Annotated in this window: 38 protein-coding genes; 27 read left to right on the top strand and 11 right to left on the bottom strand. The window is 44.7% G+C overall.

Annotated features, from left to right (window positions below):
* The first annotated feature begins 498 nt into the window (after positions 1 to 498).
* From GX089_06210 to GX089_06180, 7 genes are all read left to right on the top strand, one after another.
* Entirely contained in the window at positions 499 to 1950 is a 1452-nt protein-coding gene (locus GX089_06210) for a DUF438 domain-containing protein (GenBank protein NLP02068.1), read from the top strand.
* A 258-nt stretch (positions 1951 to 2208) separates the two neighbouring features.
* The gene (locus GX089_06205) at positions 2209 to 2841 is read left to right on the top strand and encodes a MotA/TolQ/ExbB proton channel family protein (GenBank protein NLP02067.1); all 633 of its coding nucleotides are present in this window, start codon (positions 2209 to 2211) and stop codon (positions 2839 to 2841) included.
* Positions 2841 to 3323, top strand: a complete 483-nt coding sequence (locus GX089_06200; GenBank protein ID NLP02066.1) for a biopolymer transporter ExbD — start codon at positions 2841 to 2843, stop codon at positions 3321 to 3323. Before GX089_06205 ends, GX089_06200 begins: the two co-directional genes overlap by 1 nt.
* A complete protein-coding gene (locus tag GX089_06195) occupies positions 3320 to 3781 on the top strand; it encodes a hypothetical protein (GenBank protein NLP02065.1) in 462 nt (153 codons plus the stop codon). Before GX089_06200 ends, GX089_06195 begins: the two co-directional genes overlap by 4 nt.
* A gap of 3 nt (positions 3782 to 3784) precedes the next feature.
* Complete coding sequence (locus tag GX089_06190; GenBank protein NLP02064.1) at positions 3785 to 4591, top strand: energy transducer TonB; 807 nt, start codon at positions 3785 to 3787, stop codon at positions 4589 to 4591.
* 271 nt (positions 4592 to 4862) lie between these two features.
* Complete coding sequence (locus GX089_06185) at positions 4863 to 7607, top strand: TonB-dependent receptor (protein NLP02063.1); 2745 nt, start codon at positions 4863 to 4865, stop codon at positions 7605 to 7607.
* 12 nt (positions 7608 to 7619) lie between these two features.
* Positions 7620 to 8795: a hypothetical protein gene (locus GX089_06180; protein ID NLP02062.1), complete on the top strand. Its 1176-nt coding sequence runs from the start codon at positions 7620 to 7622 to the stop codon at positions 8793 to 8795.
* A 183-nt stretch (positions 8796 to 8978) separates the two neighbouring features.
* Here GX089_06180 and GX089_06175 read toward each other — a convergent pair whose 3' ends face one another.
* Together GX089_06175 and GX089_06170 are read right to left on the bottom strand one after the other, a co-directional pair.
* Positions 8979 to 10028 (bottom strand): right-handed parallel beta-helix repeat-containing protein, encoded by a 1050-nt coding sequence (locus GX089_06175; GenBank protein ID NLP02061.1) that lies wholly within the window; start codon positions 10026 to 10028, stop codon positions 8979 to 8981.
* Complete coding sequence (locus GX089_06170; GenBank protein ID NLP02060.1) at positions 10025 to 10966, bottom strand: cyclic nucleotide-binding domain-containing protein; 942 nt, start codon at positions 10964 to 10966, stop codon at positions 10025 to 10027. The genes GX089_06175 and GX089_06170 overlap by 4 nt, the downstream gene beginning before the upstream one ends.
* Before the next feature lie 118 nt (positions 10967 to 11084).
* Between GX089_06170 and GX089_06165 the strand changes: the two genes are divergently transcribed.
* The 3 genes from GX089_06165 to GX089_06155 are packed head-to-tail and all read left to right on the top strand — an operon-like array spanning position 11085 to position 13503.
* Positions 11085 to 11906: a hypothetical protein gene (locus GX089_06165; protein ID NLP02059.1), complete on the top strand. Its 822-nt coding sequence runs from the start codon at positions 11085 to 11087 to the stop codon at positions 11904 to 11906.
* A gap of 12 nt (positions 11907 to 11918) precedes the next feature.
* Positions 11919 to 12614 carry a right-handed parallel beta-helix repeat-containing protein gene (locus GX089_06160; GenBank protein ID NLP02058.1) on the top strand — a complete coding sequence of 232 codons (696 nt, stop codon included), beginning with the start codon at positions 11919 to 11921 and terminating at the stop codon, positions 12612 to 12614.
* 19 nt (positions 12615 to 12633) lie between these two features.
* Positions 12634 to 13503, top strand: a complete 870-nt coding sequence (locus GX089_06155) for a prohibitin family protein (protein ID NLP02057.1) — start codon at positions 12634 to 12636, stop codon at positions 13501 to 13503.
* A gap of 21 nt (positions 13504 to 13524) precedes the next feature.
* Here GX089_06155 and GX089_06150 read toward each other — a convergent pair whose 3' ends face one another.
* From GX089_06150 to GX089_06140, 3 genes are all read right to left on the bottom strand, one after another.
* Entirely contained in the window at positions 13525 to 14382 is an 858-nt protein-coding gene (locus GX089_06150; protein NLP02056.1) for a hypothetical protein, read from the bottom strand.
* Between the two features lie 430 nt (positions 14383 to 14812).
* Positions 14813 to 15127 carry a divalent-cation tolerance protein CutA gene (locus GX089_06145; GenBank protein ID NLP02055.1) on the bottom strand — a complete coding sequence of 105 codons (315 nt, stop codon included), beginning with the start codon at positions 15125 to 15127 and terminating at the stop codon, positions 14813 to 14815.
* 137 nt (positions 15128 to 15264) lie between these two features.
* Entirely contained in the window at positions 15265 to 15633 is a 369-nt protein-coding gene (locus tag GX089_06140) for a response regulator (GenBank protein ID NLP02054.1), read from the bottom strand.
* Between the two features lie 570 nt (positions 15634 to 16203).
* Between GX089_06140 and GX089_06135 the strand changes: the two genes are divergently transcribed.
* From GX089_06135 to selB, 4 genes are all read left to right on the top strand, one after another.
* Positions 16204 to 17382 (top strand): glycoside hydrolase family 57, encoded by a 1179-nt coding sequence (locus GX089_06135; protein NLP02053.1) that lies wholly within the window; start codon positions 16204 to 16206, stop codon positions 17380 to 17382.
* Between the two features lie 169 nt (positions 17383 to 17551).
* On the top strand, positions 17552 to 19018 hold the full coding sequence (locus tag GX089_06130; protein NLP02052.1) for a glycosyl hydrolase family 57: 1467 nt from the start codon (positions 17552 to 17554) through the stop codon (positions 19016 to 19018).
* A gap of 251 nt (positions 19019 to 19269) precedes the next feature.
* Positions 19270 to 20679, top strand: coding sequence for an L-seryl-tRNA(Sec) selenium transferase (gene selA / locus GX089_06125; protein ID NLP02051.1), 1410 nt, complete (start codon positions 19270 to 19272; stop codon positions 20677 to 20679).
* Positions 20676 to 22610, top strand: a complete 1935-nt coding sequence (gene selB / locus GX089_06120; GenBank protein NLP02050.1) for a selenocysteine-specific translation elongation factor — start codon at positions 20676 to 20678, stop codon at positions 22608 to 22610. The genes selA and selB overlap by 4 nt, the downstream gene beginning before the upstream one ends.
* On the opposite strand, the gene GX089_06115 is transcribed toward selB, so the two are convergent.
* Positions 22599 to 24347 carry a serine/threonine protein kinase gene (locus GX089_06115; GenBank protein ID NLP02049.1) on the bottom strand — a complete coding sequence of 583 codons (1749 nt, stop codon included), beginning with the start codon at positions 24345 to 24347 and terminating at the stop codon, positions 22599 to 22601. The two genes, selB and GX089_06115, sit on opposite strands and share 12 nt — an antisense overlap.
* Before the next feature lie 93 nt (positions 24348 to 24440).
* On the opposite strand from GX089_06115, the gene GX089_06110 reads away from it, so the two are divergent.
* From GX089_06110 to uvsE, 3 genes are all read left to right on the top strand, one after another.
* A complete protein-coding gene (locus tag GX089_06110) occupies positions 24441 to 25367 on the top strand; it encodes a hypothetical protein (protein NLP02048.1) in 927 nt (308 codons plus the stop codon).
* Positions 25364 to 29131 carry a hypothetical protein gene (locus GX089_06105; protein NLP02047.1) on the top strand — a complete coding sequence of 1256 codons (3768 nt, stop codon included), beginning with the start codon at positions 25364 to 25366 and terminating at the stop codon, positions 29129 to 29131. Before GX089_06110 ends, GX089_06105 begins: the two co-directional genes overlap by 4 nt.
* Before the next feature lie 135 nt (positions 29132 to 29266).
* Positions 29267 to 30148 carry a UV DNA damage repair endonuclease UvsE gene (gene uvsE, locus GX089_06100; protein NLP02046.1) on the top strand — a complete coding sequence of 294 codons (882 nt, stop codon included), beginning with the start codon at positions 29267 to 29269 and terminating at the stop codon, positions 30146 to 30148.
* Positions 30149 to 30179: 31 nt separating this feature from the next.
* On the opposite strand, the gene GX089_06095 is transcribed toward uvsE, so the two are convergent.
* Positions 30180 to 30743, bottom strand: coding sequence for a cation-binding protein (locus GX089_06095; GenBank protein NLP02045.1), 564 nt, complete (start codon positions 30741 to 30743; stop codon positions 30180 to 30182).
* Between the two features lie 191 nt (positions 30744 to 30934).
* Entirely contained in the window at positions 30935 to 31387 is a 453-nt protein-coding gene (locus tag GX089_06090) for a GyrI-like domain-containing protein (GenBank protein NLP02044.1), read from the bottom strand.
* A gap of 273 nt (positions 31388 to 31660) precedes the next feature.
* Between GX089_06090 and GX089_06085 the strand changes: the two genes are divergently transcribed.
* Both GX089_06085 and GX089_06080 read left to right on the top strand, forming a co-directional pair.
* Positions 31661 to 32491 carry a TIGR02147 family protein gene (locus tag GX089_06085; protein ID NLP02043.1) on the top strand — a complete coding sequence of 277 codons (831 nt, stop codon included), beginning with the start codon at positions 31661 to 31663 and terminating at the stop codon, positions 32489 to 32491.
* A gap of 2 nt (positions 32492 to 32493) precedes the next feature.
* Positions 32494 to 33762, top strand: coding sequence for a hypothetical protein (locus GX089_06080; GenBank protein ID NLP02042.1), 1269 nt, complete (start codon positions 32494 to 32496; stop codon positions 33760 to 33762).
* A 6-nt stretch (positions 33763 to 33768) separates the two neighbouring features.
* On the opposite strand, the gene GX089_06075 is transcribed toward GX089_06080, so the two are convergent.
* Genes GX089_06075 through GX089_06065 form a run of 3 tightly spaced genes read right to left on the bottom strand, consistent with a single transcriptional unit; the run spans position 33769 to position 36573 of the window.
* Positions 33769 to 34521: a M15 family metallopeptidase gene (locus GX089_06075; GenBank protein NLP02041.1), complete on the bottom strand. Its 753-nt coding sequence runs from the start codon at positions 34519 to 34521 to the stop codon at positions 33769 to 33771.
* Entirely contained in the window at positions 34463 to 35527 is a 1065-nt protein-coding gene (locus GX089_06070; GenBank protein ID NLP02040.1) for a prolyl oligopeptidase family serine peptidase, read from the bottom strand. The genes GX089_06075 and GX089_06070 overlap by 59 nt, the downstream gene beginning before the upstream one ends.
* Positions 35524 to 36573, bottom strand: coding sequence for an acyltransferase family protein (locus tag GX089_06065; protein NLP02039.1), 1050 nt, complete (start codon positions 36571 to 36573; stop codon positions 35524 to 35526). Before GX089_06065 ends, GX089_06070 begins: the two co-directional genes overlap by 4 nt.
* Positions 36574 to 36941: 368 nt before the next feature.
* Here GX089_06065 and GX089_06060 point away from each other — a divergent pair, with 368 nt between their 5' ends.
* The 8 genes from GX089_06060 to GX089_06025 all read left to right on the top strand — a co-directional run bounded on the left by GX089_06060 (position 36942) and on the right by GX089_06025 (position 46683).
* Positions 36942 to 37307: a winged helix-turn-helix transcriptional regulator gene (locus GX089_06060; protein ID NLP02038.1), complete on the top strand. Its 366-nt coding sequence runs from the start codon at positions 36942 to 36944 to the stop codon at positions 37305 to 37307.
* A gap of 15 nt (positions 37308 to 37322) precedes the next feature.
* Complete coding sequence (cadA, locus tag GX089_06055; protein NLP02037.1) at positions 37323 to 39428, top strand: cadmium-translocating P-type ATPase; 2106 nt, start codon at positions 37323 to 37325, stop codon at positions 39426 to 39428.
* A 107-nt stretch (positions 39429 to 39535) separates the two neighbouring features.
* On the top strand, positions 39536 to 40117 hold the full coding sequence (locus GX089_06050; GenBank protein ID NLP02036.1) for a hypothetical protein: 582 nt from the start codon (positions 39536 to 39538) through the stop codon (positions 40115 to 40117).
* Positions 40118 to 40184: 67 nt separating this feature from the next.
* Positions 40185 to 41228 (top strand): aldo/keto reductase, encoded by a 1044-nt coding sequence (locus GX089_06045; GenBank protein NLP02035.1) that lies wholly within the window; start codon positions 40185 to 40187, stop codon positions 41226 to 41228.
* Between the two features lie 76 nt (positions 41229 to 41304).
* On the top strand, positions 41305 to 42687 hold the full coding sequence (locus GX089_06040) for an MATE family efflux transporter (GenBank protein ID NLP02034.1): 1383 nt from the start codon (positions 41305 to 41307) through the stop codon (positions 42685 to 42687).
* A gap of 75 nt (positions 42688 to 42762) precedes the next feature.
* On the top strand, positions 42763 to 44019 hold the full coding sequence (locus tag GX089_06035) for a hypothetical protein (GenBank protein NLP02033.1): 1257 nt from the start codon (positions 42763 to 42765) through the stop codon (positions 44017 to 44019).
* 94 nt (positions 44020 to 44113) lie between these two features.
* Positions 44114 to 45280, top strand: a complete 1167-nt coding sequence (locus GX089_06030) for an NAD(P)/FAD-dependent oxidoreductase (GenBank protein ID NLP02032.1) — start codon at positions 44114 to 44116, stop codon at positions 45278 to 45280.
* Between the two features lie 293 nt (positions 45281 to 45573).
* Positions 45574 to 46683, top strand: a complete 1110-nt coding sequence (locus GX089_06025) for a glycosyltransferase family 4 protein (GenBank protein NLP02031.1) — start codon at positions 45574 to 45576, stop codon at positions 46681 to 46683.
* Positions 46684 to 46880 lie beyond the last annotated feature (197 nt).

Here is a 46880-nt window from a genome sequence, read left to right as displayed (position 1 = left end):
TTTTTTCACCCCGGAGGTGACACAGCGACTAAACGATTTTTCAATTGAACACCTTTTCTCATATCCAGAAATCATCCCCAGATCGATTTAATCAAATTGAGAATTCCCCCTTAAGGTGGTTATCATCTTCTTCAATTTCACAAAAAGGAAAAAGAAAGTCCGTCCCCTGCAATTTCATTTTTTCACCCCGGAGGTGACACATTAACCTGTCAATTTCCAAATTGAACTAAGCATCATCCTTCATGTACCATCAGTCCAGACTCTATACTTTAATCTCCCTTTGTGCATAGAATTCCCATACAAATTAGAACAATGAAAACCCATCTCCCTCATCAAAATCAGTTAACCATCTCTTAATCATGATATTCCGGGCTATTTTCATCTCTAATCTCGGTTTAAAAGGTAGAACAGAAAGAAATTTAATATATTTAGTGTTTCTGTTTTCCTGAGTCTGTAAACTGTTACATAAAAATTAACCTTAACCAGGGCTGAGGTCTGATGCAAATCTCAAAAGGAACAAAGGTAAAGGAACTGCTTGATCGCTACGATTTTATGCTGGATTTTCTCCTCGGAGTCTCCCCCAGGTTTAAACTGCTTAAAAATCCTGTGGCACTGAAAACCGTGGGAAGTGTGGCTACCCTGGCCCAGGCTGCTTCGATTGCCGGTATCTCTCCTGATGCCCTGGTGGAAAAAGTGGCTTCTGAAATCGAAAAACGTACTGGTACAAAGGTTAACCGCTCTGATGAAGGAAAAGTGGAAGGGTTGACCGACTCTCAGGCGCGTCAGGAGGTTCTTAAAGATATTATCCGTGACCTTCATGACGGAGCTGATCTGCAGAGTGTTAAGAAACGCTTTCAGGAACTGATCCGTGACATAGATGCATCGGAGATTTCCCGGATGGAGCAGCGTCTGATTGAAGAGGGGATGCCGGAGAGTGAGGTCAAGAGGCTCTGTGATGTGCATGTGCAGGTGTTCAAGGAATCTCTGGAGGCTAAGGATGCTCCGGTGATGCCTGAGGGGCATCCTGTACATACCCTGATGCTTGAGAACAGGGCATCTGAGGAACTGATGAGTAAAATAGAAGAGATCATTAACCGGATCGGGGATGCCCCCGACAGTGATACCTATAATAAGAATCGTGGTGATCTTGAAAATCTCTTATTGAGTCTGAAGAAAATTGATCTTCATTACCTGCGTAAGGAAAACCAGCTCTTTCCAGTTCTGGAGAAGCACGATATTTCCGGGCCATCGCAGGTTATGTGGGTGTTGCATGATGATATCCGGGCGATGGTTAAAAATGCGCTGGAACTGCTTGCCACAGATAAAGCAGCAGAATTTGTGGTCAGGACCCGGGAACTTATTCAGACTATCAGGGATATGATTTACAAAGAAGAGCATATCCTTTATCCTCTGGCTGTTGAGATTTTAAGTAGTGAGGAGTGGGACAGGGTAAAGAGAGGTGAAGAGGAGATCGGGTATGCCTGGATAGTGTCGCCTGGGTCGGTTAATGTTTCGGCGGTAGAAAAGAGCCCTGAGGAAACCTCAGGAAAGATGAAGCTTGATACCGGATTTTTAACTGTTGAGCAGGTGAATCTTATGCTCCGTCATCTGCCGGTTGATATCTCTTTTGTGAATGAGAACGATGAGGTCGTCTATTACTCTGATACACCGGAGAGAATTTTCCCGCGCAGTGCAGGTGTTATTGGACGTAAAGTACAGAAATGTCATCCTCCCAAGAGTGTTTCGATTGTTCAGCAGATCCTTGATGATTTCCGGGCAGGAAAAAAGGATGTGGCTGAGTTCTGGATTCAGTTGCATGGAAAGTTTATTCATATACGTTACTTCGCCCTTCGTGACTCATCGTCGGCTTACAGGGGATGTCTCGAAGTTTCTCAGGATGTGACTGAAATCAGGAAACTGGAGGGTGAAAAGAGATTGCTGGATTATTAGCGAATTATCCATGTAGATAATTTCTTTTCCATCGTGCTTTAGCACCAAAGGTGTTTGTAATCGCTCTGTTTTTGTTCGAGCACGCAATAAGAAGGGGTTCAGTACAGTTTCTAATCAGGTTAATCATTAAAATCAGTTTAATCAGTGGTCATAATCAGTGGTTTGGCATGTTTTTTCTAAGTGATATATTTCAGAGAACATATTTCCAGGATGTTGGAGAAAAATGCTTAGGGCTTTTCCCTGTGGAGGAAAGAAAGTATGGTGAAATTTCTGGCTGAGTGGTTCAATGATGGTGGGCCTTTTATGTGGGCTATTCTTGCTGTTCTGGCATTTTCCTGTACAGTTGTTGCAGATAGGATCATATTCTTCTATATAGTCTGCGGCAGGAAGGGAAATCAGCTTCTCTCTCAGGTAGCAGGTCTGCTCAATAGTGACAAGTCCAGGGAGGCTGGTGAGCTTTTAAGCCGTGGTCGTGCTCCTCTGCAGGTGTTGTTCAGGACTGCGCTGGAGAGATTTAACTCCGGTCTGCCAATCGATGAGATCCGGGAGGGGGTTGAAGAGGCTGCGATTCAGCAGGTTCCAAGACTCTCACAGAGGTTAAATTACCTTTCTCTGTTTGCCAATATCGCCACTTTGCTGGGGCTTCTGGGTACTATTACCGGTTTACAGTTGTCGTTCTCTTCACTTGCAACAGTTGATGCCGCAAAAAAGGCTGCGCTTCTGGCCACCGGTATCTCCCAGGCGATGATCACCACTGCTTTCGGGCTGATTGTAGCTGTCCCCTGCATGGTAGCATACACTTTTCTGGTAAACAAGCAGAATCAATTGACCAAGGATCTTGACGAAGCTGTCGTAAAGTTCCTTAACTACCTGAAAAAGAAGAAATCCTGATGCTTTCTCTGTTTCGCTCCAGCCATCCTCCCTCACAGACTATTGACAACGCAGATGTCGATGTGACACCTGTCATGAATGTATTTATCATTCTTATTCCTTTTCTGGTATCGATGGCTGTTTTTACTCATCATGCCATTGTCGAGTTTTCTCTTCCCCCGGATTTGGGCACAAGTGTTGGTGATGCCTCTGAGAAGCCTGTTCCCAGATTGACTGTACGCATCGGAACCGATTATTTGGGGATTGTGCTTGGAGAAAGAATGCTGGACTCGCTGGCTGTCGGGTCTGAATTTCCTTTTGATACGCTGTCTGCACGGATCAGGATGCGGGTGGCCGAGCTTGGGTATGATGAGGTGATAGTGGCATCGAGAGACAACATCCCTTTCAAGCATGTTGTCAGGGTGATGGATCTTTGCAGGCAGGCAGGATTTAAAAAAGTGGGTCTTTCCAGTGCCACTGCTGATCCGGGAGCAGCTCTATGAGCATCTTGCCGCAGAAATCGGCTCCCATTGATGGCACCGTACGCCCCCAGTTGACATCGCTGGTTGACGTAATGACAATTCTGCTGGTCTTTCTGATAAAGAGCTTTTCCTCCGAGGGAAGCCTTGTGACTCCTGCAGCAGATCTGGTTCTTCCAGTGTCCACTTCAGAGGAAACTCCCCGGGTACGCAGCTCCATTGAAATTACAAAAAAATCGGTAATCAGCGAGGGACGTGTTCTGGTTGATACCGATTCGCTTTTGTCAGGGGATTCTCTTCTTGTGCCCCTGGTTTATGAATGGATGAAAGCGATGCGTCAGAGAAGCAGTGATTCATCGGGAAGCGAACTGGTGATTCAGTGTGACAGAGATATTCAGTTTGCAGCGGTCAAAAAAATCATGTATACCTGTTCCAAAGCCGGGTTTACCGATTTTCTGGTACTGGTGGTCCGGGAGGAGTAGCACGTGGATTCTGCCCGGAAAAAGATGCTTGAACTCTATGCCCTTTCCGGAAGACAATCCGGAGGAAGAGACTTTTTCCCTGTCTATCTTCTCTTCTTTTCTCTCCTGTTTGCTCTTAGCGGGATATTTCTGCATTTGCGCAAGCCCGATCCCCGTGTTGAAGAGAGGAGAATAGTCGAGTCGGCAGCAAGGTTTATTATAGATCAGAAAAAGACGGAAGTTATTCCTGAAGTAAAGAAGAAAAAGGCAGAGCCTGAAAAAAAGAAAGAGAGTGGAAAGCCGATTGATTTAACAGAGAAGCCTCTGTTGAATCAGAAAGTCGATGAAACTGTGGAGGAAAAACAGGTGGAATCATCGAAGAAGGCTCCCCGGAGGGTCTATGGGCTCAGGAGAGTTTACTCCACCGGTCTGGGTGCGCAGGGGAGCCGTTCTGATGCGGTGATAGGAAAACTGGGAAACACTCTCAATACCGAAATTGACACTTTCAAGGCAACAAACGAGGATCTTCAGGGACAGGTTGTCTCTGCTACCACTGTCACAAGGGTTCCGCGTCTGAAGGTCAGGGTAAAGCCTGAGTACTCAAGAGAGATGCTGGAGAAAAGAATTGAGGGAGTGGTGAGGGCAAAAGTGTTAATTGACAGTGATGGAAAGATAAAACAGGTCATTGTGCTTGATGATCTGGGGTATGGATCTAAAGAGAAAGTCTATGATGCCTGCCTGAAACTGGTATTTGAACCGGCACTCAGAGGTGAGGAGCCGGTAGCTGTGTGGCAGATAGTACGTTTCCGCTTCGAACTCACCCAGGGTTGATCTTCTCCGGTATTCTTATTTGTATCCACATTTAAAGGTTCCCCCAATCCGGTATTGAAATCTTTCATAAGAAGAATAAATTCCTGTCCAAAGTTCCACAACTATTTTCCAGCCTGAACACTTTACAACAAGAACAAATTCATCTCTCCTGAATAATCATCGCAATCAGTCTAATCAGATTAATCAGTGGTCAGCGGTCCATTGCTTGCTTATTTAAAAGATATAGCCGGTCTTCACCCGGTTGTTGATTCCAGGGTCGAGGTAGGTACTGATGAGAAGTTTACTCTGTGTGTTTCTGTTGGCTGGTTTTGCTTTTCAGGATGTGTATTCAGGGACTGAACCGGGTGTAGAATCATCGATTGATATGGCAGATTCTTCGGAGAAAGAGTCCTTTATCCTTGAGAAAGAACCTGAACTGATCGAATTTGTAAAACTGGAATATCCATCTGTACTATCCCGAAAAGGAATAGAGGGTACGGTAACGGTGGATCTCCTTGTGAATGAAAACGGCGATGTTGACAGTGTAGCACTGATTAATGGGGTTCATCCTGAGCTTGACAGAGCGGTAATGGATGCTGTGAGAAGGTTCAGGTTTTCTCCTGCAGAAGCGGATGGGAAAAAAGTCCCGGTAATAATCACTTATCAATATACCGTGGCTCTGGAAGATGTGCTGGAGGGGGTAGGGGAGAATGTGAATTTTACCGGATTTCTTTACGAAAGGGGTACCAGAACACCTGTAACCGATGCTGATGTGGCGGTGTTTTTTACAGATACCCTTGCAGATTCCTCACTGAATGTCCCTTTTAGTGTCTATATAAATCAAATAGGAAGGCTTTCCGGACAGAGCTTAGAGCAGGGAAGTATTACCACCGTCAGTGATTCATCCGGAAAGTTCTCCTTCAAATCTCTACCCTGCGGTCCGGTTAGGGTCAGGGTATCTGCTGCGGGATGTGAGCCTTTTGAGATGAGGGATACAGTTGCCTGCGGAGAGGTTACAGAGGTTGTTTACAGACTGCAGAGGACAAGCTATTCAGATCTGGAGATAGTGGTTTATGGGAGAACAGAGTCCCGCGAAGTTTCCAGAAGATCCCTTTCCAGAGGAGAGGTGAGGAAAATCCCCGGTTTCTCTGGAGATGCGGTGAAAGTGGTACAGGCGCTTCCCGGGGTGGGGCGCTCCTCATTTGGAGGGGGCTCTATCAGAGTGAGGGGTGCACCTACCTGGGATTCGAAGTTTTATCTTGACGGGGTATCGATACCGATGCTTTACCATTTCGGTGGGATTAAATCCACATACAATTCCGAGGCTCTGGAATCGGTTGATCTTTATCCAGGAGGGTACAGTTCACGGTATGGTAATTCAGTTGCGGGAGTCATTGAGCTTCAGAGCAGAAATGCCGACAGGCAGAGGGCAAAGGGATTTGCCGATGTAAATCTGTTTGATGCCACTTTTTTCGCAGAGGGACCGATAGGATCCAGGGGTGGAATACTTGCCAATGTGCGAAGAAGCTATTTCGGGGATATTCTGGGGGTTGTGGTTAAAAAGATCGGTGATAAACTTAACATGCCTATAAGTGTTGTCCCTTATTATTACGATTACACTGTCAGGGCGGATGTGGATCTCGATGCGGGAAACAAGCTTTTCATGACTCTTTTTGGTTCCAAGGATGAACTTAAGATGATTGTGCCCTTTATGAGGGGTGGAAGCAGTGAAGTCGATCAGATGGTTGACAGGCTGGAAAATGTCAATGCATTCAATATGGCTACGTTGGGATGGGATTTCAGTGCGGGGAGGTGGGTGAACAGCTTGAGGGCTGCTGTGGTGCAAAGAGAGGGACTTGGATCCATTTTCGGGTACGCCAAATGGACTTATAAGGCGTGGGAGTATCTGCTCCGTGCCGAGGCGTCGTGTAAAATATCTCCTCAGATTAAGCTGACCACCGGAACTGATCTATGGCTGCAACCCTATTATCACTATGCTGTCTTTCCAAGAACCGACAAGACATTTTTCCGGGATACGATGAAAACGACATTCGGCCTTATCGGTCCATATTTACAGCTTGAATACAACCCGATTCCCGATCTGTATATAATTCCCGGACTCAGATATGATTACTACCCGGAACTGCTTTACAGGGGGTCGATAGTGCCCGAGTTCTGGGATTACCGGAAAATTGACAATGAAAAAGGGCCCAGTGGGGAGCCATCAGTGCGCCTTTCAGCCGGTTACAAGTTAAATTCCCGGCATTCCTTTAAAGCGGCTGTTGGTTCCTACAGCCAGACTCCGCAGCCAATGGGTTTTACAATCCATGACACTGTAGGTAACCCCATGCTTCCGGCGACAAAAGCCAGCCATATTACAGGTGGATATCAGTGGAAGATTTCTGATCTGCTCTATGCCGATGTGCAGATATATCGTAACACGCAGTGGGACATTCCTGAGCTGGCCACACCTACTGATATGCTTAATGACCAAAGCACTCCCGGTTTTCTGGATTGGGGACGGGCTCGCATGTATGGACTGGAATTAATGCTCCGTCACGAACAAAGCGAGCGGTTCTTCGGATGGATTGCTTATACTTTGTCCAGAAGTGAACGCTGGAGCCGGAGGGAGAACAGGTATATTCCATATACCCGTGATCAGACCCATAATCTCCAGCTTATTCTCAGTTATAAACTGCCAAAGGAGTGGCAGGCAGGTGCAAAAGTGCGTTATGTCAGCGGCAATCCATTTACACCAGTTGCTGACCGGGTGTTTAATATTACTAACCGCATCTATGAACCCAAGATGGGGAGAGAGAACAGTGCCCGTAACGACCCCTTTTTCCAGGTCGATTTCCGGATTGACAAAAAGATTATATATGACAAGTGGATGATGTCTTTTTATCTGGATCTGCAGAATGTACTATGGTTCATGTATAAAAGCCCTGAGCTCACGATTTACAACTATGATTACACGGAACAGATATCTGTAACTTCACCCTTCATTCCATCCTTTGGACTGAAAGTGGAGTTTTGACAGGAGTAAGCCATGAAAAGAATGGCTCTATTTATCTCTTTACTGCTTGCAGGATGCGGGTTGGAGTTTCCGGACAGGTATGATCGGGTGGATAATGACAGGGTCAGGCCATTGGCTTTCGTATTCGATAACAGGGGATTGGCAGAGGGGGCTCCGGGTGACACCGTGGATCTTCATGCTTATTTCGCGGGTGAAGAGGTAAATAGAATTCAGTGGACTATCTCAACTACTGTGCTGCTTGGATCTTTCGGGGTGGATACCTACTATGATGTTATTTCTCTTCAGTCCCTTGTTGTGCCTGGAAGTTACATGGAGTATAGTGGAGGATTGACAGATTCGGTGGTCTTCTCTTTTGTACTCCCGTGGGATATCATTCGCAGGAAATATGAGTATGTAAGTACTATGGGGGAGATTCTTCCCTCAGAGGTCCGCGACTCGGTTCCTCCGGAGCTACTGATGGTGAAGCCGGTCCAGGTTATTGACATTCTTGATTTTCTGGCAAGCCGTCCGGATGGAGTCGACTCACTGATGGTTGATTCGATGCTCAGGGACATCGCAGGGGAGGATGCCCCGGATTTCATGCCGCTTCTCCTTCAGGCACTGTCGGTAACAATGAAGATATTCTCTTATGTTAATGATAAATGCAAGGTTGAATCAGACTTCACGATCCGTTATAACAGTACAATCCGGTATCTTAATTCATCGGTACAGGTCAATAGAAATCCGGTTATAGAATGGATGAAACTTTACAAGGTTAGAGGCAGCTCGCTCCTTTCCTTTCACCCTGTAAAAGATGCCTCTTTAGTGGATGCAGTCTACGATTTGAAGGGGGTTTTCAGTGATACTGTGCTTATCGAGGATGGGTACAGCTATTTTCTGATTCCCGACCCCGGTACAGCTTCCCTTGATTATGGTATGAGTATGACTTCAGGAAGTCTTCACCCTGAGACTTTCATTCATGAATGGTTTTACCGCAACGATTATCCCCCTGAAGGACAGGATCATGACAAGCTGCTTGTGATTCAGAGAACGCCGGGATCAAACGATGTGAAGTTACTGCCGCCGCTTGATAGAAGAGCAAAGCATTTCAGTTTGTGGCTTGTCACTTACGACAGTTACATGGGCGAGAGACTCAGACCTGTTGGGTTCTGTTTCAGGGCATTTCATGGAGTCATAGAGTACAGGTGATATCGAGGATTGTCCTGTGTCTGTGTTATAGATATCAGAGATCTCATTCTCTGGATAATCAGGTAAATCATTCAAATCATCTCGTGTGGAAAGAAGACGGGTTATTGTATTAGATCGAGTATACTCAGATACGGGAGATCTTATTCTCTTAAAAAATCAGCTAAATCATTTTAATCAGCTTAATCAGTGGTAAAATTCTCGTCCTCCCTCGACACCCATGTCGTTTTTCGAGCCATCTGCGTCTTTGAACCTGTCAGCTGGATTACCGGCATTTATACATGGGGAATAATTCGACAGGCTGTATTTTCCTGTCCTGGTTTTGACTTTTTGTTTAGCCGTATCTTCATCGTGGATAATTCTGGCCAGAGCAAAATTCTTTATCCTGCTTTTCTTTGTAGGAACAGAGATATCCTGTTCATGAGCGATGGAATCTGCTAAAGAACCGGCAAATACCGGATCGCGGTAAAGGTTGAAGTGCAAGTCGCAGGAGTCCTTGTTTTTGTTTGTTTTTGTCAGTATTCCCAGTTCAGGATCACAATCGAGGAGATTACCGTCCCCGTTACCGTGAACGCAATTGTATTCAAAATTGATTTTTGATAACCCGTCACACCAGACTCCGGTGTTGCTGTTGAAGGCGATGATGCTGCTGGTAATGAAGGGATTTGATTCACGGGTTTTTATTCCAGACGCGAAATTTCGGCAGATTACACAGTTAAGGATCTGAGGAGAACTCTTATTGATACAGTTAATTCCAAGATAGTTGTATTCCAGTATACTGTTACGGATCACAGGACTGCATTTCATTATTGACAAGGCACAGTATGCGCCGCTGATTTCTGTAAAAGCGATCTCAGTGAATGGTTCTTCGGCGGCATTAAGAATTATTCCATACCATGAGTGCCTTCCAGGCTGCGGTTCTGAAGGAGAGAAGCTTATTTGTTTATCTCGTCGTCCGACGCAGATAAGTGCTCCTCCGAGAACCTTGATGGAGATTGATAGAGAATCTGTTCTGTCGATCTGGTTTGAGGTATCGGCGATGGGGGATGGCGCAATTATGATATTTGTGCCTGGAGCGATAGTCAACCTGACACCCTCGGGTATCACCAGGTCTCGTTCAAGAATAAATGGCCCCTCATCGGCATCCCACCGGGTATTGACTGTAAGGATACCGCCTGCTCTCTGCTCTGCTCCACAGATAAAAACAAGTGAAAGCAATAAAATGATTTTTTTCATGCGGCCGGTATGAGTTGGTTGAATTTGCTGTAAAGGTAAATACGTTTCCACTTCATATTGTCGATTTTAAGAACACAATTTGAAATTGAATTGTCGGAATTTTTACAGGGTTTGGTATAGGTCAGCAGGGATTGGCTCCTGAGCATTTCCAGAAACTCATCTGGGTTTGATGAATAAGAGGTGTTTTCGACAAAGCTTAAGAAAACATCTCCGCTTATCTCTGTTAATCCTTCTTCGAATTTTCTGATTCCTCCCTTGGTATTCCAGATCTTCTCGACTATCCCGAAAGCCTCATTATCCAGTGGCTGGAGTACCTCAAACTGTTTACGGATAAGTAATCTCAGAAAACTGCAGTAATCCTCCATTTCTTTGCGGCAGCAAAGAAACATCTTTTCATCTTTAATCTCAAGAAATCCTTTTCCGTGCAGAAATGAGATAATATGGGTTGCTTTTTGCAAAGTGACTCCAAGCAGTTGTACAAGTTTCAGCCGGGTTTGACTGATATCCAGGCCGTTGCTCTGTTTGTCGTAAAAATTGAAGAAATAAAGGATTGTTATTATGATGTTGGCGCCCTGATGCTCACTGCTTTTGTTCTGAAGGCGGCGTTTTGCCTGGTATATCTTCTGGCTTGTCATCTTGATGATAGTCATGAACCATGGAGGAACTCCTTCTATCTCTTCATTAAAAGTTTCCGAATCGAGTTGTATCAGATCGCTGTCTTCGATCACTTTGGCAGAGGCGCTTCTTGGTTCTCCATCGATCAGTGCCATTTCTCCAAGCACAGACCCCTCGCCAAGTACAGTCAGTTGCATTTCATGCTTGCCGATCATCCTGTAGATTTTGACCTTCCCGGTTTGAATTATATACAGTTCACGTGAGTGGTCATTCTCATGGAAAAGAATTGTTCCGGCTTTGTATTTTTTCAGCAGAGGTTTCATGTTCGGCGGAGCATTATTTATAATTATAGTTCTGTTTAAACAGATGATCCGGCGTTATTACAGGACAATCAGCGGATCCGCTTATTTTCAACATAATTGTATCTATCTGAAGTACTGAATGCAAGAAAAACACCTTATCTCGATGCTTAAGCCGGCTCTGTTATCGATTGCTTTCCTGTTTACTGTTTCCTGCCAGAAGAGCGGAAGAATCTTTCTTGAAGTCGACTTTGACAGTGCAAAGACCTGGCGGTATCTACTCGGAGTAGACATAAAGGGAAAAATTGTATCGGAGGGTGTGCCTCAGATTTTTAATAGTAGTCTGAGAACTTTCCTTCAGGGCGGGCTCTCTCCTGAAAACAGAAAAGTTATCACTTTTAAAGCTGAGCAGACCCGAATAAATTCCGATTTTCTGGTTGAACAGGAGATTCGGAACCTTGAGCAGCAGTTTGATAATGTCTCTCTTCTTTTTTCACCCAGAGATGGATCGCTTGATCTGACTGATACTACGGATGTTCCGGTTATTAATATCGGGGGGTGGGATCTATTCAGGAGTTTTGCGAAAGTTCTTCCAGTATTTCCGGAGAGTCCTGTGGCACCTGGCGACAAATGGGACCGTGATCGTCAGTTCCCAATTGAAACAAGCCATGGGGACGCAGTGGGACATCTTTACCAGTCTTTTGTTTTCGACAGCATATATACCTCGCAATCCAGATTTGCCGCTGTAAGCTGGATCTTTTCTTACAGAATAGAACTGATCGATCCTGATACAGCAGGTATGCTTGACAAATTTCCGCTTGCAGGTAAAGGCCGGGGGAGAGTTTTGCTTGATCTCGATGCCAGACGTATTACCACTGCTCATGCAGAGTTTAAGGCCCCTCTGGCAGATGAGTTTCCGGGTATGAGCTGGAGTGAGATAGTTCATATGGAGTACATCGAGTAAACGGATTCATTTATGAAAAATTTCCTCTTGATGGTTTGTTTTTTTCTCACCGCCCTTCCAATATTTGCAGGTGATGCAGTAAAGATAGAGATTACACGTGATACAGTTTTCCAGCAGAGTATCGAGATTCCATTCGGGACTACATTAGTTGTTGCACCGGGAGTAAAAGTACTGTTCGAGGGGTATCATGTTCTGCGTGTCAACGGATTGATCATTGCAGAAGGGACTTTGTCAGAGCCTGTGCTTTTTTCGGGTCTGGATCGCGAAACCTCATCGCGTGAAAAACCCGCCTGGAAGGGAATCGAGATTGTGGGGAAGAATGCGCACGGGCATTTCAGAAACTGCCGTTTCGAAGGAGCTTACAGAAACCTGATCTGGGAATCCAGTCCCTCTTTTGATTCCTGTCAATTCACCGGAAATCATTATGCCATTTACTGCACAAAGAAAGCGGCTCCTCCTGTGCAGAACTGCAAGTTCAATCGGAATACCTATGGTATTGCGGTGGATTTCGCCTCTCCGCTTCTTTCCGGAAACATAATTACTGAAAACAATGTCGGCCTTCATCTTCAGTTAAGTTCCAGTGTGCTTGCGGGTAAAAACCTTATCACTGGAAATGGAAAAGATATTCATTCAGAAGCGGCGTTTGGGCCAAACAACAATTTCATGTCAATGCAGCGGATGTGGGACATGATGCGTCAGTTGTTTTAGTTTTCGGAGGTTTTTGTTTATGGCTTTTATTATTGCAGTATTGCTCGTTATTCTTGGAATCGTTCTTTTTTCCTATCCCCCAAACAGAAGTGTTCCCAATCCAAAGCTGACCGGAATTGTGGCGGTTCTTTCCGGATCTGCTCTTCTTATCTATAAAGCGATCGTTGTTATCCCCGCGGGCAACGTGGGAGTCGTGGATTTTTTCGGTAATGTTTCAAAAAATGTTCTGAAGCCTGGTATCAATCTGGTCAATCCCTTTGCGAAAGTTATTAAAATGAGCATAAAAACCAGGGAGATAAAGGAGGAGACCAGTGTTCCGACTCAGGAAGGTCTCTCGCTTAATCTTGAAGTCAGTCTGCTCTATCATCTTGATCCTGAGGCGGCTCCGGAGGTTTACAAAACAGTCGGTGCGATTTACGAAGAGATAATCCTTGTTCCGCAGTTTCGTTCGGCTATCCGGACTGTCACCTCAAACTATGAAGCCAAGGCTCTTTACACGTCTGTAAGAGAGATACTTGCCACCGGAATAGCGGAGGAACTGAAAAAAATCGTTGAATCCCGTGGAATAGTTGTAGAAAGTACACCTTTACGGAACATACAACTTCCTCCTAAAGTCGCTGATGCCATCGAGGAGAAACTCCGTGCAGAGCAGGAAAGCCAGCGTATGCAGTTTGTGCTCGAAAAAGAGAAGCTGGAAGCTGAACGTAAGAGAATCGAAGCACAGGGTATAGCTGATTTCCAGAAGATAGTTTCTGAGGGAATAAACAGGGAGCTGCTCCAGTGGAAGGGTATCGAGGCCACAGAGAAGCTTGCCAACTCTTCAAATGCCAAGGTTGTGATTGTAGGCGGCAAGGATGGGCTGCCGTTGATTCTGAATACAGATAAGTAATGTTGAATCCGGGTTGGTGTATCATTTAGATACCGATTCTGCAACCGGCAGGATGGGAGAGCCGGATTTGTCCATCTCAAGAATCAGCATCCCTCCGATTACCCCGAACTTGTTGTTGCTGATTCTATATCGCCTGTATCCTGCTGCATCTCTGGGAAGTCCCTTGAGGCGCCCCGTTAGTTTTCCGCTTTTTATCTCTTCTGTTTTCAGATAATCGTTTTTCCGTAGCCTGGTGTCAGGATCGTGAATGATCATGCTGTTCGGGTCATCTTTTTTTCCATCATGGCCGTAACCTGCAAGCGCTACCCAGTGCCCACCATTTCTACGGTACTCATCTTTGTTCTTGTCGTAGCGGTACCAGCCGATATTGAAGAGCACAGCTTTGTTTTGGTACAATGCTTCACGGGCGGTTTTCATATCAGGAATTGCTATACCGGTCTTGAACTCATTGGGAACATCTCTGAATCCATAAAACTTTATCTTTACAGAATCGTAGCCGTGGTCGGCAAGAAATCTCTTCAATCCGGATGAAATGTCTGCTGGACTGGAGCCATGAGAGCCTGTATTGATGTATCGTGATGAACCGATTTTCCTGATCAGATTGTACTGGTCCTTTTTGTGGTCACCTGAATTATCCAGAAGTCTGGGGTAGCCATTTAGTCCGTACCAGAAAAGAAAATTGGAGATAGAGACGGGACCGCAATAAAGGGCACCTTTACCAGGGAAGCCACCGAAAGTGTTGTCACGCTGGTAATAATCAGGAATTGAATCGATAAGCGAGATATATTTCTCAGGGATTGTTTCTCCGGCTTGAAGTGAAACAGGGCTGGAGATAAAGATAATGGCTATGATAATAAAAGCAGGAATCAATTTCTTCATATTTATTTGTTTCATATTCAGCAGTATTTATTTCAGTTGACTAAAGGGTAAATTGTATTCTAAATGACCATTGTATGTCGTCTGGATCGGGTTTGGTCGGAATCGAATGGTGAATACGATTATGGAAAACAAATCTTTTCTCTGATTGTCTTATTGATTTTCACGCAGAGGTGCGGAGAGGAGAGAAGGACAAATGAGTAGGAATAACAGTTCAAGACTGTTTCAGATTGATCAGGACAATCAGGTTAATCAGTGGTCTTGGCCTGGATGCCTGTTTTCACAGACATGACACCTGGAGGTGACAGGCACTATTTACAACAGAACATTTTCCCTCACGTCCTTCCTGGCGCAAGCAGGAATCCATCCAGAAATCATCCCAATCATCTTAATCACAGGAACCACAGTTCAAGACTATTTCAGATTGATCAGGTTAATCAGTGGTCTCTTTTATCCACCCTAGGTAATCCCTGTTTCCTCCGGAGATTGGAATGGCAATTATACAGGGGCAGGTGTAAGTATGGAGTGATTTTACTCTGTTGGTCAGTTTCTCAAGAAGACTGTTTCTTGTTTTGGCGATAAGGATTGCCTCATTGTCCTCGCTTATGGCACCTTCCCACCAATAAATTGATTGCATCCCGTCGATAATATTGACACAAGCAGCGAGCCGCTCCTCTACAAGAGTTTTGCCTATGAGACGGGCCTGTTGTTTGTCTTTGGTAGTGATATAGGTCAGGATTGCCTCCAAGTGAATACCTCCTCATATCAGGGGAAAATACTGAGATGTAAATTATTGATTCAGCTCTTAAAATTTACATTCCTCCAGAGAATCTGTTACATTTGACAGAATCCGTGGATTGCAGAACAGAGTTTGAGCGGAGATTGTCAGGAAATTCTTTGTTCCTGTTCGTGTACGATTTGGCCCAGTGCTTTCATTGGAACAGGTTTTTCGAAAAAAACAGCATCCATTGCCTGAAGTTTTTCTTCTGCAATTTCAGTCACATAACCTGAAATCAGGATTTTCTTAACATCTGGTCCCAATCCCTCCATTAACTGGATTCCATTGCATTTGGGCATTTTGTAGTCGGTAATCAGGACATCTATCTTGTTTTTTGAAAGAAAATACTTGGCTTCCATGGAATCGTTAAAAGTATGGATATTGCTGTTTGTAGTCGCACACTGCACAAAAGTCTTCAACAGCTCAGTGATCTGAACTTCATCATCAACAATAACTATTTCCAATCTCTTTCCCATTAAGCCCTTCTTAAAGATTTTTATAAATTATCATTCTATCATTTATGTTTTTTGTTTGCAAGTTATTTATTCCTGTTTTCAGAAGATCTGAAAGGGTAATGAATTGATTACTGTCAATGATAACTGCTTTTAAACAGGACAATACAGGTATGGAACATATCAGACTCTGTGTCTTTTTCTCTATGGTTTAAGTGCAGACAATTCAGATACAAATAAGAATAATTAATATCTTTTTTTGTATGAAATCAAGGAATTTTCACAATCCGGGATAATTAAGGCTGGAATATTTACAAGCATTCTTCGTTCCAGTATTCAGGTTGTCTGGGGCTGGGATCGGTTTTCATCAAATTACCTCTGAGATGAAACATTGACTTAAGCCTTTAAGTCACCGATTCACCTGTGAGGTGAATCAGAATTTAACCCTAAATAATGTACAGAGTGCTTGATTTTCAGAGAGGTATATTGTATTTAAATACAGGATGACAATCCGGAGCTTCTTCTTCTCATTTTTCTCACATTTCGATTCTTACAGACTGGTAAAAAGTTTTGCATTCATGATTATAGGGGGGCATGATGCCTGATAAGATTCATCACGCTTTAGTATTGAATTTTCACCAGCCATCAGAGAATCTGGAAGGATTGCTTGCAGAAAACGAGTGGGAAGCAAAGGAAATACTGTGGACACTGGACAGGGTTCCAAGGACATTATGGAACTATGAGGAGATTGCCAGAGTCCATCTCTCACTCTCCGGCACTCTCCTGGAAACCCTCTCCTCACCGGGTTTTCAGAGCAGGGTTTATGGTGTGGTGAAATGTGGAAAGATGCTTTGGCATTATCAGAACACCAGAATCATCGAAATCCTGGGGACCGGTTATTATCATCCTGTTTTGCCTCTTGTTCCTTCACAGGACAGAGAGGAACACTGCATTCGCTGGCAGGGTATCGCCCGTCATCTTTTCTGGCGACTGGAATTTCCTGGATTCTGGCCTCCTGAAATGGGATTTTGCATGGAGATGATTCCCATGCTGCGCAGACTTGGATACAGGTATGTTTTTGTAGATAGTGAGAATGTGGAGCCGCTTGATGAGATGTCGTGGCAGGAGACCCGCTACCGTCCTCATTTTGCCAGATATGGTGATGATGAAATCATTGTAATAGTAAGGGATAGAGAGCTTTCTGATGCGCAGCTTTCGGGAATGGATCTGGGCTGGTTTGAAAAAGAGGTAAAGGAGCGGACAAAATGGTGTGATTTTCCTCCTCTGGTGACTACCTGTACTGATGGTGACAACGGAGGATGGTTTAGAAACACCAATAAACAGAGTAATTTCTGGAATTACTTCTATATGGATCTGCTGGAAAATGTGAAAAACGGCACTTCACCGATCTCTCCGGTATTCATCAATGATTACCTCAACCAATTCGGAGCGTCAAAGAGGGTTAATGTAAAGACCGCTGCCTGGAACACAGGGTGGCACAATGGGAAAGATTTTGTGCAGTGGACTGGTTCTCAGGCGCAAAAAGATGCTCTAAAGCGAGTAGCGGAGGTAAGTGGTCGATATCATGATTTAAAGGCAAGCTTATCTCCGGAGGCTGCAAATGAAATCTACTGGCATATCCTGAGGGCGCAGACAAGCTGTAATTTTTTCTGGGGTGAAGCATGGGTCTATAAGTGTCATCAGGACCTGGATGAAGCAGAGGGCTTGATGAAGGATATGGAGAAAATGCAGCCGTTGGAAAGTCATGCCTGAGAGACAGTTACATTTGTAATCAGATACAGAAGTCTTATTTTGTTACTGAAATTACAACTGCTATGATGTTATAATTTTTCTTCAAAACCTGCTGGTTTCCTGAGACGCCGGCAGGCTGTTCCCATCAATTTAAAATTATTAACAATTCAAGGGGTATGGAATGAAACCGATAGGAAATTTTCCTGATCAGATAGATGGATTGCCCAATATTTGTGGGCTGGAGGGTAATCTGAAGGAACTGGTCAACTCAGCAGCCGATAAACCAGTGTTCCTTAATGACAGCAGAATTTCTTTTCAGCGTATAAAGAGTGCCTGTGCCATCGCTCTTCACATGCACCAGCCTCTTATTCCTGCCGGGGGAGGGGATCTCAGAACCGCTGCTATTATCAGTAATCTTCAGCACATGATGAACAACCAGGGGATAGGAGACAATCATAATGCTCCAGTGTTCCAGTGGTGTTATAAGCGGATGGGTGATTTTATTCCCCAGTATGTGGGAGAGGGAAAACAACCCAGGGTTATGCTTGAGTATTCCGGGACACTTCTGTGGGGTTTTCAGCAGATGGGGCTTGGTGATGTGATCGATAATCTTAAGAGAATTACAATGGATCACAATTACCGCAATTATGTGGAGTGGCTGGGTGCTCCCTGGGGGCATGCTGTTGCCCCGTCGACGCCAGTTCAGGATTACAAGCTTCACGTTCTTGCATGGCAGCATCATTTTGCAGCGATGTTTGGACCTGAGGCACTTGAGAGGGTACGAGGATTTTCTCCTTCAGAGATGGCTCTTCCAAACCACCCTGATGTCGCCTATGAATTTGTCAAGACACTCAGGGAGTGCGGATATAAATGGCTTCTTGTGCAGGAGCATACAATTGAGAATCCGCTTGATGGCTATGGACCGCAGTTGAAGCATCTTCCTCACAGACTTGTCTGCAGGAATTCCGAAGGTGATGAGGTATCCATAATTGCGATTATAAAGACTCAGGGAAGTGATACTAAACTGGTCGCTCAGATGCAGCCATACTATGAGGCCAAGTCGCTTAACAGGTGGGAACTTGCGGGAAAACAGGTGCCGCCTTTGGTGACTCAGATTGCGGATGGAGAAAATGGCGGGGTTATGATGAATGAGTTCCCGGCGAAGTATGCTGAGGTTGTAAACGAATGCAACGGCTCCGAAACCGTACTTATGAATGTCACAGAATACCTCGAACATCTCTTCGCTCTTGGAATCAAAGAGTCTGATTTCCCGGTTGTACAGCCGATTTTCCAAAAAGCAATTTGGGATAGGTTCACTCCTGGTACCGGCCCGGACAAACTTGCTAAAACTATTGAGACTCTCAAGAAGGAAGATCATCGTTTTCACATGGATGGCGGAAGCTGGACCAACAATATTTCGTGGGTAAATGGGTATGAAAACGTGCTTGATCCGATGCTCAAGCTCAGTTCTCTTTTCAACCAGAAGGTCCTGAGCAGAAACCCTGATACAAGAGAACACAGGTACAGAAACGCACTCTTCCATCTGCTTTCATCTCAGACCAGTTGTTACAGGTACTGGGGACAGGGTATCTGGACAGATTACGGGATTGAGATATGCAGGCGGGGTATGGATATAATTAATTTTGATTTCAAGTAGAATTCAGGTGCTGGCTGGGACATGTAATAAAATCATCTTCCCTCCGTATATAAAGAACTTCAGCAGTGGGCGGTAGATTTAATGATTCAGTTAAGTAACCGGACACTGCTGAAATAACTTATTTTTTTAAATAGAGAGGTTGGAACTGGTGTTCCGGCTGGTCTTCAAAACCAGTAGCGGGCGGATAACACCGTCTGTGGCAGGTTCGATTCCTGCTCTCTCCGCCAAAATACCTCAAGAGAAATATCCAAATGAATCCAGAAAAGAACTTCCGACAGTTGCCAAGTGTTGACAAAGTACTTCATACCGGAATTTCAGAGGAGCTTATTGAGCGCCACGGTCGTGCAATTGTGACTTATGCTGTCCGCCGGGCACTGCAGAACGCAAGAATCTCTATGGAAGCCGGGGAGAATAAGATAGATCTATCGCCCGAAGGCATCTCGCACTCAGCCGGTGATATTGTAAAAGCTATCTGTGAACCCTCACTGAAACCTGTAATTAACGCCACAGGAATTCTGCTTCATACAAATCTTGGCCGGGCACCCCTTGGTGATGCAGTAGTGGAAGGAATGATACCGGTGATAAGCGGGTACTCCAATCTGGAATTCGACCTTCAGAGCGCCTCCAGAGGCCATCGTACAGAACATCTTTCCGAGTTCCTGACCTATCTTACCGGTGCCGAAGGTATAATAATTGTAAATAACAACGCCGCAGGAATAATTCTTGCCCTCAGTACTTTTGCTTCCGGTAAAGAGGTGATTATTTCCAGAGGGGAATTGATTGAAATCGGAGGGGCATTCAGGATTCCGGAAATAATGGCTGCCTCAGGGGCAAAGATGATCGAGGTGGGGACTACAAACCGCACCCGGCTTTCAGATTATGAACAGGCGATAAATCCGGCCACCGCGGCCATATTCAAGGCTCACAAGTCGAACTATACGATCGAGGGCTTTACAGAGGAAGTATCGGTGAGGGAGCTTTCCATTCTTGCCCGATCGTATCAGATTCCACTTTTCTACGATATTGGTTCAGGACTGCTTCGCAAACCTGACCTCAAGGGCTTTGAAAATGAGCCAAATGTGCAGAGCGCTATCAATGACGGTGCTGAACTTGTCATGTTTTCAGGTGACAAGCTGCTGGGAGGACCGCAGGCCGGTATAATTGCCGGGCGAAGGGAGCTTGTTTCTGCACTTTCACGTGCCCCTCTGATGAGAGCTTTGCGTGTGGGGAAACTTACAATAGCAGCACTCTCTCAAGCCTGCAGAAGTTATCTCAGTGATAAAAGCCTTGTCGAAAACAACCCTGTGTTCTATTTCCTGCATCGTAAAGATGAAGAAAAACGGGAAATCGCAGTTACTTTAAAAGATGAGCTGGCAAAAAGACAGATTGCCTCCGAAATCTCAGAGAGCACAGGTCAATGCGGAGGCGGTACTCTTCCTGACCTGAAGATCCCCAGCTACGCAGTGACGCTTATCTCACCTGTTAAGGACAGAGAGGCTTTCGCCGAATCGGTATTCCATAATCTGCTGAAAAGGGATCTGCCTGTGCTTGGTATCCTGAGGGAGGGGCGGATAGTTTTCGATGTTTTTGCCCTGTCAGGTAAAGATCTGCCGGTCATTGTCGAGGCGACAGTTGACTGTGTGAGAGGCGCGCTTCAATGAAACATCTCATCCTGGGTACTGCCGGGCACGTTGATCACGGAAAAACTGCTCTTGTTAAAGCACTTACCGGAATTGAATGCGATACTCACAAAGAGGAGAAACGCCGGGGGATTACCATAAACCTGGGGTTTACATCCCTTAAGCTTCCATCAGGTGATACAATTGGCATAGTCGATGTTCCGGGGCACAGGGATTTTGTGCATACGATGGTGGCCGGGGCAAGCGGAATCGATATAGCACTTCTCCTTGTCGCAGCAGACAGTGGAGTGATGCCCCAGACCAGGGAGCATCTGAGAATAATGCAGATACTGGGAGTGCGCAGCGGTATCATTGTGATCTCCAGGATCGATCTGGCTGATCCTGAAGTTTCCGATATGGCAGAGACTGAAATTCGTGAACTGGTCAAAGGTACATTTCTGGAGAATGCACCCATTGTAAAGGTCTCCTCAAAAACCGGCGAAGGTATTGATGAGCTGAAAGGTGCCATAGCAAGAGCGGCTTCGGAAGTCAGAGTACGTGCCGGTAGTGAGGTTTTCAGGATGTTCATAGACCGGGTGTTCAGTGTCAGTGGATACGGCACTGTGGCTACCGGTTCAGTTATTGGCGGCACTGTGAAGGCTGGCTCCACGGTATACCTTCTTCCCCGGGGCAGGGAACTGAAACTGCGGCGATTGGAGCGCTATGGCAATGAAGTGGAGGAGGTGACTGCCGGTGACAGGGCATCACTGAATCTTTCAGGTGTATCCCGTGAGGAGACTGCCAGAGGCATGCTGGTTTCTGACCGTCTTCTGCGCTCATCAATGCTTCTGGATGCAAACTTCAACCTTTTTGAATCTGGGAAAACTCTCAAGTTGTGGTCACGAGCCGTTTTTCTCCTGGGGACTTTCGAGTCACAGGCCAGAATTCATCTTCTTGATAAGCAATCGATTCGTGCGGGGGAATGTGCTATAGTCCAGATTCATCTTGAAGAACCCTGTACTGCTCAGATCGGGGATCGTTTTGTGCTGCGTAGTTCATCGTGTGATACTACTCTGGGCGGAGGAGAGATAATCGATGCCTCGCCGCTTCATCACAGAAGACGTTCTTCACAACTGATTGAGAGATTGAAGAAACTTTCAACCGGGAAATTACCGGAACTGATTACTTCTGAAGTGAAGAAAAACCCGGGTGGAATCTCTCTGAAATCTCTTGTGGAGCGGTTGAATATCTCTTCCGCAGAGATTGTTTCAACTGAACTCTCATGTGTTATCCGTCTTCAGGGGGAAAAAGATCTCTATCTGATTGACGAAGCTGATCTCGATAGTACCTGCAGCAGGATTATCAGGGGAATTGCTGATTATCACAAAAAGAACCCGCTCGCTTCCTCAGGACCTGCTCTTGAGGAACTCCAGGGGATACTCCCTGTTTGTCAAGGCCAGGATGGGAAAGATATTCTTGGGGCAATTCTGGCGCGGATGGTTAACCAGAAGAAATTAAGAAAAGAGGGACATCGGTGGAGCCTTCATGGTCATCATGCAGCATCAGGGCTTTATGTCCGGGAGATCGATATTGTAGAGAGATTCTTTAAAGACTGTGGTCTGAAAACGCCTCTTCTTTCGGAACTCGAGCTGCATGCCAGGAGAAATGGTCTGGATAATCATCTGCTCAGACAGATTATTCAACATCTGATTTCAGCCGGTTTATTATATAAAGCGGAATCGGATCTTATCCACTCCTCGATTGTAGATTCCTCACGGATTACTCTGTTGCGCAAACTTAAAGAGACCCCGGAAGGTCTCACTGTGGCTGCATTCAGAGATCTGATAAGTGCAAACCGCAAGCTCTGTCTTCTCCTGTTATCAATTTACGACAAGGAAGGAGTGACTGAGAGAAGAGGGGATATGAGGGTTATTACAAAAAAAGGAATAGAGGTACTTGATTCAACTCCTTAAAGCTTCCAGAAAAGCCTTTGCCTCATTACATTCTTTCCCTGGTCGCTGACATCCCTCATTCAGGAATCTGCTGTACGCTTCGATCATGCTGGCCCTGCTTGTTTCATCCTGTAACGCCTCAAAGCGACGTTTGTAAAACTGTGCCCTTCTTAACAGAATCTCTGCCCTGGGCTGTCTCCATATTATAGAAGGCGCAAGAATCGCTTTTTCCATGTAGTGTGCCGCAGTGCTGAAATCAGGCGCTAATTCATAAGCAAGGGAGACATCAGAGTAGAAACGTACATCATTTACATCGTATTTGCTGCTCAATTCGATTATTTCACGGATATATCTGGCATGATAGAAGGCATCTGCCAGGAGCACTACTGCACTGTCCCGTGTAGCCCCGGTCAGATTATCGAGCCCTGTGGAGTTGATACTCACTATCACAGCCGTATAGTTTTTCTCCTTAAATGCGTCAATTGCCTCCTGAAGAACAGACCTGGGCTGTTCCTGGTTCACAGATGGTAAACTGGTCTTTATTGCCGGGATGGCTGCTTTAGTCTTTTGACTGACTTCCTTCAGTGGCGGCTCGATTGAATCTATCACTGATACTGTCGCGCTGTCACTCATTTTTCCGATCAGAGCCGCAGACTCATCTTGTTTACTTTCCGGAGAGTGGAAAAATCGAAAAGCAAAATACCCGACAGCTATCAGAGCTATTACTGCCAGAGATACTGGAATGTACCTGTGTACAGGATGCTGTGGAAGATTTATTGTGGGGATGCAGATTGTAGCATCGAAGTCATCCGGGTTATCCATAAACCTTCTGATCAGTTCCTGAGGGGAAAGAAAGGCAATTTCGGAAAGCGCACTGTCTATGTCACGACGAAGAGATTCATGTGTATCGTACCTGTTTTCCCTGTCAAACATCAGGCATTTATCAACAATCTTATAGACTTTTTCAGGCAATCCACCGGCCAGTTCGCTGATTGGAGTCATTTCACCGGACATCTTTGAGGAGATCATCGATTCCAGTTCACCTTTGAATGGTCTTACTCCGCATAGCATCTCGTAAAGAATAATACCCAGGGTATAGATATCGCTTCTGCAGTCTACCTTCTGCTGGTCGTGCTGTTCCGGACTCATGTAATACGGAGTACCATAATCGAGCCTGTATCGCTCCTCTCCAAGCTGTGCCAGTCCGAAGTCCATCACTTTCAGAATTCCATCCCCGGTCAGAAGGAGATTTTCCGGCTTAAGGTCAAGATGAACCAGTTTTTCCGAGGAATTGCCCCAGATGGAGAAGGATTTTCCGTATGCATAATCAAGGGCTGAGGCGATCACGGAAATTATAGAAAGGCATACAGCAGGAGGAAGCGAGGGATATTCATTGAGAATTGCCCTGAGAGATTTTCCGTCGATGTATTCCATCTGAATAAACGGTAATCTGCCGTCCCAGATACCTCCGCCATGGACTTTGATGATGTTTGGATGATCGAGTCTGGCGGTTACCTTTGCCTCCACCTCAAACTGCTTCCTCAGGATCTCGTCAGCACCGGGTTTGAGCACCTTGATTGCGCGTTCCATCTCGATGTCGACTTCAAAACCCTTATAGACGATCCCGATACCGCCTTCACCCAGAATGGAGGTGATTCTGCAGTTACCGATTATTTCACCGAGCCGGGGCAGAGATGATGTGTCGGATATTCCGGTGTTCAGGAGGCTTTTTCCCTGATCAGATTCTTTATCAATCAATGCAAATTCCTTGTTCTCTAAGGTTAATTAATATAATTTCACTACTCAGCCTTGAAAATGAGAATTACTCCTATTCCAGAAGAACTTTTTAGAATGAGCGTAAAAAAACTATTCTCCGGATTTATATTTCTATTTATATCATTTATCCTGAATTATTCAACACAGGTAAATGGGCAGGATGCTGACAAATGGCAGAGCGTGGAACCAGAGATTATTGATCGAAAAATACTGGTGACACAGCACTATGATAAAAAGCTATATTCTGTTTTACCAGACACATTGCGCTCACTGTCGGGTATCAGAAGTCAGACCTGGATCGTGCTTAATAAAGTGGTTGTTCCACAGGGAACAGGTCTGAAAGTTCCACAGGGGATAAAGATATTCTTTGAACCCGGTGCATCGATGCTTATTGAAGGTGCTGTGGAAATCACCGGTACAACCGAATCTCCCGCTCTTCTTTCGATAATTGATATCAATGAAATGTACATTGCTCCAAGGACCACACGGATCCTCTGGAAAGGTATCAAAGTAGGAAAAACAGGAAAGCTTACTCTTAAAAACGTTAAAATTTCAGGTTCAGAAACCGGCATTTCCTCGGAGGGAATCTGTGATTCGATGGTTATAGAAAACGTTACCTTTTCAGATCCGGGGAATGTTTCTGTAAAGTATTCAGATTTATCGGCACAAGTATTTCCCGACACTCCGTTTACTCTTATTTGCCCTAAACCATGGGTAAGGCGAATGGAGCAGAAAGGATACAGAACAGGTTCGAACTGGTTTTTTGGTCAGACCGCGGTTTTGGCTGCAGCAGGTGTGATTTTTACTGTTGCAGGGTATTCTGTTGATCAGAAGGTTAAGGTAAGCAGCACTCATGCTGAGGCTCAGGGGTACAGCAACAGAGCTACTGTGCTTTACAATATTTCCAAAGGTTGTTATATCGGAGCCGGAATAACTTTAGCACCGGCTGTAGTCTTTAAAGTCCTCTCAAACAAAAAATCAGATCCGGGAGACAAACGATGATGATGAAATCAAGAAAAACAGGCTTTCTTATCTTCTCAGCATTCCTGATGTTTTTTACGATCTGCCAGAGGGTAGAGTCGCCTCTTCTAAGCGACTATAACGGCTATTATTCTATTGAGGCACAGTGGATCTCACCACAGGATACCTTTCCGGTTCTTGCCCCATGTACTCTTATGTACATTACAGACAAAGACACATTTGCCTCAATTGATTTTCAGACTGAACCCGGGAATCGTTTCGATACATCCTTTCTCCGGGAAACATTCAATGATTCACAGATGGTAGTGGTGTTCACCGCGCCGTTCAAAGGATCGGTTCGGTTGATCGGTACCAGACCTAACGAACTGAAAGATACATGCACTCTTCCTGTAATTGTTAAAAACCAGTTCAGGCTCAGCGGAGAGACAACCGCAATCGCAGGCAGCTCAGTATCTGTCAGCATCTCATCTGTAGCTGGCAGGGCATTGACAGTTGAATGGTATGCCGGTAACAGATTCGCAGCCCGGACAGAAGGAAAAGAAACATTAAGCTTAAAATGTGATACGGCAGGAACACTGGATGTTTATGCGGTGGTTAAAGATTCTCTGGGGAACTCAATTAACACTGATACCATGGAAATTCTGTTTCTTTCCAGACCGCCAAAGGCATCATTTCCCCTGAAGACCTTAACAGTGCCTGCAGGACAGAGTTTTACTTTCACTGTTCAGAAATCAGACTGTGATTCATTGCACTGGATAATAAAGCAGCAGAACCGGAAGATAAGCACCATCGATGCGCTGACATTTACATTTACTGATCCGGGAATTGACACAGTAATTCTCAGGGGATCAAACAAGTATGGAATGCTGAGTGATCCTGAAACATTATTTGTAAATATCTCAGCATTTGAATACGGACTGAAGCCTGTTGCAGGAAAATTTCCTGATACTATTATGGTTGGTAAATGGGCGAAGTGGGAGATAGAAGCAGTTCGCGGCAAAAAGGCCCTGAAAGACACCGGCATCTCCTATTTCTGGAATGTAATTCCTGACAGTATCTTTGATTCAATCAAAACCAGTATCAGTTCCAACACTCTTGAACTGTTTTTCAACGATTCACAACCCCCGTTTACAATCCTGGTTTCAGCTTTGGTGGGGACAGATTCCACCTACAGCATTCAGAAATCTGTCTATATAAGAAAATTCCGTCCTTACTGTACTTTTATAACTGGTGACACGACGATCTCTATGAGTCGGGATCTGCAGCTTTCAGTGCGTGCAGGTGACAGTAATGACAGTGGTGTGATAAAAGACATTTTTTACAGGATATCAGATGATGACTCGGCATACAGTACTGGAGGGGTGAAGAAGTGGTCTGTCAGATTTCTTACCCCCGGTAAAAAAGTCATCAAGGCCTGGGCCGTTGACAATGATGGGTTTATATCGGATACAGCCTCAATTTACGTTGATGTATATGCTGATGGACCGTATTTTATTCGTCCCTTGATTGATACAACAGTCTATATAAAAGATACTGTGAAGATTCTTGTTCCGGCTGTTGACGGAGACGGCTCTTCTCCAGTAGCAGAATATCTCTGGGATTTTGATGATGACGGGGTTTGGGACCGCACAACAGATCAGGGCCTGTTTGATTCAGCTTTCAGTGATACAGGTGTAAACCGGATTACAGTAGGATGCAGAAGTGAAAACGGAGATACTGCCCATGTTCTTGCTGAAGTAAAAATCAAGGTTATCCCGGGAAGTCCACAGGTCAAGTCTGTGAGTTTCTCTCCGAAGGTCGTTTATGTCGGGGATCCTGTTACTGTCCGCGTTAAAGCGGCAGATTCCAATGGTGTAGTAAAACAGGTTGCGATCGGGATTGATGGAGTGATGGATAATGTCTTCCAGGTAAAAGCAAACCAATCAATAGATACCAGTTTTAATATTGAAATCTCTGAAATCGGGAAATTCGCGATTAAAGCAGCGGTAATCGATGAGGATGGACAGAAATCAGAATATGTTTTTGCCTCTGATTCTATAAATGTGTCATCCGGGGTACCGGTTGTGGAATCTGTCAAACCGGACACATGCTGGATATATGATGATACCACATACCACATCACAGCCTTCGATGTCAACGGGGATATTTCCGGCTATTATATCCAATGGGAAGAGGGATCGTTCCAATATTCTGAAGATTCTACTTTCAATCACAGTTTCAGTACTGAAGGACTGAAAAATGTACGCGTGTACGTAGTAGATGATGAGGAACAGGTATCCGATACTGTTACATTTTCAATTCTTGTACTTTCCGGAAAACCTTCAATCAAACACAGTTTTCCAGATTCAGTCTGGTACATGGATACGGTTCAATATGAATTGACCGGAACGGATCAAAACGGATTAATCAAAAGATTTGCTGTTTCATGGGAAGATGGTGAACCATTTGAGTTTAAAAAGAGTAATCTGTTCAGCCATTCTTATTTAACACCGGGGATGAAAGAGGTAAAGGCTTTTGTGCTCGACGACGATTCACTCTCTTCCGATACCCTCATCCACAATGTGTATGTGAGACTCGGATTACCCTCTTTTAAGTCTATTGCCATGAACAGGCCCGATTCAGAAGTTTACATTTTGGATAATATTCGTTTTACTGTCAAGGGCTCAGATCCCAACGATTTTATCGACAGCATCTATCTTTCAACAGATGGCGATACCATTTTTGAACGCAAGATAAAAGCAATCAGTGACAGTGCGGTTTTTCCTGACATTTACTTTTCGAAGGCAGACAGCGGATCGAGAGAACTTCTTTTCAGAATTAAAGACAATGACGGACTTGTTAAAGACACTGCTCTGACACTCACAGTGAAATCAGGAGCCCCTGTGATAGATTCTATTGTTCCTGGCAGTGTCTGGATTGGTGGCACAAACTCATTTACGATCTACTATACAGACAAGAATGGTTCGGTAGATACATTTGCAATCGATTGGAACAACAGCGGAAAATGGGAGGGGAAGGGAGTCAACATCTTCTCACATCGATATGATACAAGCGAAGCAGGAACACAGACTGTAAAAGTGAAAGTCAGGGATGATGATTCTCTGTGGACAACAAAGAGTTTTCAAATAACTGTGAGATTGGGAAGACCGCTTATTAAAGCCGGACCTGATAACAGCACTCAGCAATGGAAAAAAGGTGAAAACTTTGATACTCTTAATGCGGTCTTTAAAGACATCGATCTGATTTACATGGTGAATGGTATTGACTCGAACGGGACTATTGTAGAATATGAATGGTACCGGGGTGAATACGATGGTACCTACAATTACAAAACTGATGTTCCGGAACTGAAAGAATTTTTTACACTGAATATGGCTTCCTTTGTGACTGTACGTGGACGGGATGATGACAGTCTCTGGTCTAATCTGTTTAGCTTTTATATACTGCCGGATTCATTCCCTCCAGCTCCTGAGGTAATCGTTCCGCTTTCACAGCCAGGCATGCCTGATGTAAAGATCCAATGGAGAAAACTGGACAAAGTGGATGATTCACTTACCTGTTTTGCCATCCTGGCAGGTAAATCGATAAATGCAATTAATGATACATTGATTCCCTTTACTCAGGCAAAGAGCCCTGACTTTGGCAAGAGTGGGGAATGGCTCATATACCAGTTCGACCCTCAGTCGAAAAACTATAATGGAACCTTCTATTGCAAGGTGGTAGCAAGAGATCGCCATGGTTCCACTTCAGAGAGCAATATAGTAGTGCTTCTTTATCCATATTAATTTGAATTTTTTTTTTTTCATAGCAGAATAATCTTAAATGGGATTATTCTGCTATTCTGCAAATACGCTACCCTGAAACCAGGTCCTGCAATTGCACTATATCCTTTTTGTGACAACGCCTTCAGGGTACTGTTTATGATAAAGATCGGATATGCCTGCATTAACACGCTTTTGCCATCTTCGGCCAGGACCTTCCGACTGGCAAATTATTCCGAAAAGAGAATGCTTGAAGTTTCCAGGGAGAATATCTCTGCACTGAGAGCGATTCTTGAGTGGAACAGGGATCAAGGGATTTCACTTTTCCGTATAACCTCAAATCTGATCCCCTTTGGCTCAAGTACCATCAATTCAGGGGTCTGGCAAAGGGAGCTTGCTGATGAGTTCCGGGAGATAGGCAGCTTTATTCGTGCAAACAAGATGCGTGTTTCAATGCATCCGGGGCAGTATACAGTTCTTAACACCCCAAATCCTGATTTTTATGAGAATTCTATTCGTGATCTTTACTACCATAACAGAATACTTGAACTGATGGAGCTTCCATCGGAGCACATTATAATAATCCATGGCGGAGGAGCCTATAAAGACAAGGAAAAATCCCTTCATGTATTGGAGAATCGCATATCCTCCTTACCATGTGAGATCCGCAGGAGGCTCGCACTGGAAAATGACGAGCATATCTTTACTGCTGAAGATATCTACAATGTATGTATCAGGACTGATGTCTCAGGTATTTTTGACGTATACCATCATTCCCTGAACCCGGGTTTTCAGGGAATGAGTGACCGGGAGGTTATTCTGCTCTATAAGGGAACCTGGAGAAACTGTCGTCAGAAGATCCATTATTCCGATCAGGAACCATCAAAGCCATCAGGAACCCACTCTACATCGGTCAATCTCAGTACGTTTGGCAGGTTTTATAAAACCATAAGAGATCTGGATTTGGATATAATGCTTGAAGTCAAGGATAAACAGGAATCTCTGTTGAAGATCAGGAAGAGATACCGTGAGATACGGTGAAAGAAAAATTTACAAATTAGTAATGTGGATTCTACAGGTGGTTTTGCATATCCCTCTGTGAAGTTTCCTTGAGCCGGGTTATGACCTGAGTGTATTTGATATGAATCATATTTTTGTCGTAATCATAGAATTGCTCAAGCATCTCCTGCTGCTCATGTTCAGATAAATAGGTCAGAGATGCGGGAAAGAAAGAATTATCCTCTTTCCAGACATGGCCGGGGTAAAACTTCACCAGATTATCCATCTTCTCTACTATAGGCATCAGGAGTTCATGGTTCCCCTTTACATATCTGGTCTTGTATTCGAAAATCTGATCTGTAAGCTCTCTTACATAAACATGGTCCCGTATCAGTTCCTCCATCATGAGGCGATCTTCTTTCCTGAGGTCACGATCTTCGAGAGTGGAGAAAAGGATCTGCTCCTCTTTACCGTGATGGGTCCTGTCTGCATACATTTTGATAAAATCCACCGCAGTATCGATAAAGACTGGATTAACCCGTTTCTGTTGTTTGATAAACAGAGTTTCCTGATGGATAAGAGTGAGGAGTTTTTCGATAAGACGATGCTCTTTTCTTAACGGGCCTGAGGGATTCATAATAGTGTCCCTGAAAGATTTAGAGGTTTTTTATTTATATGTAAAAAGCAAAGGTATTGCCAATCAGCACCGAGTATTTGTTCTTCAGATCGGGGGCGGAATCGGTTTGGTATCGAATGTTTTTTATCCGATTTTCTCCGGGGTGAGTGTAGAGGGGACTCTGTGCCCCCTCAGAAAGCGACTTATAATAATTACTCTGATATTGGAAAATAGATCTCTGTTTTAAGCTCCTCTTCCGGTGTGTTTTCAGGGGAATTAAGATACACCTCGTACATCCATTCCGTGGTTTTGATCTCTTTTTCCTTAATAAATGCCATAACTTTGTTATAGGTATTTTCCAAGGTTGAGTAGGGACCTTTATGGAGAGCATAAACAACTTTGCCTCCCGGTATTACCCTGAATTTGATCCGTCCCTCTCCGCTGTCATCCTGATCGATCGTCCATCCGATCTCAATGTCAAGATTTTCCATATCGGTATTATGGTACAGAGCAAAAGCCCTCCCGGATAAATTTATCCCTTTACGGCCCATGTAGGCCATGATCTCCCCGTAGGCTTCTCCGAACACCCGGGGGAGCTCCGATGCCCTGGTTGTCAGCCGTACAACAAGCGCTTTCTGATCAACAGTGTTCCTTATTTCCATCATTGCCTCCTTACAGCAAAAAAAATGAAAGTGGGTAGTTAGCATTAATATACTGTTCAAATGAACAGTATACAAGATTTTTATTTGTTTGTGAATTTCTGTGCAGGACGGTAAAGAAGCAAATTCCGGGACAGAAATAATAATTCACCTGTTAATTCTCAGATTCTCTGGAGCAATTACCCGCTGTCCCCCGATAGGCTACGAAAAATGCATGTACCTCCTGAACCAGCAGGGAATTTTATATTATAATAGAGGAAAATGTGAGGAGTCGCCCGCATGATCTCAATCTTTGACTACACCGATTATCGGTTGTTTCTGAGGGACTACTATACAGAGCAGAAAATGCTCAATCCATCCTTCTCTTATCAGGCTCTTGCCGACAGGGCTGGTCTTAAATCCAAAACATATCTTCATAAGGTAATCACCGGCAAAAAGAATCTGGCAAAAAGCAGTGTCCTCAAGGTGGCAAAAGCCATTAAATTAAAATACAGGGAAACAGAATATCTCAATGCTCTGGTCGATTTCAATAATGCCAAAACCATTAGGGAAAAAGAGTACTATTTTACAAAAGTAAAAGAACTTTCACCTGCTGTTCAGGGACAACTTGTTCTCAAGAGCCAGTTTGAGTATTTTTCCAAATGGTATTTTGTGGCGATAAGAGAGCTTGTTACCATGTTCGATTTCAAGGATAATTTCAGACTGCTTGCCAGAACTGTGGAACCACCAATTACTCCTGAACAGGCCGAGGAAGCGGTAAAGATATTGTGTGATCTGGGCCTGATAAAAAAACTGCCCTCCGGACGATATCGTCAGACTGATTCTGCCCTCAGGACAGATTCCGATACGATTCCTTTTGCTGTGCAGCTTTTCCAGAAAAAATGCCTCGAACTGGCTTCAAGATCTATTGAGAAGCACACCCGTGATATCCGTGATATCTCTACACTGACCGTAGGGATTTCATCTTCCGGATTTGATCAGATCCGCCAGGAGATTGCTGCGTTCCGCAGACGACTGGTGGAGATAGTTAAAGCAGACAATCCCTCTGACCGGGTGTACCAGATTAATTTTCAGATGTTTCCTGTTTCGAAGGTTCAAAAAGAGGATTAGAATTGAAGAGTGCAGTATACAGCCTGGTATTGATTTCTGCTCTTCTGTTTTTTAACTGCAGCAGAATGGATCTAAGTGGCGGTTCCACTGAAACAGTTAACGCCAGGGTCTCTGCTAAAGTTATCCTCCCCGACAGTTCTCCTGCTCTTGGCGCCGCGGTCAGGCTTATTCCATCGGGACAAAACCCCCTCGATCCAGATGGCCAGATTTACAGAGATACAACAGATCAGAGCGGCTTTTTCAGTATAGAACTTGACCAGAATACTCCGGTTGACGGCTATTATAATCTCCTGGTTTCCGGAACCGATAAATACCACTTTACAGACTCCATGCTTATAAAGCCAGAATCCGATATTGAGCTTGAAGCCCTGGTTCTTAAAGACCCCGGTTCCCTGAGCGGTGCAATAACACTTGAGGATGGGACGATTCCTGATACGGCATATGCTGTCCTCCTTGGGACAGACATAAGTACAGAAATCATATCCGGGAAATTTACTTTTAATAGTATACCTGAAGGAAATTACACCCTGAAAATAGTCTCAGAAAAGTCCGGCTACGCCTCATCAGACCTGCCGGTAAACATCACCTCTTTAAATTCCGATACACTCGATGAAACAATTACAGTCCCGTTTGCCCGGGTGCTTCTGGAAAATTTCGATGATGGTGATATATTCCTGTTGAACAACAGAGCAGATCTGAATGAAGGATGGAACAGTTTCTGGTACGCATTCAACGAGAAAGATCTCGAAGAACTCTCTGTGGTATTCCCGGCGGGGATTATCGAACAGGACAATCTTCCTCTTGCTATTACAACCGAGGGAGCATATTCCGGTAAATCCTTCCATATGAAAGTAATCCTGGCCAACAGGAACAGTCCCTTTGCCGGTCTGGGAGCAAGTATTACTCCTGACCGGAACAGATATGCCGATCTTTCCAACATGATTTCTGTTTCCTTTTTCCTGAAAGGTAAAGGAAGGATCAGATTCGCCTTTTTTGCCGCAGCGCTGAACCGTTACCCTGAAAATCAGAGGTGGGGAACGTGGGGAAAGTATATCGAATGTACAGAACAGTGGCAGGAACACACCATCTACCCCTCTGAACTTTTTCCTCAGGAATACTCTCCCCAGGCGGAAGATAACCTTCAGTGGAGCGAAGTGTGCGATTCAACTGAAGGATTTCAGTTTGTGACAAGCGGAAGCGCCGGAGACACACTGGAGCTCTTTCTGGATGAGATCTGGCTCAAAGGTGTCGGGTTGGACGATCTGTATTGAGGCTTTTTATTCCACTATTGAATATGTTTTACGTATGTGCTTTTTGCTGAACGCCTCAAAATGCCACCATTCGATGGGGATTGGGTAAAAGCCTGCGTCAGTCATAACTTTACGCAGTAATAGGCGGTTATTTATCTGATCTCTTGTAAGTGCACCGCTCTTTAAGTACTCCTGTTCTAAACGCACCTGAGCTAAAGGACCGAAATGGTCGACAGGTGTGCCCATATCGAGCCTTTTACCGCTTGCGTCTGCGATTGTTATATCCACTGCGCATCCGTAATTATGCATCGACCCCCACTCCGGATTTGCCACATAGTGGCGCATGGGTGTGTTCTTGACTATATCCCACATGATTCTCTGGATATGCCTCGGGCGTAAACCATCGAGAACTAGCAGCGATAATTGTGGATCGATCTCTTTGAGGAGCCTGTTTGCCCTTGCGAGTTTCCCGGCCGCTTCCGGTCTGAGATAACACTTTTTCAGCTCACCATAAACTGCTTTACCCATGAAATTGGCGGTATCGGCATATTTGAGCTCTACCATAATTGTTGAATCTATGCTCTGTACATCAACAAACCCCTCACGAAGAAGTGTCCTCTCCAGGTCTGTAATCTGTCCTGCGGTGTTAATAGAAAGGAGAAAGAGGAGAAAGACAGCCGGAATTAGAATGAATCTGTTAAACAGGATGGATAAAAAAATCTCAGCGGGTTTTTCTTCTTTGTTTTGAGAGCCAGTAAAGGCCTGCGTTGTAGATGACATCATGTTTACCGTCGAAAATTTTAAGGGTAACTGTTTTTGAAACTTTTTCAAATAACAGTCTCAGACCTGCATCTGTATAGAGACTGTCGGGAAACTCTCCCCTCAGGTGGCGTGGAAGTCTGCGGTATTTATCTATAAACTTCATGTCATCTGCGGAGATATGATCTGCGGAGTCTGCCAGGTCATTAAAAGCCTGTATGGAATGGCTTGGAGGCACAAATCCGTCTTTGACACCCGTAGCGATATAAACCGGAATACCCGCGTCTCTGGCATTTTTCAGGTAAGAGCTGACACTCCTTTTGAGACATTCTGTATATGCTTTACTTCCCGGCAGAGGCTCTCCACCACAGGAGTTCGTTATGTGTCTGGAATAATTGTGTCTGGCGCGGCGGGTTGTTCCATACCACTGTACCAGATCATAAACCGGAACCCAGGCCGCGGCAGCGGAAAAAAGATGCGGAAACCGTCCTACCATCATCAGTGTGGCCATTCCTCCGCCGGAAAAACCGGTCACATAGATACGCGATAAGTCAATCTCCGCGTTTTTCTTTGCGTACTCCAGAGCATCAAGGATATCTTTTACCGCGTATTCCGACAGTGTCGATTTAGGGTTTGTAAAAGCGCCCCTGTAATCCGGATGAATAAGTACCCAGTCATTTTTAATTGCCCAGATCCCGTATGGAATGCTGAAGTGCTGGGAGTAGTCCTCACTCCAGGAGTGGAGTGCCAGAAGAAGTGGCTTTTTATGTTTGGAACCGGAATTGTAGAACAGTGCCTTTTGCGCTGTGCTGTCAAGTGATGAGGTAATAGTGACTGTGCGGACCTCGGGTGCTGCTCTTTTCCATGCGGAGAACCTGTGAATTTTGTTGATACGTGATTTTGCTATCCGATAAAAAGTCTTGTAATCGTAGTCGTCGATAAAAAAGATCTTTGGAGTCTCCGGTAATGAGATCTGAAACAAACCTGAAAACAGAATCGCAAGTGCAATATATGCTTTGTTAATCATGGTATTGAACATTTCAGTACTGGAATGAGTCTAAGAATCTGAGTGATTAAAAGAGATACGGTAAAAACCGCCAGTGTAAAGACAGGAATTCCGATTGCCGGGGTGAGAGATCTCTCCGAGAATGTAAACCCAAGCAATCCCTGTTTGAAAACAGCGATTACAAAGGCATGCACAAAGTAGACACCTGGTACACAGGCGGCTGTTACGGCAATGGGGGATTTAGTGCTGGAAAGCAGCGGGAATGGGATACTCTTTACTATGAGATAAACCGAAACGGACATGGCAAGTACGTTTACTGTGTAGTATTCGTAAAGAAGTTCTGAAATGCTTTCGTTTCCGGTTTTAAGTGATAAATAGTAGGTTCCAAAGGTGGTAATCAGAAAACCGATTGCATAGAGGAGGAAGAAAACCGGCATGAGTGCAGCTTTGGGTTTTGTATCTCTCAGGAAATAGCCAAGAAAGAAGTACCCGCTGAATTTTAAAACGGAGACTGTTTCCACCGGGAAAAAGAAGGTATGAAATTTACAGCAGTTCTGAAGCATGGGGAGAAGGGATGCGGTAATAAACCAGAGAAAAAGAAGATAAGACTGGTTTTTCCTGCTTGCACCTTTAACGTAGGCACCAAGCACAGGGGCGATGATGTAGAGTCCAATCAGCACGTAGATAAACCACAGGTGATAATAGATTGGCTCCTCGAGGAGCATAGCAGGGAAATTGAGCCATTTGAGGTTTTCTCCTTTGTGGATTCTCCAGAGGAAATAGAGTGCACTCCAGATTATGAATGGCACTACGATTTTTTGTGAGCGTTTCAGGAAAAATTGTCCCGGGGAAGGTGATCCTGCTTTTTCAATTATGAAGGCGCCACTGACCATGAAAAAGACAGGGACACACCACCTTACCATGGAATCGTAAATATTGGCCAGCCACCAGCTTTTTCCTCCTAAAGGTTCACTTACCAGCATCGGTGCTGAACAGTGTATAAGGATGACACCCAGAATGGAGATAATTTTTAGAATATCTGGCCAGAGGAGTCTTCCGTTTTTCATGAGGTATCCCGGGGTAGTGGAGAGCGAAAGGTGTGCCGGATCGAGTAGAATTTAGTCCTCTGCGGGAAGGACGACGATACGACAACACGACAGCATGACAGGTCCTGCGGGATGAATTATTGGCTTAAACGATTAACAAAAGGGACGGACTATCTTTTTGCTTTTAAGGGTACGATAGCCTTTTCCTTATCGATAAGATGGATTCGTATATATCTTTTGATTGTTCTTGTCCTTAAGGTTTCCAGTGCATGCTTTAATGCTGTTTCTTTTCCGTGCTACTGAATAATATTTGATTGTTCATCTCTTTCTTGTTATATTTCAATTGAACACTTATTCAAGTGATGAATCGAAATTCTTTCGGAGGCATTATGCGTAAGGTCAGCAAAAAATCAAATCTCTGTGATTCAAAGATTATCCACCAGGATATTGTGCGCAAAGTAAAAAAAGAACTGCCTCCTTCGGAAAACATTCTGGAAGCCGCGGATTTTTTCAGTGTTTTAGGGGACAGTACCAGGATGGGCATACTTTATGTATTGAGTAAGAGTGAAATGTGCGGCTGTGATATAAGTGCACTGCTTAACATGACCCAATCTGCAGTCTCTCACCAGTTGCGTGTCCTCAAACAGGCTCGTCTTGTGAGTTATCGCAGGGTGGGGAAGATAGTGTATTTCAGGCTTGCAGATAAGCATGTAGAGAGCATAATGAAATTAGGGATGGAGCATGTAACAGAATAGGTTAATGCAAAGATGATGAAAAGGTACAATGTTACTGGCCTGGACTGTCCTGACTGTGCAACCAGAATCGAAGATCACCTCAGGAATATTTCTTCTGTAAAAGAGGTCTCATTAGACTACGCTTCTCTTTCTCTGCATATCGATACAGACGATATAGAAAAGGTACGTCGTGAGATAAAGAAAATCGAACCTGAAGTCGACATATCAGTTCCGGAACCTCTTTCAGCAGTGAAAGCCGAATTTGATCCAAAGAGGGAGATTGTCACAATCTCTGTAGCGATGCTGCTGTTTTTAATCCTGCTTTTTTTTGAAGGCTCTTTTCACAGGCGTTCCTGGGGTTTTATAGAGTATGCTGTAGCACTGAGTGCATACTTTCTGGCCGGCTACAATGTTTTAAGGGGTGCTTTGCGCACAATAAGCAAGGGAATCATTTTCGATGAAAATGTGCTGATGACAATTGCTACAGCTGGGGCTTTTGGAATTCATGCTGTTTCCGAGGCCGTAGGGGTGATGATTTTCTTTAAAATCGGTGAGTTTATGCAGAACCTGGCGGTTTCCCGATCCCGTAAATCTATTACAGCACTGCTTCAGGTCAAGCCGGAGTATGCGATGCTTAAAAGCAGGGATGGTTCCAGGAGAGTATCACCCGATAAGGTGCTTCCTGGAGAGATAATTCTGGTAAGAGCCGGGGAGAGAATTCCTCTGGACGGGGAAGTTCTGGAGGGATCATCGCTTGTAAATACTGCTGCTCTTACAGGAGAACCTGTTCCATCAACTGTCAAACCGGGTGATGTGGTGCTGGCTGGTGAAATTAATGTAAGTGCGTTGCTTACAATAAAGGTAACCAAAGCCTTCGCCGACTCATCAATTGCCAAAATTCTCGATCTGGTCGAAAATGCCAATGCCAAGAAAACCCGTACTGAGCAGTTTATAACCAGATTTGCGCGTTATTACACTCCTGTGGTTTTCTTTCTCTCGTTGTGTATTGCGCTGATACCTCCTTTATTTATTTCGGGGCAGACATTCAGCACATGGATTTACAGAGCACTTGTGCTTCTGGTGATCTCCTGTCCATGTGCGCTTGTCATTTCGATTCCCCTTGGTTACTTTGGTGGTATCGGTGGCGCTTCCAGAAGGGGAATACTTGTCAAAGGATCGACTTTTATCGATGCTTTGGCTGATGTAAAGACTGTGGTTTTTGATAAAACCGGTACACTTACCAAAGGAATATTTAAAGTAAAACAAACGGTAGCCCGTAACGGGCATACTCCCTCGCAGGTGCTTGAATTTGCGGCGATTGCAGAGACCTTTTCCCGGCATCCGATTGCCGGATCTATAATTGAGGCTGCAGGTCGCAGTCGGGATTCCATATCAGGTGAGGTTCTTGACCATCAGGAGATATCCGGTTTCGGGGTGAAGGTACGTACTGCCACCCATGCCATAATGGCAGGCAATGATGCGCTTCTACACAGAGAGGGAATAAGGCATGACTGCTGTGATGTGGAGGGTACAGTTGTACATGTGGTAATTGACGGAACCTATGCAGGATACATAGTAATAGGTGATGAACTCAAGGAAGACTCTGTTATAGCTGTGGAAATGCTGAGGAAAGCCGGTGTGCATACAGTGTCGATGTTAACAGGAGATAATAAGGCTTCTGCCGGAAAGGTAGCACAGGAGGTTGATCTCGATTCGTTTTACCCGGGGCTTCTTCCTGAGGAGAAAGTGTTGCGTTTTGAGGAGATATCGTCCAGTAAGACACATCGTGGGAAAGTGGCCTTTGTGGGTGATGGGATAAATGATGCTCCGGTTATTGCACGGGCCGATGTGGGAATAGCGATGGGAGCGCTGGGTTCCGATGCTGCGATAGAGACCGCGGATGTGGTACTTATGACCGATCATCCTTCAAAAGTCGCGCAGGCCATAGAATCCGGAAAACGCACTAGAGCTATTGTGTGGCAGAATATTATCTTTGCCTTGACAGTAAAAGTGATGTTTATTGGTTTTGGAGCAGTGGGCCTGGCGGGAATGTGGGAGGCGGTTTTTGCGGATATGGGAATGGCACTGATTGCGGTACTTAATTCATCCAGAGCATTAAGGGTATCGGAAAAAACTGAGTAAACTGAAAATACCTTGCAGAAAGCATCTGCATAATTGATTTTAGAAAATCTGAGAAGTTTGCAGAATGTAAATTTGTCAACAGTTTTCTGTGGAGGAGACAATTGAAAATGGGATTTCTTTTTTCTGGAATTTTCTGGGGTGTGGTACTGATTCTTGTCGGTGTTTCGCTTATAATCCGTATAGTATTCAATATCCACATTCCTGTATTCCGTATCGTCCTCGCTCTTATTCTGATCTATCTTGGATTACAGGTCCTTCTGGGAGGAACCTGGACAAGGAGTGGAAGCAGTTCTGTGATTTTCCAAAGCGGTGATCTAAAGATCACCGGGGAGAGCCATAAATACAGCGTGGTTTTCGGATCTTCCCGTATAGATGCATCGATGCCATTGGCAAAGGGAAATGATAAGCTGGAAATAAACACCATTTTCGGCTCCAGTGTGCTCGAGATCCCATCCGATATACCGGTACTTATCAAGGTAAGCGCAGCCTTTTCGGGCGCGAGGATGCCTGATGGGAATTTTGTCAGTTTCGGGGATTATACATATAAGAACAAAGCCTTCGATAAATCTGCCCCATACCGCTTAATTAAGGCAAGTGTGATTTTCGGGAGCATGACTATCCGGGAGACTTCGTCTAAAAAAGTTTTTCCTGAAACAGCACCTCGAGGAGAAAACTCAGATTCGCTCTGAATTTTGATCTCCCCTGCGCGTCTGAAGTATTTTTCTATCTTAAGAGTCAGAAAGAGAAACTGTTTTAATGGAAAAGATGCGCCTGGGGAGAACCGGGCTTTTGATTGGGCGAAGCGGTTTTGGCGCTTTGCCAATACAGAGAATATCCCTCAACGATTCGGTCCATATACTCCGCAAAGCATACCATAACGGTTTTGACTTTTTCGATACTGCCAGAAACTATTCTGACAGTGAGGAGAAAATCGGAGCCGCGCTCGGTGATGTGCGCCATGATATTATTCTGGCCACCAAATCCTCTGCAGATAATAAAGATGATCTCCTTAAAGACCTGGAGACCAGTCTTAAAAACCTGCGCACAGATTATGTGGATATCCTCCAGCTTCATAATCCATCTAAAGTACCTGATCCTTTGGATCCGCAGAGTGCTCTTTCCGGGGTTCTGGAAGCCAGGAAGAGGGGGATGGTGAGATATGTTGGTTTTACAAATCACAGCCTTGAGAACGCTATCAATGCCGCCCGATCGGGTATTTATGATACAATCCAGTTTCCGCTCAGTATTCTTTCCACCAGTGATGAGCTTCGACTTATTGATGAGTGTTTGAAGAATGACTGCGGGCTTATAGCAATGAAGGCGATGGGGGGAGGGCTGATTACTAATGCCGCTGCCGCGTTTGCGTTTCTGCGTCAATATGAAAATGTGGTTCCTGTGTGGGGGATTCAGAGGGAGGAGGAACTCGATCAATTTCTGGAACTGGAGAAAAACCCACCAGTTCTCGATGAGAATCTGCGGGAACTTATAAAAAAAGATCAAAGAGAACTCTCCTTTCAATTCTGCCGCGGATGCGGATACTGTATGCCATGTCCTCAGGGAATACAGATCAACATGACAGCGCGCATGTCGCTTCTGCTCAGAAGAGCTCCTTCTCAGAATTTTCTTACTCCTGAATGGCGGGAGAAGATGCTTCTTATTAATCAATGCAGCGACTGTGGGCATTGCAGGTCAAGATGTCCTTACGGGATTGATACTCCGGAACTGCTCAGGGATAATTTGAGAGATTATCTTGAGTTCAGTAAACCAGAGGTCTGCTCTTCAGGTGAGGTAAAGGTCTGAAGTGAGTAAAAACTCAATAGGAAGGGACCTTACTTCGGGCAGTATTCCTCGTCATTTGCTTGCCATAGCCTTGCCCATGCTCCTGGGGAATCTTATTAATACCGGTTACAGTATAATTGATGCGATCTGGATCGGGCGGATTGCAGGCACCGCGGCCATAGGTGCTATTGCAGTAAGTTTTCCTGTCATTTTTCTTTTCATCTCTGTGGCATCGGGGGCCACTATGGCGACCACAATCCTTATCTCCCAGTATTACGGGGCAAGAAATTACAAGGAGGTCTCAAGAACAGTAGATACTTCCTTTGGCCTGACAATCATACTGGGAGTAGTTTTCTCTGTATTGGGTATTCTATTAGTTGACAGCATTCTTGTCTTTATGAGTACACCCCAGGATATACTGCCACTGGCCTCATCTTACATGAAAATCTCATATATGGGGTTTACCGCAATATTTCTGACTTTCCTGGTGACATCAATTCTCAGGGGCGTAGGTGATACCAGAACACCATTGTTTTTCATGAGTCTGGGTGTAGTGGTAAATGCTATCCTCGACCCTCTGCTCATTATCGGGGTCGGTCCTCTGCCTACTCTTGGTCTTGATGGAGCTGCGATTGCTTCGATTATCGCCCAGGCCATTGCTCTGATCACCGGATTGATTTACCTGAACAGCAGGAAGGGAATAATTACAGTCAGACTGAAGAAAATCTTCTGTCTTGATGGACATATTACATGGCTTATCGCGAAGATCGGTTTCCCATCCATAGTTCAGCAGTCAGCTATTTCGCTGGGAATGGCGGCAGTAACCTCTTTTGTTAACAGTTTCGGTGAGACTGCGACTGCGGCTTTCGGAGCAGCGGGCAGAATTGACTCACTGGCTTTTCTTCCTGCAATGTCAATTGGAATGTCTGTCTCGGTTATCGCAGGGCAGAACCTGGGGGCAGGAAAAAATGAGAGAGTATTCCGGGCATTCCGCTGGGGTATATTTATGACTCTTTGTATCTCGGGTTTCTTTTCGATTTTCTTTTTAAGTATCCCGGATCTGCTTGTTTCAATCTTTACTACAGATAAGAGGGTGATTGAGATCGGTTCGACCTATCTGCGGATTGTAGGCACTTCATCGATTATGTTTGCTGTAATGCAGGTTTCAAATGGAGTGATAAATGGTGCCGGACATACCATGGTCACTCTTGTTTTTACAATTCTTGCAATGTGGGGAATCAGGGTTCCGTTTGCTTCGATTCTATCAAAAAGCCCTCTGGGTTTGACCGGGATCTGGTTCTCATTTACAATTGGCTTTGCAGTTATAATGACAGCGAGCCTTATATATTACCACTCCGGCAGATGGCAGAAAGCAGTGATTCATCCTACTGAAGTTACTGAAGCATTGGTTAATACAGAAAATGCTCTTGACCCCCTTGTTGTTAATGAGCCTCTGGATCGCGGTAAAGCCGGGATCTGATATTTCCTTCCCGGAACATTATTTGCACTGAATTCTCTCAACTCTCCATCCACAGAACCGCAAAGAGGTACTATCATGGGATTCAATCCATTTCAGGAAAAAGGTATTCCCATTGAAAAGCAGTTTAAATCCTGGTCAGAGATGAACACAAAACCTTATGATCCCGAAAGCGTCCATCCCTACACCCGGGCTCGTGGAATTCTTATGAATGGAATCGAGGTAGGAGCAGCACTTTTTTACTGTAACTTTCATCGTATGATCGAAGATAAGGAATTGCGTTGTCAGCTTGCTATGGTGCGTCGTATAGAACAGCAGCAGCAAAAGATGGTGAACTGGATGATACCTGCACCAGAGACCACTTTAGAGGTGAGCATCGGGTATGAGCAGCTTGCCGTTGACCTGACAGCTTCGATGGCTCGAAATGAGCCTGATCCATATGTCAAAGCAGCTCTGGAATTTGCGCTTATCGAGGATCTCGATCACCTCTATCGTTATGCAAATCTGATGTTTAGAATCGATCCAGTAAAAGCTGAGGTAATAGTAAAAGATCTCACCGAAGTGATACCAGGACGACCCACTTTCGTTCAGCATCATCACCCTTTTGACAGTGTCAGAAACTATATAGACTGGACAAAAGCCGATCCGCTCACTCTTATGCATATAGTCACTATCATTGCGGCTGAACAGCAGACGATGAACTATTACATGAATGTGGGAAACAGGATACCAGATTTGGCCGGTCGGGGACTGTATCAGGAGATAGCGATGATTGAGGAACAGCATGTAAATCATTATGGCTCTCTACAGGATCCCAGAATATCATGGTTTGAGATGGCGGTTTGCCATGAGTACAATGAGTGTTACATGTATTATTCATGCATGAGTTCTGAAACAGATCCGAATCTTAAAAGCATGTGGCAGCAGATGCTTGAGAATGAATTGACACACCTGCAGATAGCCCGGGAAAACATGATAAAGTATGAAAAAAAAGATCCTGTTGAAATGTATCCATCAGATCTGCCGGCACTTACTGTCCTTGAGCCGGCAAAGGATTATGTGCGTCAGGTGATTGCTGATCAGTTCTCATTTACCTCTGATCAGAACGGGTTTGTACCCCTGAAAGATGTGGAGGATAGCAGCAAGTATATGCTCTTTATCAAAAAACTCTCTGGTGAAGAGAATACACCCAGTCAGCAGGCAGTTGAGGATACTGTCAAGAAAGCCGGTTTCGATTACCGACTTCAGACTCAGGGTGATTATCCTGTTCCTATTCTTAAAGAGCGTAATGCAGTGCCCACTCCGGAGGAAGTGATCAATTACATGCTTTTGTGAGTATCATTTACACCGCTAAAAAGCGGCAGATCTGATTCCTCCTTCCCGCAATAATTTATATTATCACAATATTACCTTTTCAGAAGTAAACATTGTGCGGTTTTCAAAAGAAATCTACGACATAGCTGTCATTGGAGCGGGGCCTGCTGGTCTCAATGCCGGCATTCAAATTTGCCGTGCTGGTGCCGGATCTCTTCTTCTGGTTGACAAGACCACCCCCTGGGAGCATCCGATCGCCTGTGCAGAGGGTGTGGGGAGGCTTGGTTTCGAACAGGCTGTGGATGTAAAAAAGGAATGGATAAGGCAGGAGATAAACAGTGCCTGTTTTCATGCTCCTTCCGGTTCATCGATTACTTACCGGGACAAAAACGGTGGCTATATAATTAACCGGGCGCTTATGCAGTCAGATATGGCCGAACAGATTCGAGCCATGGGTGGAGAATGCCATTTTGACTGTAAAGTCAAGAGCGTTTCTCTTTATGGAAACGGCGCTCGCAGGCTTTTGTTTATTGACGGGACAACAGTATCAGCCAGGGTGGTTATCGATGCATCAGGACCGGTATGTGGAATTGGTAAAGGCGAGAAACTGGCATGGAAACCCTCTGACCTGGAGCCTGCTTATTTTGTATGGGCAGAAGAGGTGGAGATCGAGTCGGATTTAATCCATATCTATGCCGGGCAGAAATTAGCTCCTGGGGGTTATGCCTGGGTTTTCCCAAGGGGCAGCGGTTCTAATATCGGAATAGTACTGGGTAAGAAATTTGTCGGCAAGTACAATATTCGTTCACTTCTTGATGAATTTATCCGGAAAAATTTCGGTTCGGCAAAAATTGTGCAGCGTTTTGCGGGAGCGATTCCTTGCGGGGGAAAGCACGGCCCTTTTGCGGTGAGCGGGTTAATTAAAGCTGGTGATGCGGCGAGTACAATAAATCCCATATCCAGAGCAGGGATATCTGAGGCTCTTCTTTCCGGGAAACTGGCAGGGGAGGCGGCTTTAGTGATGCTGGGAACGGCCAGCGAGCGAGAGATGAGAAGAATCTGTAAAAATTACGAGGATTCCTGGAACAGGATACGAGGTAATCGTCATATCAAACTTTCCCGGGTCAAAAACTCTCTCCTTTCAGTACCGGATGAGGATTACAATGAGGGTGCAGCGCTTCTTTCCTCAATACCTCTTGAACAGCTCACTATGTCAAAGATTTTCGCGGCCAGCCTTGGACGGTTCCCAAGGTTGGTTTGGGCTATGAGGCATTTGATGTAGACGAGTTAGAGTGTATGAAAGTACGAGGGTACGACAGTACGGAAATACAAAGATACGAGGGAATCTGTTGGTTTTAGGGTATTTCGATTGTCATATAAGTACTGGTGACACCTCTCTTCTGTTAAACCGTCATTTCATCTCATAATATAAAATCTGCATCGTACTTCAACTTTGTGGTACACTGCCTTATCGTACCCTCATTACTTTCGTGCTATCGTGCTGTCGTAACTTCGTACACTCGTAATTTCCCTATTCCCAACCATACACCGTGATGTTATAATCAACTTTCAATGATTGATACGGCGATTATTCACGAATGGCTTGTTACACTTGCCGGGGCTGAGAGTGTACTTCATTCTATTTACAAATTATACCCCGGTTCGATCTATACCCTCTTTCATGATCCTGAGCAGGTTAAAGGCACGATTTGGGATGAAAGTCGTATTAAAACCTCAATTCTTCAGAGGATCCCTTTTGCCAGAAAACATCACAGGGCTTTTCTGCCGCTTTTTCCCATGGCAATAGAGCAGTTTGATCTCAGGGATCATAAGCTTATAATCTCCTCGTCTTATGCTGTTGCCAAAGGAGTACTCAACTCTTCCGACCAGCTTCACATCTGTTACTGTCATTCACCGATGCGCTATATCTGGGATTTGACATTTGAGTATCTGGAGGCAGCAGGACTTAAAGGAGGGGCAAAAAGCTTCCTTGTGCGTTTGATGCTTCATTATATCAGGATCTGGGATACTGTTTCAGCCAACAGGGTCAATGAGTTTGTAGCAAATTCCAAATATATCGCCAACAGGATCTGGAAATGTTACAACCGGCACGCAAAGGTAATATATCCCCCTGTTGATGTTGAGAGATTCTATCTGAGCGACAAACGAGAGAATTACTTTGTTACCATCTCAAGGCTTGTTCCTTACAAAAGAGTGGACCTGATTATTCATGCATTTAATCATCTCAAGCTTCCTCTGGTTATTATAGGGGATGGTCCGGCAATGAAAAGTCTTAAGAAAATTGCTCTTCCCAACATAGAGTTTGTCGGACATCAGACAGGTGAGGAAGTGGAGAAAATATTGAGCAAGGCCAGGGCATTTGTGTTTTCTGCTGAGGAGGATTTCGGAATTGTAAATGTGGAGGCTCAGGCATCAGGACTTCCGGTGATTGCTTTTGGCAGGGGAGGGGCACTGGAGACTGTTATTGATGGAAAAACGGGGCTGTTTTTTTACAAGCAGAATCCGCTTTGCATTATCGATGCGGTACATGAGTTTCTTGCTAAAGAGGAGAAGTTTGATCCTCAGGAGATAAGAAGGAATGCGGAGAGATTTCCACGTTCGAGATTTGAGAGGGAGTTTAAGGAGTTTGTTGATGGAGCGTGGGAGGAATTTCCTTATAAGTAAAGGTTTGTGGCTTTTTAATTACCTCGGAGGTGCTTTAGTGACTTAAAGGCTTAAGTCATGATTTCATCTCGGAGGTACATCGGTGATTTAACATTTTCTCAGAGATGACATAGGGATTTTGTCTTTGATCATTGTTTCACCTCGAAGCTAACCCCTGATATAGCTTCTCCACCTCCAAACCCGAAACATCAACCCCA

It is taken from the genome of Fibrobacter sp. (assembly GCA_012523595.1).
Classification (GTDB): domain Bacteria; phylum Fibrobacterota; class Chitinivibrionia; order Chitinivibrionales; family Chitinispirillaceae; genus JAAYIG01.
Note: the sequence above shows the minus strand (reverse complement) of the source record. Positions and strands in the feature narration are given on the sequence as shown.

Excerpts from the sequence above, each read along its gene's own strand:
- GX089_06210 (NLP02068.1), top strand. The coding sequence starts at position 499 with ATGCAAATCTCAAAAGGAACAAAGGTAAAGGAACTGCTTGATCGCTAC.
- GX089_06205 (NLP02067.1), top strand. The coding sequence starts at position 2,209 with ATGGTGAAATTTCTGGCTGAGTGGTTCAATGATGGTGGGCCTTTTATG.
- GX089_06200 (NLP02066.1), top strand. The coding sequence starts at position 2,841 with ATGCTTTCTCTGTTTCGCTCCAGCCATCCTCCCTCACAGACTATTGAC.
- GX089_06195 (NLP02065.1), top strand. The coding sequence starts at position 3,320 with ATGAGCATCTTGCCGCAGAAATCGGCTCCCATTGATGGCACCGTACGC.
- GX089_06185 (NLP02063.1), top strand. The coding sequence starts at position 4,863 with ATGAGAAGTTTACTCTGTGTGTTTCTGTTGGCTGGTTTTGCTTTTCAG.
- GX089_06180 (NLP02062.1), top strand. The coding sequence starts at position 7,620 with ATGAAAAGAATGGCTCTATTTATCTCTTTACTGCTTGCAGGATGCGGG.
- GX089_06175 (NLP02061.1), bottom strand. The coding sequence starts at position 10,028 with ATGAAAAAAATCATTTTATTGCTTTCACTTGTTTTTATCTGTGGAGCA.
- GX089_06170 (NLP02060.1), bottom strand. The coding sequence starts at position 10,966 with ATGAAACCTCTGCTGAAAAAATACAAAGCCGGAACAATTCTTTTCCAT.
- GX089_06165 (NLP02059.1), top strand. The coding sequence starts at position 11,085 with ATGCAAGAAAAACACCTTATCTCGATGCTTAAGCCGGCTCTGTTATCG.
- GX089_06160 (NLP02058.1), top strand. The coding sequence starts at position 11,919 with ATGAAAAATTTCCTCTTGATGGTTTGTTTTTTTCTCACCGCCCTTCCA.
- GX089_06155 (NLP02057.1), top strand. The coding sequence starts at position 12,634 with ATGGCTTTTATTATTGCAGTATTGCTCGTTATTCTTGGAATCGTTCTT.
- GX089_06150 (NLP02056.1), bottom strand. The coding sequence starts at position 14,382 with ATGAAGAAATTGATTCCTGCTTTTATTATCATAGCCATTATCTTTATC.
- GX089_06140 (NLP02054.1), bottom strand. The coding sequence starts at position 15,633 with ATGGGAAAGAGATTGGAAATAGTTATTGTTGATGATGAAGTTCAGATC.
- GX089_06135 (NLP02053.1), top strand. The coding sequence starts at position 16,204 with ATGATGCCTGATAAGATTCATCACGCTTTAGTATTGAATTTTCACCAG.
- selA (NLP02051.1), top strand. The coding sequence starts at position 19,270 with ATGAATCCAGAAAAGAACTTCCGACAGTTGCCAAGTGTTGACAAAGTA.
- selB (NLP02050.1), top strand. The coding sequence starts at position 20,676 with ATGAAACATCTCATCCTGGGTACTGCCGGGCACGTTGATCACGGAAAA.
- GX089_06110 (NLP02048.1), top strand. The coding sequence starts at position 24,441 with ATGAGCGTAAAAAAACTATTCTCCGGATTTATATTTCTATTTATATCA.
- GX089_06105 (NLP02047.1), top strand. The coding sequence starts at position 25,364 with ATGATGATGAAATCAAGAAAAACAGGCTTTCTTATCTTCTCAGCATTC.
- uvsE (NLP02046.1), top strand. The coding sequence starts at position 29,267 with ATGATAAAGATCGGATATGCCTGCATTAACACGCTTTTGCCATCTTCG.
- GX089_06095 (NLP02045.1), bottom strand. The coding sequence starts at position 30,743 with ATGAATCCCTCAGGCCCGTTAAGAAAAGAGCATCGTCTTATCGAAAAA.
- GX089_06090 (NLP02044.1), bottom strand. The coding sequence starts at position 31,387 with ATGATGGAAATAAGGAACACTGTTGATCAGAAAGCGCTTGTTGTACGG.
- GX089_06085 (NLP02043.1), top strand. The coding sequence starts at position 31,661 with ATGATCTCAATCTTTGACTACACCGATTATCGGTTGTTTCTGAGGGAC.
- GX089_06075 (NLP02041.1), bottom strand. The coding sequence starts at position 34,521 with ATGTCATCTACAACGCAGGCCTTTACTGGCTCTCAAAACAAAGAAGAA.
- GX089_06070 (NLP02040.1), bottom strand. The coding sequence starts at position 35,527 with ATGATTAACAAAGCATATATTGCACTTGCGATTCTGTTTTCAGGTTTG.
- GX089_06065 (NLP02039.1), bottom strand. The coding sequence starts at position 36,573 with ATGAAAAACGGAAGACTCCTCTGGCCAGATATTCTAAAAATTATCTCC.
- GX089_06060 (NLP02038.1), top strand. The coding sequence starts at position 36,942 with ATGCGTAAGGTCAGCAAAAAATCAAATCTCTGTGATTCAAAGATTATC.
- cadA (NLP02037.1), top strand. The coding sequence starts at position 37,323 with ATGAAAAGGTACAATGTTACTGGCCTGGACTGTCCTGACTGTGCAACC.
- GX089_06050 (NLP02036.1), top strand. The coding sequence starts at position 39,536 with ATGGGATTTCTTTTTTCTGGAATTTTCTGGGGTGTGGTACTGATTCTT.
- GX089_06045 (NLP02035.1), top strand. The coding sequence starts at position 40,185 with ATGGAAAAGATGCGCCTGGGGAGAACCGGGCTTTTGATTGGGCGAAGC.
- GX089_06040 (NLP02034.1), top strand. The coding sequence starts at position 41,305 with ATGCTCCTGGGGAATCTTATTAATACCGGTTACAGTATAATTGATGCG.
- GX089_06035 (NLP02033.1), top strand. The coding sequence starts at position 42,763 with ATGGGATTCAATCCATTTCAGGAAAAAGGTATTCCCATTGAAAAGCAG.